The following is a 56,159-nucleotide window of genomic DNA, read 5'->3' as shown; positions in this document are numbered from 1 at the left end:
TCAGCGGCATTTCCACCCATGAATCACGGGTGCGTGTGCCGATTTTTGACAATGATCAGGACATTGCGCGCCTCGCCGCCAAGGTGCAGCCTTGGCTCGACGCCCATCCCGATTGCGTCGGTTATCTGATTCGCGGCCATGGCCTCTACACCTGGGGCGCGCAGATGAGCGACGCGCTGCGGCAGATCGAGGCTTTTGAATTCCTGTTTGAATGCGAGTTGAAAACCCGCAGCGTCATGAACCGCCAAGGCTGAGTTCACCAGAAACAGCCCGTTTGCCTGATGCCACGTGGCGCCCGACCGGTCTGCAAGAGCCGGACGGCGCCGCCGCTACCGAGGAATTGCCCATGAGCAGCCTGTCCGTTTATCACGTTTCCAGCCCTGAGATTCCCAACAAGGTGCTGACCCATTTCGAAGACATCGCCTCGACGCTGGCCGAGAAGGGCGTGCGTTTCGACCGCTGGCAGGCCGCCGCGAAGATTCAGCCTGGCGCCAGTCAGGAAGAAGTCATCAGTGCTTATAAAGAGCAGATCGACAAACTGATGACCGAGCGCGGCTACATCACCGTCGATGTGATCAGCCTCAACAGCGATCACCCGCAAAAAGCCGAGCTGCGCGCCAAGTTCCTCGAAGAGCACCGCCATGGCGAAGACGAAGTGCGATTTTTCGTTGCCGGTCGTGGCTTGTTTACCCTGCACATCGACGATTACGTCTATGCCGTTCTCTGTGAGAAGAACGACCTGATCTCGGTTCCGGCCGGCACCAAGCACTGGTTCGACATGGGCGAACATCCGCACTTTGTGGCGATCCGTCTGTTCAACAACCCGGAAGGCTGGGTTGCCAATTTCACCGGCGAAGACATCGCCGGTCGCTTCCCGCGTCTGGAGGACTGAAACCGTGTCGATCAAAGCCATCCTCACCGACATCGAAGGCACCACCAGCGCGGTGAGTTTCGTCTTCGACGTGCTGTTTCCCTACGCCGCCGAACATTTGCCCGAATTTGTGCGCCAGAACGCTTCGCGTGCTGATGTCGCCGAACAGCTCGACGCCGTGCGTCGCGACAGCAACGAGCCGCAGGCCGATGTTGAACGGGTTGTTGAAATCCTCTTGAGCTGGATCGCCGAAGACCGCAAAGCCACGCCGCTCAAGGCATTGCAGGGTATGGTCTGGGCGCAGGGCTATCAGGCAGGGCAGCTGAAAGGGCATGTTTATCCGGATGCCGTTGAAGCGCTGCAACGTTGGCATGCGGCCGGTTATCAACTGTTTGTTTACTCGTCCGGCTCGATCCAGGCGCAGAAGCTGATCTTCGGTTGCTCGGAGGCGGGGGATCTGACGCCGCTGTTCAGCGGCTATTTTGATACCACATCGGGGCCGAAGCGTGAGGCGCAGTCCTACCGCAACATTCAGCAGGCGGTGGGTGTTGAAGCCGATGAAATCCTGTTCCTCTCGGACATCGTCGAAGAACTAGACGCTGCCCAGTCGGCCGGCATGAAAACCTGCGGTCTGGCGCGTGAAGGCGGGGAGTTGGCAGGGCACGTGACGGTGGACAGCTTTACCGGAATCGAACCGGAAGCGTTCTGACCCCACAGTAAATATGTGGCAGACATAAACAAACAGGCCGTGAAGCGCATGCTCCACGACCTGTTTTTGTTTAAAGCAAATTACAGCGAGTGATACGTCGGCAGAGCAAAACGCTGCTGGCTCTGCAGCATTGCAATTTGCGGCAGCTCGCTGGCTTGTTCGGCCAGGTCGCGGCGGATCGCGCTGATCGCCCACGACAGTTGGTCACCGGCATGCAGTTGCTGATACGAGAGGGCGCGTTTGAAGACTTTGCCGTCGCTGCTACGCAGAGTGAGCAGGATGCCACCGTCAGGACGTGGGGCAGTGCTGACTTCGTAGTTGGAGAACAGCGATGTAAATTTTTCTTGAATCAGGCTCATGTCATCAGCTCCGTATGTACTTGAATGGCAAGCATGCGGAGGTAGTTGCAGCGTTTGTGCCAGTATTGATGCGAATAAAATCCCTTTAAAATCAATAAGTTGAAGGCATTGCATTTTGCAGGCGTCGTGCAATCTGCATGAATGGCCATCGTGCATCCTGCATTTTGCGTGATTTTTCTCCGTACAACGGAACCAAACGTCCGTACCAGAATCCGCTCTTCCCCGAAGGCGCGACGGGATACAAATCATTGCAAAAACCGCGTGTACAGCCCCGCGAGCACTGACGTACTTTCCTTCTCGACCCACGGCGTAAACGCGTCGGTCGCAGTCATTACCCGATAACAAGAACAGCGGTCTGCACGTCAAGATCGAACGGGGAGCTTTCATGCGTCACGCACCAAGCGACACGATTACCTGGGGCATGATGCTCCGCAAACTGCCGATGATCGCCAAGGCCATCCCCCGGATGGTCAAAGGCATGAAGGTGGCCAACGTCACGGATCCGACCCAAACGTGCGGCCTGGGCTGGACGTTCGAGCAGGCGACGCTGCGCAATCCCGATGGTGTGGCGTTGTTGCAGGGCGACGTGGCGTTGACCTACACGCAGGTCAATCAGTGGGCCAATCGCATTGCGCATTACCTGAGCGAGCAAGGCATCGGCAAGGGCGATGTGGTCGCGGTGTTCATCGAGAACCGTGCGGAATTGCTGGTGACGATTCTGGCGCTGGCCAAGCTCGGCGCGGTGAGTGCGCTGCTCAATACCTCGTTGATGCGCGACACGCTTGTTCACAGCATCAATCTGGTTGCGCCGGTGGCTATTGTGGTTGGCGAAGAACTGACCGCTGCCTATGCCGGCGTGCGTGATCAGGTTGCGATCGCAGCGCCGCGCACCTGGTTCGTCGCCGATCAGGACACCTACAGCCATCCGGGCATCGCGCCCGAGGGTTACGTCAATCTGATCAGCGCCAGTGCTGACGCCAGTAGCGATAACCCGCCGAGCAGCGCACAGATTTTCTTCGACGATCCGTGTTTCTACATTTACACCTCCGGCACCACCGGCCTGCCCAAGGCCGGTGTTTTCAAGCATGGACGCTGGATGCGCAGTTCGGCGAGCTTCGGCATGATCGCCCTCGATATGCGCCCGGATGACATCGTTTACTGCACCTTGCCGCTGTATCACGCCACGGGTCTGTGCGTGTGCTGGGGATCGGCGATCAACGGCGCCTCGGGTTTCGCCATCCGCCGCAAGTTCAGCGCCAGCCAGTTCTGGGGTGACGTGCGCCGCTATCGCGCAACCACCATCGGCTATGTCGGTGAGCTGTGTCGCTACCTGGTCGAGCAACCGGTCAGCGCCGATGACAGCCGGCACGACGTGCGTAAGATGATCGGCAATGGTTTGCGTCCTGGTGCCTGGGCCGAGTTCAAGACGCGTTTTGCCGTCGAGCACATTTGTGAGCTGTACGCGGCGAGCGACGGCAACATCGGTTTCACCAACATCCTCAATTTCGACAACACCGTCGGTTTTTCGCTGATGGCGTGGGAACTGGTCGCTTACGACCATGACAGTGGCGAGCCATTGCGCGGCGATGATGGTTTCATGCGCAAGGTCGGCAAGGGCGAGCAGGGCCTGCTGCTGGCGCGGATCGACGACAAGGCACCGCTGGACGGTTACACCGACCCGCAGAAAACCGCCCGCGTCGTCCTCCACGATGTGTTCAACAAGGGCGATCGCTTTTTCAACACCGGCGACCTGCTGCGCAATATCGGTTTCGGCCATGCGCAATTTGTTGATCGCCTCGGCGATACCTATCGCTGGAAGGGTGAAAACGTGTCGACCACCGAAGTCGAAAACCTGTTGTTGCAGCATCCATTGATCGCTGAAGCCGTGGCCTACGGTGTGGAAATCCCCAACACCAACGGGCGTGCGGGGATGGCCGCAATCACTCCCGCCGAATCCTTGGCCACGCTGGATTTTGCCGAACTGCTGAGTTTCGTCCGGCAACGTATGCCGGCTTATGCCGTGCCGTTGTTCTTGCGGGTGAAAGTGAAAATGGAAACCACCGGGACCTTCAAATACCAGAAGACCCGCCTGAAAACGGAAGGCTTTGACCCCGGGCTCACCGGCGATGACCCGATCTTCGCCTGGCTGCCGGGCAGCGAAACCTATGTGCATGTCAGTGAGCAAATCCTCGCTGAAATTCAACAGGGCAAACATCGATATTGAGTGTGGCTATCGGGACGCTTGGAAAAAACCGAGTGACAGCCACCGTCGCGCTCGGGAAACTGTCGGCTTTCCGATAGACCGAAATGGAGTGCCCCATGTCCGACCAAAGCCGCCAGATGACCCCTGAAGAAGCTGCCGAATTCACCGAGCAGGTTTTCAACAAGGCGCGCGACGGTGATGCCGAGATGCTTGATCGCCTGGTCAGCGCCGGGCTGCCGGTGAACCTGAAAAACAGCAAGGGCGACACCTTGTTGATGCTCGCCAGCTACTACGGCCATGTCGATGCGGTGAAGGTCCTGCTTAAACACAAGGCCGATCCGGAAATGCGCAATGGCAACGGCCAGAGCCCGATTGCCGGCGCTGCGTTCAAGGGCGATCTGGCGGTGGTCAAGGCGCTGGTCGAGGCGGGCGCCGAAATCGAAGGTTCTTCCTTCGACGGCCGTACCGCGTTGATGATGGCGGCAATGTTCAACCGCGTTGAAATCGTCGACTACCTGATCGGCCAGGGCGCAGACCCGAAAGCCAAGGACGCCAATGGCGTGACCGCGCTGGATGCGGCGCGGACCATGGGCGCGGTCGATACCACCGCGCAGCTGGAAAAGTTGCTGGCGTAAAGTCCACGGACTGTGGCGAAGGGCAGAATGCGCTATCCTTCGCGCCCTGAAAATTCACCTCCGCCACAGGATCCGCCCTCATGAAAGCCGCACTCGTCGAACTCATCAGCAAAATCAGCTCCGGCTGCATGGGCGAGGATGAGATCCTGAAAGTGGCCGACGAAGCCGCCGAGGCCTACGCCGACGCCGAGGCTTTTCTGGCCGCCAATCCGGACATCAACTACGACGATACTTTCCCGATCCCGCTGGGTGAGTGGGTAGTGGTCGGCAGCCTGCCGGAAACCGTGCTGTTTCAGGCCGATACCTACGTCGATCTGTTCGCACAAATCGTTGCCTCGTTTGGTCCGGGCGTGGATTTCAATCTCAAGCCCAAGCAACTGGCCAAGACCGAAGCACTGACCGCACTCAACCGTATTCAGGTGCAGATGAGCAGCCTGAACAAGGAAAACGGCGGTTACACGTTGATGAACTTCAGCCAGTTGCTCGACGATGAGCTGCAAATGGTCCTGGTCTACGGCAACGATGTGCCCCGCGTGCTGGAGTTATGCGCCGAGGTTGGCATCGCCGCTGCGCCAGCGCTGGAAGCCTTGAAGGTCGCCGTTCACGTCTGAACGCAATAAAAGGGAACCCTGCGCGCGACCGTCTATCCTAAAAGTGCATGCCACTATTCTGGAGCGACACCATGGGTTCCACGTTCAACGGTCTGATTGGCCTGATCATCCTTGCCCTCGACATCTGGGCCATCATCAACGTGCTGAAAAGCGGCGCCTCCACCGGAATGAAAATCGTCTGGGTGTTGCTGATCATCCTCCTGCCGGTGCTGGGCCTGATCATCTGGGCGATTGCCGGGCCACGGGGCAACGTCCGGATCTGAGCTGATTTTCGATCACACGGTCATCCCTGTGGGAGCGAGCCTGCTCGCGAAGACGTTGGGTCAGTCGCCATCACCGGCAACTGATGCTGCGCTTTCGCAAGCAGGCTCGCTCCCACAGTAATTTGCGCTGGTAAAAAACAACCTGAGGTTCGACCTGTCATCTTCGGCAACGTAGAATGCGCGCCTTTCCCGGGCAATCGTCCCCACGATGGCGCCCGCGCATTTATCGGAGCACTTGACCATGACCGTCACCAAGACCAGCGAGTACCTGGAAACCCTCTACGAAGGCTACGGCCAGCGTTTTCGCATGGAAAAACTGCTGCACGAAGTGCGCACCGAACACCAGCACCTGGTGATCTTCCAGAACCCGCGCATGGGCCGGGTGATGGCGCTGGACGGCGTGATCCAGACCACCGAAGCCGACGAATTCATCTACCACGAGATGCTCACCCACGTGCCGATCCTCGCCCATGGCACTGCCAAGCGCGTGCTGATCATCGGCGGCGGTGACGGCGGTATGTTGCGCGAAGTGACCAAGCACGCCGGCGTCGAGCACATCACCATGGTCGAGATCGACGGCACCGTGGTCGACATGTGCAAGGAATTCCTGCCGAACCATTCCGCCGGAGCCTACGACGATCCGCGCCTGAACCTGGTGATCGATGACGGCATGCGTTTCGTCGCCACCACCACTGAAAAATTCGACGTGATCATCTCCGACTCCACCGACCCTATCGGCCCGGGCGAAGTGCTGTTCTCGGAGAACTTCTACCAGGCATGCCACCGCTGCCTGAACGAAGGCGGCATTCTCGTCACTCAGAACGGCACGCCGTTCATGCAGATCGACGAAGTCAAAACCACCGCCGGTCGCCTGCGCAGCCTGTTCCCGGACTGGCATTTCTATCAGGCGGCCGTACCGACCTACATCGGCGGTTCGATGACCTTCGCCTGGGGCTCGACCAACCCGGCCTACCGCAAGCTCAGCCGTGAAACCCTGCAACAGCGCTTCATCGGCAGCGGCATCGTCACCCGCTACTACAACCCGGAAATCCACATCGGCGCGTTCGCTTTGCCGCAATACGTGCTGCAGGCGGTCAACAAGCCGAGCAACGACTGATCACGCTGAAGTCGCTCTGCAAGGGAGCTTTTGTGGTGAGGGGATAAATCCCCTCGCCACAGAAGTCCGCCTTACCGATTGGATGGTTATTTTCACCGTTGTCGGCTGTAATCCTTTTGAACCAACTATCGCGGAAAAAAGTCGAGATAGAGGTAAGCCCATTTACGGGTTGATCGAGGAGGCACTGATGCAAAAGTGGAAAGTCACTTTCGTGGATGATCACGGTGAAATTGTCGATGAAGTCTTCGAACGTGAGGAATGCCCGTCCGATGATGAAGCCGCACGGCTCGTCAAAGAGCGGCTTCTTCCGGTCGCCGCCAAGCTGGATCTCAACGATCTGGAAGGGCGCACCGCCGATGCGGGGGTGAAAAACCTCAAGACCCAGAACGGCATCGAAATCCGCAGCATCACCCCTGTCTGAATACTTCCTGTCATCTCGTAAACCAGGCCTTGGCAGCGGCGCTCTCTTGGGGCTACTCTGCAAGCGAGATCAGCGAATGGATCGCTAAGGTCTGGTCTTGTCAGCTACATGCTTGTTTCCCGCGCGCAACCACGTTGCCGTAGTACTTAGGCCAAAAGGCCCGGGGCGGGAATACGGAAAGTCTATCCATCAATCGAGGGGGACGATTCATGAGCACAGCCTATCAAGAAGACATCAGCAGCAACGTTCTGCGCCGCATGAAAGAAGGCGGTTTCGATTTTTCCCGGTTCCATCCCATCGAGTTCTACGCGATTTTCCCGGACGAGGAGCGGGCGCGCAGGGCAGCAGGCAAATTTCGCGGTGAATCCATCAATGCCCAGGTCAGTGCGCGCGACGACGGCGCCTGGTCGCTGGAATTGAGCAAAGTGATGTACGCAACCTATGACGACATCGGCGATTTCGAGCAAGGCTTTTCAGCCGTGGTCGAACCGCTGGGCGGCATTATCGAGGGTTGGGGCGTGAAGCAGGAGGTGCGCAATCGTTACCGGTTGAATTGATATTGCGCATTGTCTGTCGGGCAACGGCTGACCTTCGGGTCGGCCGTTGTCGTTTCTGGCTTCTGCATATCGCAGTGGCAAAACCCTGAAACAAGAATCCAGGGCAAAAAAAAGCCACCGGAGAGGGTGGCTAAAAGGGAAGACGGGTATGCAATAAAGTCCTGTCGGGACGGGGCTGCCAAGGCAGTTCAGATCAGTTGAGCTGTCTACTTTGCGGCGGCGTGCCGGGGAAGTTTTGCAGCGAATGCGCGGATTATCCGCAGTCGTGGCCGGGCAGTGAAATCAACTCTGACTATGCTGGTGATAGGCGATGCAGTGCGTCGCAATGAAGCGGGGGCAATCGGGCCGGGGCATTTGCCGCACAGGAATGGTGCGCAGCCTCCGGCGTGGATCTACAACCGATTGAAATCAAAGCGTTTATGCCGATGGCACGGGCCTTGCGAAGGCCTGTATGTCCGGAGTGACAAGGAGTACGGCATGATCCGCACCTATTTTGATGAGATGTACGATGCCGGCGGCCTGGTCCGCCCGCATTACCGGGAATTTGCCCGCTGGCTGGCCGAGACGCCCGACGAGCTGCTCGCGCAGCGCCGCCGCGAGGCCGATCTGCTGTTCCACCGTGCCGGGATCACCTTCACGCTCTATGGCGACGAGCAGGGCACCGAGCGCCTGATTCCGTTCGACACCATTCCCCGCAGCATTCCGGCCAGTGAATGGCGGATTGTCGAGCGCGGCTGCATCCAGCGGGTCAAAGCGTTGAACATGTTTCTCGCCGACCTCTACCACGAGCAGCGCATCATCAAGGCCGGGATTATTCCCGCCGAACAGGTGCTGGCCAACGAGCAATACCAATTGGCGATGCAAGGTCTGGATCTGCACCGCGATATCTATTCGCACATCTCCGGCGTCGATCTGGTGCGCGATGGCGATGGCACTTATTACGTTCTCGAAGACAACCTGCGCACACCCAGCGGCGTCAGCTACATGCTCGAAGATCGCAAGATGATGATGCGTCTGTTCCCCGAACTGTTCTCCGCCCAGCGCATCGCCCCGATCGATCACTATCCCAATCTGCTGCTCGACACCCTGAAAAGCTCAAGCCCGATCGACAACCCGAGCGTGGTGGTGTTGACGCCGGGACGCTTCAACAGCGCGTTCTTCGAACACGCGTTTCTTGCCCGGGAAATGGGCGTGGAACTGGTAGAAGGCGCGGATTTGTTTGTGCGTGACGACAAGGTATTCATGCGCACCACCGATGGCCCGAAAGCGGTCGACGTGATCTATCGTCGCCTCGACGACGCCTTCCTCGATCCGCTGGCATTCAACCCGGACTCGATGCTCGGCGTGCCGGGGCTGCTGTCGTCCTATCGTTCCGGCAATGTGGTGCTGGCCAACGCCATCGGCACCGGAGTGGCGGACGATAAATCGGTGTACCCGTTTGTCACCGACATGATCCGTTTCTACCTCGACGAAGAGCCGATTCTGAAAAACGTGCCGACCTGGCAGTGCCGCAACCCGTCCGAGCTGTCCCACGTGCTGGCCAATCTTGCGGATTTGGTCGTCAAGGAAACCCAGGGCTCCGGCGGTTACGGGATGCTGGTCGGACCGGCCGCGACGACGGCGGAAATCGATGCCTTTCGTGAGCGCATCAAAGCCAAACCCCATGCCTACATCGCGCAGCCGACGCTGTCGCTGTCGACCTGTCCGACCTTTGTCGAAAACGGCATTGCACCGCGCCATATCGATTTGCGTCCGTTTGTGCTGTCCGGTCGCGAAACCCGGGTCGTGCCCGGCGGTTTGACCCGTGTCGCGTTGCGTGAAGGCTCCCTGGTGGTGAATTCCTCCCAGGGCGGCGGCACCAAGGACACCTGGGTAGTCGAGGATTGAAGGAAGCTTGCCATGTTAAGTAGAACTGCCTCGGATCTGTACTGGATGTCGCGTTACCTGGAGCGTGCGGAGAATCTCGCGCGCATGCTCGACATCAGTTATTCGCTGTCGCTGATGCCGCAGGACGGGCGCGGCGACGGTCTCCACGAGCTCGCCATGCCGTTGCTGATCACCGGCACCCTGGACGATTACCTTGAACGCCACGGTGACCTGCACGCCGAGCGCCTGCTGCATTTCTTCGCACTGGATGCGGCCAACCCGGCCAGTATCTACAGCTGCCTTGGTGCAGCGCGGGCCAGTGCTCATGCGGTACGCGGGCGAATCACTGCGGACATGTGGGAAAACATCAACGCGACCTGGCTGGAAATTCGCGGCATCGCCGAACAGGGCTTGAGCCGTTATGGCATGAGCCGTTTCTGCGAATGGATCAAGGAGCGTTCGCACCTGTTTCGTGGCGCCTCATACGGCACGATCATGCGCAACGACGCGTTTCGCTTCATTCGTCTGGGCACGTTTATCGAGCGCGCGGACAACACGCTGCGCCTGCTCGATGCCCGTTACGAAATGGCCGGTGATCAGGCCGAAGCAGTCAGCGATGGCACGGCGCACGCCTATTACCAATGGAGTGCGCTGCTGCGCGCCTTGTCCTCATTCGAGGCCTACACCGAAATCTACCGCGACGCGCCCGGCGCCCGGCATGTCGCCGAACTGCTGCTGTTACGCGCCGATGTGCCGCGTTCGCTGCGTGCCTGTACCGAAGAGATCGACCAGATCCTCGCGCAACTGCCAGGCGCCAACGGCCGACCGGCACAACGCCTGGCGGCGGAAATGGACGCGCGCCTGCGCTACACCGGCATCAACGAAATCCTCGAAGAAGGCCTGCACGCCTGGCTGACCGAATTCATCCCGCTGGTGCGCCAGTTGGGCAACGCCATTCACAGTTCCTACCTGGAGGCTGCATGAGACTTTCCATAAGCCACGAGACCACCTATCACTACGAAGATCAGGTGCGCGCGAGCATCCAGTACCTGCGCCTGACGCCCCACGACAGCGAGCGCCAGCATGTCCTCAGTTGGCAACTCGACCTGCCGCGTCCGGTGCGTGCGCAGCTCGATCCGTTCGGCAACATCCTGCATGTGCTGACCATGGACGAGCCCCACGAAGCGATCATCATCGGCGCCCGTGGTCAGGTCGATATCGATGAATTGCGAGAGGCCGAACATGAGAGCCAGTCGGCGCTGCCGTTCCTGCGCTTCACGCGCCTGACCGAAGCCGACGAAGCCTTGCGCGAGTTTGCCGCGAAGAACTGCAAGCAACGGCGTGATCGCACCGCGCTGATCGACTTGATGCACGGTCTGAATCAGCACATGACCTACACGCCGGGCTCAACCGAAGTCGACACCAGCGCCGCCGAAGCTTTCGCCGGTCGCGCCGGGGTTTGTCAGGATCATACCCATGCGTTTCTCGCCTGCGCGCGCAGCCTCGGCGTGCCGTCGCGTTACGTGTCGGGTTATCTGTACAGCGAAGATTGCGAGCATCTGGCCAGTCATGCCTGGGCAGAAGCGTGGCTGGACGACGCGTGGTACAGCTTCGACGTGACCAACCAACTGGCGCGCCCGGAGCGACACCTGAAGCTGGCGGTGGGTCTGGATTATCTCGATGCCTGCCCGGTCCGCGGCATGCGCCGGGGCGGCGGCTGCGAGCAGATGCACGCCAAGGTATTCGTCTCGCCGACGCCGGTTATTTCCGTGCAGCAACAATAGCTCGACGCACGCAAAGCCCTGTGGGAGCGAGCCTGCTCGCGAAAGCGGTTCATCAGCCAGCCAACCAGCGACTGACACTCCGCCTTCGCGAGCAGGCTCGCTCCCACAAGGGAGACTGCATCAAGGTTTGGCTTTGCGGCCGGCCATGTGCTTGAGATAGCCCACCAGCATTTCCAGGTCTCCATCCGGCAACACCTGCGCGGAAAACCCCGGCATCTTCGCCTGCGGCCACTGACGCAAACTCTGCGGATCGCGGATGTAGCGCTTCAAGAAATCCGCCCCAAAATACTCGGTCGGGCTATACGGAATATTCAGATCCGGACCGAACTGCGCGTCTCCGGCACCATTCAACCGGTGACAGGCCAGGCAGTTTTTCTGAAACAGGGCAAAACCCTTGTTCACCGGATCATCGGCCTTCAAGGCAGGATCGGGCAGCAGGGCAGGGAATCGTTGGGCCACCGGCGCCATCAGCTTGATGCTGGCGACTTCGAACGGCCACTGTTCGGGGCTGATATTGCCGGCCTGCGGATCGGTCCAGACCAGATAGAACGGCCCGGCGCTGTGCTTGCCGGCAGATAACGCTGGCCACGGCCGCGCCGGGTCCTCGATTGCCAGCCATGCGCGTGCCCCGTCCTTGTTCAGCAAGGGCGCGGCGGCCAACTCTGCGGCAAAGCCGTCCAGCGCCACCGCTTGCAAGTGATCCTCCAGCTTGACTCCCGTCAGCAATGCGGCCAGCGGCACGGCCTGATAGGTCATGTCCTTCTTGTAGGAAACATCATTGTTGATCGTGAGGGTTTGCACCTGAGGATGTTCGAGCAGCTCTTGGGTCTGCCAGGTGCGGCTGTTTGCGCCCAACTGCAGATCCAGTTGTGCGGCAGACAAGGGCAAGCTCAGCAGCAAGGCACCGAGCGCAATGAGCGTTTTCAAATGATCGCCGTCCATGTCGTGGGAGTGCGCAAAGGTTGGCACAACCACGCTGGCCCGGGTAGCGGGCCAGTCACATTTTCAGTGGCGATATACAGCACGCGACGTTTGAATCAGCCGATGACCTTGGTCAGATTCGGCAAGATCAACAACAGCGTCGTGGCGAAAAGAATGAGTCCTGCTTGACGTACTTTCGGTTGTTTGAACATGGCTTGACCGCCTTTATTGTTATTTCCTGATGCATGCCTGACTGCATATCCCTGACGGCACGCGTTGCACTTCCTGTTGGAGCACGCCCGTCTCGGCAAAACCCGACGACGATGGCGTACATCTTCACCTTAGAGCCCACGTCTGCCTTCGCTTAGATCCATTTCATATGGAGTTCTTTGCAAAAGCTCTTAAAACGGCATGAGGCGTATTGCCAGCTTCTTTGCCGCCCGCTGGCTAGACAACTCGGTGACCTGAACCGGTTCACCTGATGACGGATGACCGTCCGTCTGAGCGTGTGCGTCAAGCGCTTTGAGCAATGTGGTCATTGCTTGCCAGTCGGCGCAGGGCGAAAGTGAAGTGACAATAAATCAGGTTCGAGGACGTCATGACTGAAGCTTTGATTTTCGATGCGTTGCGCACCCCGCGTGGCAAAGGCAAGGCCGATGGCGCGCTGCACAGCGTGAAGCCGGTCAACCTGGTGGCCGGTTTGCTGAGCGCCTTGCAGGCGCGCACCGCGCTGGACACCAGTCAGGTCGATGATGTCGTCCTCGGCTGCGTCACGCCGATTGGCGATCAAGGCTCGGACATCGCCAAGACGGCGGTGCAAGTGGCCGACTGGGACGTCAGCGTCGCCGGTGTGCAGATCAACCGTTTCTGTGCTTCGGGTCTGGAAGCGGTGAATCTTGGCGCGATGAAAGTGCGCTCGGGCTTCGAGGATCTGGTGGTGGTTGGCGGCGTCGAGTCGATGTCGCGGGTGCCAATGGGCAGCGATGGCGGTGCCTGGGCGCTGGACCCGCAGACCAACCTGCACAGCCATTTCACCCCGCAAGGGGGCGGCGCCGATCTCATCGCTACCCTCGAAGGCTTCAGCCGGCAGGACGTCGATGCCTACGCGCTGCACTCGCAGCAAAAAGCCGCACGAGCGCGGGCCGATGGCTCCTTCAACAAGTCGCTGGTGCCGGTGCAGGATCAGAACGGTATCGTCCTGCTTGATCACGATGAGTTCATCCGCGCCGAATCGACCCTCGAAGGCCTGGGCAAGCTCAAGCCGAGTTTCGAAATGATCGGGCAGATGGGCTTTGACGCCACGGCGCTGCGGGTCTACAGCCATGTCGAGCGGATCAACCATGTGCACACGCCGGGCAACAGTTCCGGAATTGTCGACGGTGCGGCGCTGATGCTCATCGGCTCCGAAGCCAAGGGCCGCGCGCTGGGGCTGCAGCCACGCGCGCGTATCGTCGCCACGGCCGTCACCAGCACAGATCCGACCATCATGCTCACCGGCCCGGCGCCGGCGACTCGCAAAGCGCTGGCCAAGGCCGGACTGCGCGTGGAGGACATCGATCTGTTCGAGGTCAACGAAGCGTTTGCTTCGGTGGTGTTGAAATTCATCAAGGACATGGCCGTCGATCCCGGCAAGGTCAACGTCAACGGCGGCTCGATCGCCATGGGCCACCCGCTGGGCGCCACGGGTTGCGCGATCCTCGGCACCCTGCTTGATGAACTGGAGGCGCGGAACCTGCGCTACGGCCTGGCGACGCTGTGTGTCGGCGGCGGCATGGGCATTGCCACCATCATCGAACGCCTCTGAGCCCCGACTTCAAGGAACCTTGTTATGAGCGAAGCCATTCGTTACGAAAAAGGCCAGGACGGTATCGTCGTGCTGACCATGGATATGCCGGGCCAGAGCGCCAACACCATGAACGCCGTGTACCGCGAGGCCATGGCCGCTTGCGTCGCCCGCTTGCTGGCCGAGAAACACAGCATTGCCGGAGTAATCATCACTTCGGCGAAGAAAACCTTTTTTGCCGGCGGCGACCTCAATGAACTGATCAAGGTCGGCAAGCCCGAAGCCAAAGCTTTCTACGACATGGTGCTGACCCTCAAGGCGCAATTGCGCAGCCTGGAAACCCTCGGCAAACCGGTGGTCGCGGCGATCAACGGCGCTGCGCTGGGCGGCGGCTGGGAGATCTGTCTGGCCTGTCACCACCGCATTGCTGTTGATGACGCCTCGGTGCAACTCGGTCTACCGGAAGTGACCTTGGGTCTTTTGCCGGGCGGCGGCGGGGTGGTGCGCATGGTGCGCATGCTCGGTATCGAAAAAGCCCTGCCGTACTTGCTTGAAGGCAAGAAGGTGCGCCCGCAACAGGCGTTGCAGGCCGGGCTGATTGATGAACTGGCAGCGAATCGCGATGAGCTGTTGGCCAAGGCGCGCGCGTGGATTCTCGCCAACCCGACGGCAGTGCAGCGCTGGGACGTCAAGGGTTACCAGATTCCTGGCGGCACGCCATCGAACCCGAAAGTGGCGCAGATGCTGGCGATTGCGCCGTCGATCCTGCGCGCGAAAACCCAGGGCACCCTGCCGGCGCCGGAGAAGATTCTGTGCGCGGCGGTGGAGGGCGCCCAGGTCGATTTCGACACCGCGCACCTGATCGAAACCCGCTACTTCACCGAGCTGACGACCGGGCAAATCTCGAAAAACCTGATCGGTACGTTCTGGTTCCAGTTGAACGAGATCAACGCCGGCGGTTCAAGACCGCAAGGTTTTGCGCCCTATAAAACCCGCAAAGTCGGTGTGCTCGGCGCCGGAATGATGGGCGCAGGCATCGCGTTCGTCAGCGCCTCGGCCGGTATCGACGTCGTCCTCAAGGACATCAACCTTGCCGCTGCCGAGAAGGGCAAAGCGCATTCCGCAGCGCTGCTGGACAAGAAAGTTGCCCGTGGCCAAATGACTCCCGAACAGCGCGAAGCGGTGCTGGCGCGAATCGTTGCGAGCGAAAGCGATGCCGACCTGGCCGCTTGCGATCTGATCATCGAAGCGGTGTTCGAGGATCGCCAACTCAAAGCCAGGGTGTCCGCCGCCGCGCAACAGGTGGTGGGCGGCGAAGCGGTGATTGCTTCCAATACGTCGACGCTGCCGATCACCGGTCTGGCGACGGCAGTGCCCGATCAAAGCAAATTCATCGGCCTGCATTTCTTCAGTCCGGTAGAAAAAATGCCGCTGGTGGAAATCATCAAAGGTGCGCAGACCAGCGCCGAAACTCTCGCTCGCGGTTTCGATTTCGTTCTGCAAATCAAGAAAACTCCGATCGTGGTCAACGACAGTCGCGGCTTCTTTACCTCGCGGGTGTTCGGCACGTTCACCAACGAAGGCATTGCCATGCTCGGCGAGGGCGTCAGTGCGCCGATGATCGAGACCGAAGCGCGCAAGGCCGGGATGCCGGTCGGGCCTCTGGCAATCTCCGACGAAGTTTCCCTCAGCCTGATGAGCCATATCCGTCAACAGACGGCCAAGGACCTACAGGCTGAGGGGAAACCGCTGATTGAGCACCCGGCCTTTGCCGTGATTGACTTGATGCTCAATGAATTCAAGCGACCGGGCAAAGCCGCCGGAGGCGGTTTTTATGAGTATCCAGCCGGTGCCCAGAAGCATTTATGGCCGGAGCTGAAAACGCGCTTCGAGAAGGCCGACGGACAGATCTCTGCGAAGGATGTGCGTGATCGGCTGTTGTTTGTGCAGGCCATCGAAACCGTGCGCTGTGTGGAGGAGGGCGTGCTCACCTCGACGGCGGATGCCAACGTCGGCTCGATCTTCGGCATCGGTTTCGCCGCATGGACCGGCGGGGCGCTGCAGTTCATCAACCAGTATGGCCTGAAGGATTTCATCGCCCGCGCGCAGTATCTGGCGGAACAATACGGCGAGCGCTTTACCCCGCCAGCGCTGTTGCTGGACAAAGCGGCGAAAGGTGAAATGTTCTAGGACTAGCGAGCATTTCGGGGCTTGCCTTGGCCACGTGTTTCAAGGCAGGCTCTGGGGTGTTCATTATTCCCATCACGTGTCAGGTATTTTTTATGTCGCTGCGCATCTGCATTCTCGAAACCGACATCCTGCGGCCCGAATTGATTGACCAATATCAGGGCTATGGGCAGATGTTCCAGCGCCTGTTCTCGCAGCAACCGATTGCCGCTGAGTTCACTGTCTATAACGTGGTGAAGGGTGAATATCCAAGCGACGACGAGATTTTCGATGCGTATCTGGTCACTGGCAGCAAGGCCGATTCGTTCGGCACGGATCCGTGGATCCAGACCCTCAAGACCTATCTTCTGAATCGCTACGAACGCGGCGACAAATTGCTCGGCGTGTGCTTCGGCCATCAATTGCTGGCGCTATTGCTTGGTGGCAAGAGTGAGCGTGCGTCCCAAGGCTGGGGCGTCGGCACTCACAGCTACCAGCTGGCAGCCAAGGCGCCGTGGATGAGCCCGGTGCGCGAAGAGCTGACACTGCTGATCAGCCACCAGGACCAGGTCACCGAACTACCGGAAAACGCCACGGTCATCGCCTCCAGCGATTTCTGCCCGTTCGCGGCTTATCACATCAACGATCAAGTGCTGTGCTTCCAGGGCCACCCGGAATTCATTCACGATTATTCGCGCGCGCTGCTCGATCTGCGCCAGGAAGCGCTGGGTTCGCAGATTTACAGCAAGGGTGTCGCGAGCCTTGAGCAGGAGCATCATGGCGCTACCGTTGCAGAGTGGATGATGCGCTTCGTGGCGCACAAACCAGAAACGGCTCAACGCTGAAAGGGCCTGCTCCCACAATCCCTGTGGGAGCGAGCCTGCTCGCGAATATCCGGGGCAACGCGGTCCCGGCTACAGCCACCCCGACCGCTTGAAACTCGCCCACAAACTCACACACCCCACCGCAATAAACCCCAGCACCGCAAAATAACCGTAATGCCAGGTCAATTCCGGCATGTTCTGGAAATTCATCCCGTAGATCCCAGCCACCGCTGTCGGGAACGCCAGAATCGCCGCCCACGCTGCAAACTTGCGCTGCACCACGCTCTGCCGGGATGCCTCGAGCAACACGCCGATCTCGATGGTCTGGCTGGCAATGTCCGCCAGCGTGCTCAGGTCTTCCATTTGCCGCGTCACGTGAATCTGCACATCGCGGAAGTACGGGCGCATGTTCTTGTCGATGAACGGGAAACTGAGCTTTTGCAGCTCTTCGCCGATTTCCACCATCGGCGCCGCATATCGACGCAAGCGCACCACGTCACGGCGCAAACCGTGCAGCTTCTGGATGTCTCGCTCGTTGAGGGCGCTGCACAGCACGTTGCGCTCCAACTCATCGATCTCGGCGTGGATCGCTTCGCCCACCGGCTGATAGTTCTCGATGACGAAATCGAGCAGCGCATACAGGACGAAATCCTCCCCGTGCTCGAGCAACAGCGGGCGCGCTTCACAGCGCTGCCGCACATAGGCGTACGACGCGGAATGGCCGTTTCGTGCAGTGATGATGTAACCCCTGCCGGCGAAGATATGCGTTTCGATAAATTGCAAGACGCCGTTTTCGCGAACCGGTGAGTAGGTGACGATAAACAGAGCGTCACCAAAGGTTTCCAGTTTCGGTCGGCTGTGTTTTTCCAGCGCGTCTTCGATGGCCAGTTCATGCAAGTTGAACTGACGTTGCAGGTTGGATAATTCCTGTGCGTCCGGTTCTTCCAGGCCGATCCACACGAAGTGGCCGGGTTTGGCCGCCCAGGCAGCACCTTCGTCCAGCGCAATATTGGTGACTTTCTTACCCTCGCTGTACACCGCAGCAGCAACAACTCGACCCATGGTGGTGATTCACTTCTTCTTGGCAGATGGCAGGGGAACAAGGCTTCAGCTTAGCCGTGTCGCTGCTTGAGAGTCCGTGAAACTTCTACAGTTCACCCGGCAAAAGAAAACCCGCGCAGGGCGGGTCTTGTTTCAAGCGGCTTGCAGTTGCCGATCCATCGATTCGATGCACTCGCGCATCTGCTCGCGGCATCGCTCGATCAGCATGGGCATGTCGTCCATGGTCAATCCGACTGTAGGAATCGCCGGCAAGGACCGTATGAGAACGTTGCCACTGCGCCAGCGATTCAGGCGCATGTGCTTTATATAGCTGCTCACGCACACCGGAACGATCGGCACGCCGGCGGCAATCGCCATCTGGAACGCGCCTTTTTTGAACGGCAACAAATCTTCACCGAGGTTGCGGGTGCCTTCCGGAAACACCCAGATTGAGGTGTCTTCGTTCTGCAAGGTGTGGGTGGTCGTCAGCATCGACTGCCGCGCCTTGTGCGCATTGCCACGGTCGATCAACACATTGCCGGCCAGCCAGAACAACTGGCCGAACAACGGCACCCACTTCAGGCTTTTCTTGCCGATACACACGGTGCGGCGGGGGACGACATTGCCGAAGACGAACAGATCGTAGTTGGACTGATGGTTGGCGATGATCACGCAACTGTCGGGCTTGTTCATCAAGCCGTTGACCTCGGACTTGACCCGCAAACGCAAGATACACATCGCCGGCAAAGCGTAGAGGCGGGCGCAGAGTCGGCTGTTGTCCGGGTTGAACGGGCGGCACAGTCCAAGGATCACGCCGAGCACGCCGGCCAGAATAAAGTGCAGGCCCATCAACAACATACGAAACACAAACAGCATTTTTGCAGGCCCACCGGGACAAAAGGTGGCGCAGTGTACGGATGTGCACTGTTTTCGGCAATTGCCGCTATAGAGTCCGGAGATGGCCGATGTTTAAGCGCATGTTTCAGTCTTGCCTGTCAGGCGCGTCCTAGAGCTTTCCGCGAATCTTCGACGTATGACGTAAGAAAAAGCCCGACACGAGAGTCGGGCTATTCACTTACCGGCAGATCCTGGACGAGTCAGCCCAGATGTTGCTGATCCTGCAGGATGGCGTCGTCAAGAGTTTCCAGCAGTTGCTTGCGCACTTTCAGCTTGGTGTTCTTGTGCGCGAGCATGTTGATCTTCTTCAACTGCCGCGCGGCAGCCAGCGCGGCGCCTTGCAATTCTTCGGCAGTGACGACTTTGTCGAGGAAGCCTGCATCAACGGCACTTTGCGGATCGAACATTTCGCCATTGATCACCGAACGATGGAAAGCCGAACGCCGCAAGCGATCACGCGCCAGCTCGATACCGGCGTGGTGCATGGTCATGCCGATCTGCACTTCGTTCAGGCCGATGCTGAACGGGCCGTCGACACCGATGCGGTAATCGGCGGACAACAGCAGGAAAGCACCCTTGGCCACAGCGTGTCCCGGGCAAGCAACGATCACCGGGAACGGGTGAGAGAGTAGGCGGCGCGCCAATGTTGAACCGGCTGTCACCAGCGCAACGGCCTCCTTCGGGCCGGCGGTCATCACCTTCAGGTCATAACCACCGGAGAGAATCCCCGGCTGCCCGGTAATGATCACCACGGCGCGATCCGCCACCGCCTGATCCAGCGCCGCGTTAAACGCCGCAATCACATCCGGAGAAATCGCGTTGACCTTGCCATTGTTCAGGGTCAGGGTCGCGATACCGTCTTCGAGGTGGTAGGCAATCAACTCGCTCATGACGCTATTCCTTATTAGAAAGATGGGCAGACGTTACCCACCGCCGCAGGCCAGGTAAAGCGCCGTGACTGACCTGCCAGTCACCGTTTTGCGCTTCGGCCAGCGTCGCGCCCGTGTTGCCTGCTATAAAGGAAGCGCACGGCTCACCCGAGATTGGCCGGTTTGCCATCGCCCGCTTTGGCAGAACGAAGCGTGCTCTCTTAAGCGCATGAAAATTCTGAAAAAAAGTTTGCCTTCGGAAAAGCTTTCGACTACATTAGCGCGCCTCGACAGACAGAACATGTCTGCAGAGATACGGTGAAGTGTCCGAGTGGCTTAAGGAGCACGCCTGGAAAGTGTGTATACAGGAAACTGTATCGAGAGTTCGAATCTCTCCTTCACCGCCACATTCAGTGAACACAAACCCCTGATTTTCCTAGAGAAAGTTGGGGGTTTGTGGTTTTTGGTGTCTGAAAAAATGGCCAGATGGAACTGGAGGCGTTTTTTGGTGATTCATTTGCTTGACCTAGCCGCCCCTCAATGTGTAGATCTAGATTACGTTCGTGCATGACGGTGCTGAAAACGGTGTTTTTTCATCTTAGCCATGTTCGATACTTCGGTAGAAATTACCGTTCGGGTGGTGGAAATGACCAGATGTGTGATGGCTGCTTGGATTTGGTTGGATGTGCGCTGACGTGTTCATTATTTGATTTGCGTACGGTGGGGGAAGTAGGTAATAGACCGTGCTCCTACTGCTGTTCTTACTGAATGTAGTGAGCTTCGAAAGGAATCTAAATTTACTGGAGGTTGATATGGCTTCACCACAACAAGAGCTGATTGTAAGGGGCGAGCAGGTAGAGCGTATTTACATAAATTATGTAGATAGAAAGTACGTTGTGAATAGACGCTACCAGCGGAAGCTGATTTGGACCATTGAAGAAAAGCAAAACTTTATTGATTCTATAATCAGTGGATTTCCTGTGCCTATTATCTTGCTCGCGGATCCTCAAGATAATCCAGCGGGTCATTTAGAAATTATTGATGGCATGCAGCGCATGGACGCAATTACGTCATTTATTAGTAATGACTTTGCTGTTGATGAGACTTATTTTGATCTGAATACGTTCGCTACAACTAAGGATATGCTGGATCGGGGTGTCTTGGTGCAGCGTACTCCTCTGATGGCGCGGGAAAAATGCCTCTCGATAGCTGCTTATCCCGTTCCGCTTTCTATTTATGAGTTTGCTGATGGCGAATCAGTTGATGAAGTATTTAGACGAATTAATTCTGGTGGCCGTCAACTGTCTCGGCAAGAACTTAGGGTGGCTGGTGCTACAAATGCTTTCGCTGATTGCGTACGCGTAGTTTCTTCAAGAATTCGCGGCGATACCTCTAACGGCGTTACTCTTTTCTTGAATGAAATGAAAAAAATCAGCATTACTAATCGAGAGCTTTCATACGGGATCAATGCGGATAATGTCTTTTGGGTGTATCACGGGATTTTAACGAAAGATCATCTTCGGCAGAGTCGAGATGAAGAACTCGTGGCCGACGTGATTGCATACATGGTATCCGATGGACCAGTAGCATCTAGGACTGAGTTATTCGATGATTATTATGGTGCAAGAGTACCCCTTGAGGGTGGGAGTTTTGATAGATTTCGTTCCATGGATCAGGCGATTCGGCGGCGAAACCCTGATTTAGTAGACCTTGATTATCAGCGCACTCATGATGCTCTTGTTTTAATGTTAGTTCAGGCAGGGGTATCTTTCTACCAGCTGTTATTCCCTGCTAGCGGAGTAGGCAATCCTATTCCTCGATATTTTCAAGCTGTATTCTTGGCTATGCATGACTTGATAGTCAAAAAGGGCATGGTTGTAGCGGATAGGGCTGGCGCGATCGCTGCTTTAACCAATAAAGGCAAACATATTGTAATCCAAGAAGGTGGCCGGTGGGGCGCAGAGAATAGGGCGGCGGCGGTTAATACTGTTGTCGGCGTTATACAACAATATTTCGAAGTGGATTTGAATCCGGATCCTGCGAAAGTTCATTGGGTAACTAAGCTGCAGAACTTGCTTACGAACTCTAAGACTGAACAGGCTGCATTTGACTTCAAGCAGGGTTTTTTAGAGCTTTCTGATAATCCTAAGTTTGATGATGGGTCGTTTGACAAGATTTTGGAGACCTGTGCTGCAATTGCAAATATTCAGAAAGGACACAAAGGATATGTGGTCGTAGGTGTTGCTGACACTGCTCAGACTGCTTTACGTGTAGGTAAACTCTTTGGAGTTGATCCACTTATCTTTGGGGAGTTTCATGTTACAGGCGTCGAGCATGAAGCTAAATTCCTAGGTAAGGATTTGGATCAATTGTTTCAGATGATAACTGATCGCATAAATCGTTCTGAACTTTCTGAGCCGTTGAAATCATATGTCGGCACACATATGAAATGTGTGAGCTACTTTGATAAAACGGTTTTTGTCCTTGAGGTAGAAGGGCAGCAACAGCCATCGCTGTACAAAAAAACATACTTCTCCAGGCGTGGCACGCAAGTCATTGAATTAGGGCATGAAGACTTCCCTGCCTTGTTTTCACGGTTCCGGTAGCCCATAGAGTCCTCAGGAGTGCGCCTTTGGAGAGGGCGCATTTTTTGACCGGGGCGATTCTCCTTACGGCAATCCTTTCTGTTGAAACGCTGGAAGGAGATGGCGCGGAAAATTCGTTATACAACACTCGTATTTATCTCCAGTAGCATCATCGGCTCTATATTCAGCGCCAAACGCAACATCCCAACAACGTCTAGCCTATCCTCATTGATCCACGTCCCGTAATGCTGGCGGTTCATGTTGCCGTTGGTGTGTGACCAGCTGTTCCGCAATTCATTAGCTCGACGCCGCGCTGGGCGCCAGCAGCTGATTGGCGTAGGTATGCCGGCATTGCCCCGGGCCGGCGATTCGCTATTTTTACGCTGCCTATATTCTGGGCGTTAACGGCTATTTCGAGTCTTCAGGCGGTTTTTTTCGCTTTTTGAACCGGGCTTTTTAAAAGAAGGCAAAGGTTCTATAAGATTTTTTGTATTTTTTGTATTTTTGCTACCAAGGCTACGTGATATCGAGCGCTTTTATTTGGTCGGCGCCATGCCTTGAGTCACTCGTTATTCTAGTTGCCGTTCCAGACCTGCATGATTTGATTAAAGAGGAAGCGGCGGCGTCGTCTGTGGCGATGGCTTGCTTCTCGTAATTCCGCCTTGACCGCGTTAACCAATTATCGCGGTATCATGATCTAATACCATGAACAACAAACAGCGCGGCCCGCTCAAAGCTATTTTTTCAAGGCCGGTCCCGAATAACTTGGAGTGGGTGCGTATGGAATCGCTCTTCGGCGCAGTGGGCGCCCAGACCATTGAAGGCAATGGTTCAAGAGTGCGCTTTGAATTGAACGGTGTGGTGGTGACTTTTCACCGGCCCCACCCAGACAAAGAAGCAAAGCCCTATCAGGTGCGCGACGCTCGGGCTTTTCTTGAGCAAGCAGGAGTCATCCCGTGAACGTAATGAACTATAACGGCTATGCCGCCCGTATTGAATACAGTGACGAAGACGGCCTCTTCGTCGGCCATATTGCCGGTATCAAGGACGTCGTCGGATTCCATGGTGAGTCGGTCGCAGAGCTGCGGAACGCGTTCCAGGAGGCCGTGACTGATTATCTCGATACCTGCGCCAGGCTCGGTCGTGCACCGCAGAAACCCTATTCGGGGAATCTCAGCCTGCGCTTGGCGCCAGCGCTGCATGCGACGGTCGCTGTAAAGGCGCAGCTAGCCCATAAGAGCATCAATCAATGGGTTGCAGACGTGCTCGATCGTGAGGTCCACGCGTAGCGGCGAAATCTGACTCTCAGTAGAAGTTGTACAAAACCCTGTCACCCGTCGAAATCTCCTACACGCCTCATTGACCCTCCGAACCGTCCCGAGTTTACTGTATGCGCATACAGTAAATTCACTATCAGGTTCGTATCATGAGCGTCACCATCCTCGGCCCTTTGTCAGGTGCGGGCGAAAAGCTTGCGCTGTATTCGTTTCGGATTCCCGCCGGTTTTCCTTCGCCCGCGGCTGATCACATTGAAAAGCACATCTCTCTGGACGAGGTTTTTGATATTCGTGCACCGCACGTTTATCTGGCGAAGATCGAGGGTGAGAGCATGCAGGACGCGGGGATATTTTGCGGTGATCTGGTGATCGTCGACCGCAGCTTGAATGCCGAGCACGGCGATATCGTCATCGCCGGTCTCAACTCCGAACCCATCTGCAAGCGTCTGCATATGCGCGACAACACCATCATCCTTCTTTCGGCCAACAGCAAATATCCGCCTCGCTACGTGATGGAAGGGGATGAGCTGGTGATCTGGGGTGTGGTGACTTACAGCGTGCGCGACCATGGCAAATCGTGAGCAGGTCTTCGCGCTGATCGATTGCAACAGCTTCTATGCCAGCTGCGAGCGAGTGTTCCGGCCCGATCTGGCGAAGACGCCGATTGTCGTGCTGAGCAATAACGATGGCTGCGTGATTGCGCGCAGTTATGACGCCAAGCCCTTTGTGAAAATGGGCGCGCCGTATTTCCAGATTCGCGATGATTTGCGCCGCCATGGCATTCAGGTGTTCAGCAGTAATTACGCCTTGTACGGCGACATGAGCGAGCGGGTGATGACGATCATCGAATCCATGGTGCCGGCCGTCGAGGTGTACAGCATTGATGAGGCGTTCGCCGATCTCAGCGGCATCCCTGGGGACCTGACCGCGTTTGGCCGCACCATCCGCTCTGCTGTTTATAAGCGCACGGGCATCCCTGTGGGCGTCGGCATCGCCCCCACGAAAACGCTGGCCAAGCTCGCCAACCACACTGCCAAACGCTTGCAAGCGCATACCGGCGGCGTGGTCGACATCTGCGATCCGTCCAAACGCGACTGGGTGCTGCGCAATACCGATGTCGGTGAAGTGTGGGGCGTCGGGCGGCGGATGAAAGCTCATCTGGAAAGCATGCAGATCAGAAGTGCGATGGACCTGGCGAAGGCCGATCCGTGGACGCTGCGGCGCAAGTTCAGCGTGGTGATCGAGAAGACCGCGCGCGAACTGGGTGGCACATCCTGTCTGGAACTGTCGGAAACAGAACCGCCGAAGCAGGAAATTTGCAGCAGCCGCATGTTTGGCAATCGTTTGACTACCATCGAACCGATCAAGGAAGCCGTGGCGACTTATGTGCACCGAGCGGCGGAAAAGCTGCGTGCGCAGAATTCGCTGTGCAAGAAGATCCGCGTGAGTATCCGCACCGGCATGTTCAATCCGGAAGAGGCCAAGTACGCCAATGGCGCGCTGATCGAGTTGCCTTATCCGACCAATGATGTGCGATTGCTGAGCAAGGTCGCGAGCGAGGCGGTTGATCGATTGTTCCGGCCGGGGTTCAAGTACAGCAAGGCTGAGGTGCTGTTGATGGATCTGCGACAGCCCGGAGAATTTACCGAAGACCTGTTTGCACAGTCCCAACCTCAAGCGGCGGAGAGGGTGATGGGGGTGCTCGACCAGATCAATCAGCGCTGGGGGCATGGAACGTTGCGAGCGGGGAGTGTGCCGGCGGATCCGGCCTGGGGCATGCGGCGGGAGATGATGAGCTCGAGTTTTACGACGAAGCTGGATCAATTGTGGGTCGTTAAATCCAATTGAGGCTCGGGTGCCAAGCCTGGTGCCGCGCTACAATCGCCGCCATCATTTTTGCAGTAAAGGACGACTTTCATGATCATTTCCACCACTCATTCCGTCGAGGGGCGGCAGATCACGGCCTATCTGGACATTGTCAGCGCCGAGTCTGTGCAAGGGGTCAACGTGATCCGCGATATGTTCGCCGGCATGCGCGACTTCTTTGGCGGGCGCTCGCAGACGTTGGAGCGGGCTCTTAAAGAAGCACGCATTCAGGCCACCGACGAACTGAAAGATCGAGCGCGCGCATTGCAGGCTGACGCGGTGGTTGGCGTGGATTTTGAGATCAGCATGCCGGCAGGCAAGGGTGGCATGGTCGTGGTGTTTGTCACCGGAACGGCGGTGAAGCTGCGTTGATCATTGCGTTGAAGGCAAAGCCCACTCGCACGAGGAATGGGCTTTTTCCGCGTCAATCAGCCTTGAGGCTTGAGCAACACAGCGCCTCTTGCGTCATAGGTCAGCGGTGTATCGATGGCAACGAGGGGCGGTGTCCCGTCAGGCTGCGCCGATGGTGCGAGCTCGCTGGGATGGTAGACGACGCCCGGCTGCAGAAGCGGTTTGTCCGGGTATTTGATGGTGATTTCACCCGAGGCGATCTTTTCCTTGAATTTTTCCGCACCGGCCTTGCCGGCAGCGATCTGCCCGTCCGTGAGTTTTACGACTGGCATGTTCGGGAATCCATTGATTTGCATGACCTCTCCTTGAGATTCATTGGTAGGAATAAGGGCAGCGGCCGTTCGATGGAAATCTTTAGCGAGTGATCGCTCGCGACACTTTTTTCCATTCGTCGGTGATAAGCCTTTCTGAACAGCAAGTCCAGTAGTGACCAGCTAGTCTCAAAAGCGCTGAGGGACGATATTTTTCAGGCAAAACTGTTTTGCCGGTGTCGGCCCGGTTGCGGAGGGGAGAGTCTATGTCAGGTCCATTTATCGAAGATGATGGCGCTGAGTTTTCATTCAACAACTGTGTGCGCTGCGGTCAGTCGGAGTATCAGTCGGGGTTTGGCGAGGATCCGGTCAGCATCGGCAAAATCAAATCCACGGCCCCCAAAGGGCCGAAAGCGAAATTCCTGCCCAAGGTCACGACAAGGACCAGAAAGTGATTTCATCCCGTACCCCGTCACTGAACGGGGTTTTTTATGCGCGCAAGAATGAGGGGGCGGGCATTGACATTAATGTCGGTTTTTTTTCACAAACTTTTCACGTTGGCCAACGTAGTGTGAAGCCATCCGTTAGAAAGCAAGTCTCCAGCCCGTCTCCCCAGCGGGCTTTTTTTTGCCCGGCATAAAACCTTTTCCCTGATCGCGGTCCAATCGACGCTGTCGCCCGCGTCTGGACTTTCCTGCGCCGAGGGCATTAAATCCCGCTCCTTTTCGTCATCCCGTTTATTTGAGGTTTTCGTCATGCGTTTAACACTGCCTGCTCTGGTTCTTGGCCTTCTGGTTGCTCAAGGTGCGATGGCTGCCGGTGACGGCACCGCGGCGCTGGGCGGTGGCCTGGGTGGCGCGCTGGGTAACGTGGTCGGTCAGAAAATGGGCGGCAGCACCGGTGCCGCCATTGGTGCTGGCGTCGCGGGCGCAGCGGGCAGCGCAGTCGCCGCACGCAAGGGCAGCCGCACCAAAGCGGCGATCGGCGGCGGTGTCGGTGCAGCCGGTGGTTCGGTGATCGGCAACAGCCTGGGCGGCCGCAACGGCGCCACCATCGGTGCAGGTCTGGGCGGCGCGGCCGGCGGTGCCGTCGGCAGCAACCTGGGCAAAGGTCACAAGCGCCACTGAGACTGATGGCCTGTCAGAAGAAGCCCGACTCGATGTCGGGCTTTTTCATGGCTGAACGTTTCGTGCGAAATCATCTCCAATCTGCATACGCCCTGCTTGGGCGGACTGTCCCGATTCGGGAACTGCGAGGTTCATATGCGATTGTCATTATCTGCACTGTTTTTTGGCTTGGTCGTGGCGCAGGGCGCGATGGCGGCCGGAGACGGCACCGCTGCCGTAGGCGGTGGTCTCGGCGGTGCGCTGGGTAATGTGGTTGGCGGACAACTCGGCGGCAGCACGGGCGCAGCGGTCGGCGCAGGTGTTGGCGGCGCGGCGGGCAGTGCCGTCGGCGCGAACAAACGCAACCGCACCGAAGCCGCGATCGGCGGCGGTCTTGGCGCAGCAGGCGGCTCGGTCGTCGGCAACAGCCTCGGCGGCTCCACCGGCTCCGCCATTGGCGCGGGCCTGGGCGGCGCCGCAGGCGGCGCGGTAGGTAACAATCTTGGCGACGACGACGGCGGATCTCATTCCGGCGGCCACAAGCACAAGAACAAACACAAAAATAAACATCGCTGATTGATCAACGAAAACCCGGCCTGGCGCCGGGTTTTTTGTGTCTGACCGTCAGAAAGAGGAACGATTGGCGGCAGGGCTTTTCGAACGTGATACATCCCACACGCTCAAGAGGTGCACCATGACCCCTGAAACTGAAGGCAAAGAAGAGAAGGGCCCGAGTGGATTGCCGTTTATCAATGATCCGGGGAATGAAGATCCCGGCTCGCTGATGGATGATGCGACGGTGCCGTTGAATGATGCGGATGAGGCGGATATGGAGTATGAGGAGGATGGGGATGAGCAGTGAGGTGGGGTTGAGGTGTTGAATGATGGTTTAAGGGCCTGACTCAGCAGGCCCTACAGAAAAATCTGTTCCTCAGAATGATACGTCGATTCTTTGTGCTCTGATTTTTACAAACTGACCATTGAGGTGCGGAAAATCGAAGTGGATATCTTGATCCGCAAATTCGACGAACGACTTGAGCGTATCGCCTTCTAAGCGCCCCTGGATCTCGCATGAGAAACCGTCGTCAAGCATCTCGACATATGTTTCGCTGTTTTCACATTTTGCGATGTCAATTTCGTCCGGCAGCACCATTTCGAACTCGGCTGAGTAGGTCTCACCTACTTCGATGACTGACGGGCAGTGGCCTGCGAAACATCTCACAGTCACGCCGTTGATGCTGAGCAGTAGCATTTCCTCAATGATTGGGTCGATCTTCACAATATGCGCGGGATATTTCTTAGTCATTTGCGAGCCATGCTGTTCTTTTCTTTCAGAGGATTGAGATGAACAGTGAGGTTTTTAAGAGGTGAACTTTGGCATAAAGGCCTGAGTCAGTAGGTGCCTAAGTCTAGTTTTCAGAGTTTTCATGCGGGTCGATTAATACATAGAGGTCATCGGAGGGCGACATTTTTTTGATTCTGCCTGCATCTATATAGGTCTTGAATTCACGCTCAAGAAATTTCATGTTAGTGTATTTTTTATATCTTAAAGGCCTGTCGGTGGCGTATATGTAAAGGCGCCACTCATCAAAACCATCGATCCTGTTATTCGAACCGTAATCGAAGTCCACTGAGTCAGTGGGAAAATGAATAGCACAGCCTATGCCGTGTAGTTCATATTCAACACCATCGATGATTTCTCCGCAACGTTCTATTTTGCCGCTCCTCCAAAGTCTTAGGATGTTTCGAGTGCCAAATTTTTCTTGTAATAGCGTTGTTCCTTCTTCAACTTTGCTGAGGAAGCCTTTGATCAAGTCTTCGAGACGTATCATGTTGTTGCTCATGTTTTTCTATTATTATCCAGTCGATCGGTATCGAGTCTTTTTAGGATGACATGTTTCATTCGCTCTTGTCTCGAAAATGGTTTTTCCAATATTTCTAATGATTTTTACATTGTGAATTTTGGTGTTTGTCTCACAAGTAGATGCGGAAGTCAGGGTGATTTTTTATGCGTTTTGGTCTTTTCGGTTTCTTTTTAGTTGGTCCATATATATAAGTTGCTAATTAAAGAGATTTTCTTGATTTTTTTTAGGTCTATGTATTCGGCGAATTCTTTTTCGATTATTTTTTTGTCGCAGTATTTTCTATATTTAGATGGTCTTTCGCAAGCAAAGAAGTATAAGCGGCAAATGTCAAACCCATTGATTTCACCATTAGGCCCATAGTCAAAATCTACAGTTCCTGTCGATAAATTAATGCGGCAGCCAATGCCGTGCAATTCATATTTAACTCCTCGAGTGACTCTCCCGCGACGCTTTATCGCCTTGGTATGCCAAAGCCTTCGAATGTCTCGAGTACCAAATTTTTCTTCAAATATCAGCGTGCTTGTCTCTACCATAGCAATAAAGTCATTTATCAGGGCATCCAAGGTTTGATCACTCATCCTTTTCTCCTAATTTGCAAAATATCTAGTCCGATGAATTGGCTGGCTGGATTGCATTTTTTATTGTTTAAAAATTGCGGTATGCTCTTTGGGGTGGTAATAGCTTTAGGGTTGGTGATATTGCTTTTGGTCTTGCAGGCGCTGCGCGTGGAGTGTTAAGTGCGTGATTTTAGACAGGTGACACTGTTAAATAGACGCTAGGTTCTCTTAATCTCAACGATGACGTAATGAATTTTATCTCGGAAGTCTCTGATGCAATGCAAACCAAGTGCCCGCTCTCAAAATTTTTAATGGATAATTGAAGTGTTTCCCGTGTAGGGAGATTGGATGTCGTCAAGCTTGTAACTTCACTGCACGTTATCCCTGTGCGACAAGCGTTGTATCCTGTGGATTCCCACTTCTTCGGAGGCGTGTCTGGAATTTCTCTGATGTCAAATGCCAGAGTCAGTGTTGAAAGATTATTGTCTATGTTTAGAGTGAAGAGCTTAATCTCTCCGATAGGTACATTTCGGCTGAAGACCATGTTGAAGAGTTTACTGCCATGTATCTCATTCCAGTAATTCATGTTTTTCTTTTAGTCTGTCGATCTACCTGGAAAGCGTCTTTACGTAGTGTTGGTTAAGGCTCGGCTTGCGTCTTTCTTAAAATTCATTTGGGCGCCATTTATCATTTCTGTCGTCAAAAAAATATATCTTTCTGCCCCTAAGTCCCCATCCACTGTAAAAAAAATTCTCTTTGTAGTTCTGGTGAGTTTGTTAGGTTTTCATTTTCGTAGTCAAATATCGACACCACATCTTTCAGTGATGGTTCTGCTCCATTGGTCAATTCATAAGCTTTTAAACCAAAAGACATTTGTGATGATAAGCTCGAGGGGTGAACATTTAACTTTGAGCCTTTGCAAAAGAAAGTTACTAGGGGGTTGTCCTTGCGGATTAAGCCGAAACAGTGATAAAAATTTTTGCCGGTGTATGTTTTTGGCGATAGTTCGTCCAGGCTTAGTGTTATGCTTATTTCCTCGCTGTCGCAAATCAGAACTACATCTTTGATTGCGTATTCTTTTTCTACGATAATTTTGAACTCCGAAATCATTTATCAATTTTCCTATATGGATTCGGGATGGAGTAACCAAAGTCACGCCCATCATCAATAATTATCGTGGCGCCTAGAATATCTTCATTTTTGATGACTTTTGGAACGGCGAATTCCTGTTCTCGGGAAAATTTGTATCGGTTTCCTAATTCTTGCTTCAAATCATAGCCCTCGACTCTCTTCAAAGTATAAAGAAACCCGGTTTTTGTAAAAAAGCTGGTAGCAAACTCTTTTCCCACATCTCTAGAGGGGGAGGTGCTGATAAAGCCGCTTGGAGGAAAATCGCTATCAATGGAGTGGAGGAATAAGTCCTCGCTGTCTCCCTTGCTTTTGAATCCGTTCACAAAAACATCGGACGGGTCTCTTGAGTCTCCTCGGTACAGATATTCCTGTTTTTTCTTAGGCGCTGGTGCATCAGGCTCCCCCTCATCAACCTTAACCCCATCACTTGCCCCCGGAACCTCACACCCAGGCTTATTCGGCGGTGGGCAATTGGACGTCAACCCCAACGGATCCACCCACCCCGTCGGATTCGGCACGTACTGGTACTGATTCAACCCACCCGCGAGCTTCACCGGGTCCGGCGTCAGATACCGCCCTAGCCTCGGGTCGTAATACCGATGCCGGTTGTAATGCAGCCCACTTTCAACATCGAAATACTGCCCCTGAAAACGCAGCGGTTGATCCAGATAGTCTTCGCCGGCGAGGGTGACGGCGGCGACTTTGCCGTAGGCGTCGTATTGCGCGGACCAGACGATTTCGCCGCTGTAGTCGGTGAGTTCCTGCGGGGTGCCGAGGTGGTCGAGTTGGTAGTAGAACGGGCAGGCTTTTTTCGGGCCTTTGCCGTCGAGCATCGCGAGTGGGCGGAAGGTGCCGGGTTCGTAGAGGAAGCTGCGGTATTGCGTGCCGCTGCTTTCGGCGACGAGGTGTTCGCCTTGCCAGAAGAATTCGGTGACGGCGCCGTCGACGGTTTTGCGGATGCGCCGGCCGAAGGCGTCGTAGTGATAAGTGGCGGTCTGGCCGTCCGGGCGGGTCAGGCCGATCAGGCGGTGCTGGCAGTCGTAGCGGTATTCCGTGACCAGGGTCTGGCCGTGGCCACGGCGTTCGCGGATCAGGTTGCCGAAGGCGTCGTAGTCGTAATGGCGGTCGCCCTGCATCAGCAGGCGGTTGCCTTTGATCTGCGCAGGGCCGGAGCGGTCCTGCATCAACAGGTTGCCGGCCGGGTCGTGGGCGAAGGATTCGGGCAGTTCGTCGCGCGAGTGGCGTACGCGGATCAACCGGTCGAGGGCGTCGTAGCCGTAGGTGCGCTGGCCGTGGCGGCTGTCGGCGATGTGCTCGAGATTGCCGTTGGCGCTGTAGGCATAATCGCGGCGGTACAGCGAAGCGTGGCGATGACCTACAGCGTGGGCGAGCAAGCGGCCCTGATCGTCGTAGGAGTATTCGCTGAGCAGCAGACCCTGCTGGCGTTGCTGTTCGCGACCGGACTGGTAGACGTGGCGCGTGAGCGGCGTGCCGTTAAGGTCGATGGCTGACAGCGCACCGCCTTTGGCGTAGTGATAGTCGAGCTTGCTGTTGTCCGGCAGGCGCAGGCGTTTGAGCTGGCCGCAGGCGTCATAGGCGTAGCGCAGAGTGCCCCAGCCCTGATGCTCGGTGATCAGCCGGTCCTGACGGTCATACTCGAAGGCCAGCGGATGGTTCTGGCCGTCATTGACACCGATCAACCGACCGAGGCGATCGTAGTCATAGCGGATCTTGGCGCCATCGGGCAGGGTTTTGACGAGCAAACGCCCGGCCCTGTCGCGCTCGTACCGGGTGACCAGCGATAAACCCTGCTCGCCGAACTCGGTCTTCTCCAGCAGATGCCCATTGAGATCGTAGGCATACGCCGTACGCCGCCCATCAAACCCGATTTCCTGTCGGATCAATCCGGTCGGCGTGTAATCCAGTCGGTACTTTTCGCCCGATTCGTTTTCAATCTCGGTCAGCAACAGCCGCGCATGGTCATAGCGGTACTGCACGCGGGTGCCGTCAGGATTGATCCGCCGCGAGACCAGGTGCAGGTCATCGTCATATTCATAGCGGGTGATACGACCGAGCTCGTCACGTTCGGCGGTGATCTGGCCGTAGGCGCCGTAGCTGTAGGCGCGGGTGCTGCCCGTAGGAGAAGTCGTCAGGATCAGTCGGCCGGCCGCGTCCCACTGCTGACGACTGACAACACCAAATTCGTCCTGGGTGGTAATCCGCCGGCCCAGCGCATCGTAGGAAAAGCGCCGCACGCCGCCATCGGGCAGGGTTTCTTCGATGAGCTGGCCGAGCTCGTTCCACACCCAGCGATGGCGGCTGCTGTCCGGATAACGCAGCGACAGCAATTGGCCGCGCAGGTTGTAGTAGTAATGCGTGACCTGGCCGTCGGGATCGACCGCTTCGGTGACGGCACCTTCAGCGTTGCGCCGGTAAATCCACACCGCATCACCACGACAACGCTTGTAGAGAAAACCGTTGCGGTACTCGTAGGACGTTGGTGCATCGTCCGGCGGAATCAGCGCGATCAGCCGTCCGAGTTCGTCGTAGCGGTATTCGGTGACCGCGCCCAACGCATCCTGCTCGGCGATCAAGCGCCCCTGCTGGTCATAGGCCTTGAGCTGCTCGCCGCCATCGGCCGCAACCTGGCGCACCAGCCGCGCGCGCTCGTCGTGGACGTAGACTTCTTCGGTGCCGTCGACGTAATGCACGGTCACGCTGGCGTCGTCATCGTTCCAGACGTAACGGGTGTTCATCTGCGAGAACGACGCCCAGTGCCGCACGCAGCGCGCCGCTTTGCCCTCGCGCTGCCACTCCCAGAAGAAGCTCGCGCCGCCGGTCAGCTGGCGCTGGAGGATGACGTGGTGATCGTCGTAGTCGTAGCGTTCGCTGTCGCCAACCGCGTTGGTCGCGACCAGTAGCCGTTGCCGGGCATCGAAGCTGTAGGTGGCGAGGTTCTGCTCGGTGGTCCACTCGCCCTGAACAAAGACTTGGTAATCGACCGCCACCAGTTGCGCGCGGTCATAACGCAACAGCAGGGCGCGGCCGGCGCCGTTGTCCAGACGCTGAATGCGGTCGGAGCGATCGCGTTGCAGGGTCAGGCGATTGCCGTAGACATCGCTGATCGCCGTCAGCCGGCCGGCGCGAAAGTGATAGAACCGCGCGCTGTCGCCGGCCAACGCCAGAATCAGTTCTTCCGGCTCATCGCCGAGAAAGATCGCCGCCCGCGACAGGCTGTTGTGAATCGCCGGGCGCGCGACGTTGGGCAGGGGAAAGCGGGTTCGGCGGTTCTCGTGGTCGATCCAGATCACGCCATCGCCGTCGAAGGCCAGCCGATGGGCCAGCGTGTGGCTCCAGCCGAAACCCAGGCCGATGTCGATCTCGACCGCGCTGCTGCGGTACAAGCGGGTGAACTCGAAGGGCAGCACGCCATCGAGCACCGCGTCGGTCAGGGTCAGCAGTTCTTCGCCGGTGACCATCGACACCGGGCAGCCATTGGTACAGGTTTTGGGCACGCAATCGGCGGCATCGCCGTTGGGGTTCTTTGCTTGGTCGGGCGCGTCGTCGTGTGGCTCATGGCGCTCAAGGCGGGCCATGTTTTGAGATTTGTCCCGCGCGAGTGGCGCCGGATTCGGCACGCTCAACACAACTTCATCGGCCTGACGAATGTTCAGCGGAATCGATGGCGTCGGCTTCAGCTCAACCTCGCGCGCATGAAACATCAGCGGCTTCAGCGTGCTCGCATGCTGCGTGAGTTCCGGCGTTGAGGTCAGTTCCGCCAAGCGTAAAGCAGAAGCCGCCAGCCATTCCCGCGCCCGTGGCGACTTGATCTTCGCCAGGACCTTGCTGCTCAAACGCAGCGATACGCCGGCACCGCCCGCCACGCGCATCAACAGGAAACTGATCAGCAACTCGGTGCGAACTTCGGCCACCACCTCGGCGAGGTATTGCGGCGGCAGCATCTTCAGCCAACTGGTGAACGCAGCCAGATGAATGAACAGCAACGGCTCGTCGCTGAGCATCAACAAGGCGTTGGCGATCGCTTCGTTTGAAGCGGCAAGCAGCGCCTCGAGTTCGACTTCGCTCAGGTATTCCAGGAGCTTCGCGCTGTGCTCCTGCAGATCGGCAAGTAGGGCGAACAGTTGTTGAATGTCATCCCAGACGCCATTCAAAGCTTTTTCCAGACCGCGCCAATCGGCCCGTTGCAACTGCCCGTAACGATCAAGAAAACCGGCGCTGGAAAACTCCGTCCATTGCGGTTGGAAGCCTGTCCATTCGCTGCGCAGCCAGCCTTCAAGACCGGCAATCACGCCTTCATATGAGGCATACAGGGCGCGGACATGGTCGGTAGAAACATCGGGAAAGAAGGTGACGCGGTAGCGCTGGCTCCGCACGCAATCGGTGACCTCGAGGATCCCGCTCGGGCCGATGGTGTAGCGCAGTGGTTCGCCGAAGGTCAGCACACCGTCGACGTCGCTGAGCAGCGGTTCGAGGGTCACCGGGGTGTCGCCGATCGGCACGAAGCGCGCGGTTTCGAACAAATGCACCAGGGTCAGCGGCCCGTTGGCCGGGCACATGACTACCGATGAGCTGATGGGGGCGCGCGAGGTGATCGGCGCGCTCAGTTGTACGTCATTGCCAACCTTGAACACCTGCTCGATGTCCAGCGCGGTCCCGGTCCAGAACTGCTCGGCCCAGGCGTCGTAGTTGTTCAGGCACAGGCGGAACTCGTCGATCAGCGCTTCGAAATCTGGCTGCTTCGGATTCAGGGCGGCCACCACCAGCAGTCCGATGCTGTTGTTCAGGGCCAGGAGCTGATCGGGTTGAAACATTCGCAGTCGCTCGCGCATGTGAAAAAACGGGAGCGCGGACTTTGCGGGGGATCAAAAAGGAAAGAAGTCGGGGAAGTAGGTAGTGTCTGTAGGAGTTTTCGCTAAATGCGAAAAGGCGTCGATGGCATTGCCCGTTGCTCAATGTCCATCGGCCTCGCTATGCTGCTGAACCCATTAATCAGATCCGCGTTGCGGCACGTTGCCTGTCGCCCGGGATGTCTTTGTTAACGGATCCGATGATGAATGCACCGCTGAAGACGTTCGGCCCGATCAAGGCCGTGATTTTCGATATGGACGGTTTGCTGCTCGATACCGAGGGCATTTACACCGAGGTCACCTCGCTGATTGCCGGGCGCTACGGGAAAACCTTCGACTGGAGCGTCAAGCAGAACATCATTGGTCGCGGTGCCAATGACCTGGCCAATTACGTGGTGCAGGCGCTGGAACTACCGATCACTCCGGAAGAATTTCTGCAGATCCGCGAGCCGCTGATGCGCGAGCGTTTCCCCAAGGCGCAGGCGATGCCGGGGGCCGAAGCGCTGGTGCGTCACCTCAAAGCGCACAACATCCCGATCGCGGTGGGCACCAGTTCGTCGCGCCAGTCGTTCGGGCAGAAAACCACCTTGCACCGTGAGTGGTTTGCGCTGTTCGATTTCATCGTCACGGCGGACGATCCGGAAGTCGGCGCGGCCAAACCGGCGCCGGATATTTTCCTCACCGCCGCCCGGCGTTTGGGCGTTGCGCCCAAGGATTGTCTGGTGTTCGAGGATTCGCCGTTTGGCGTCACCGCAGCGAAAGCGGCAGGCATGACCGCAATCGCCATCCCCGACGCAGCAATGGCAGACGAGAAATATGCTCACGCTGACGGCATTATCCGCTCGCTGAAAGACTTCAGGCCCAGCGTATTTGGCCTGCCGATGCTGGAACTGGCTTGACCGCTTAAACACAAACGCCGCCCTTCTATAAAGAAGGGCGGCGTTTTTTTTGCCGGTCTGTCAGGCGCCGAAACCACCGTCGATGGTCAGGCTGGCACCGGTGATGTAACCGGCTTCCGGTCCGGCCAGATAGGCGACGAAGCTGGCGATTTCTTCGGCGGTGCCGTAACGACCGACGGCCATCAGCGGGATCAGGCTGTCGGCGAATTCGCCGTGGGCCGGGTTCATGTCGGTGTCGACCGGGCCAGGTTGCACGTTGTTGATGGTGATGCCCCGTGGGCCGAGATCGCGGGCAAGGCCTTTGGTCAGGCCGACCAGTGCCGATTTGCTCATCGCGTACACGCCGCCACCGCCGAAGGGCATGCGGTCGGCGTTGGTGCTGCCGATGTTGATGATCCGCGAGCCTTCGCCCATGTGTTTCGCCGCTTCCTGCGAAGCAATGAACACGCTGCGCACGTTGATGGCCAAAGTCTGATCGAAATCTTCGAGTTTGAAATCTTCCAGCGGCGCGATAGCCAGCACGCCGGCGTTGTTGACCAGAATGTCCAGGCGGCCAAACGCTTCGACGGTGGCGCTGACGGCGTGGCGAATCGCGCCGGCATCGGCGCTGTCAGCCTTGATCGCCAAGGCTTTGCCGCCGTTGCCAGTGATGCTGTTCTGCAGTTCTTCGGCTTTGGCGGCGGAGCTGACGTAAGTGAAAGCGACGGCGGCGCCTTCAGCGGCCAGGCGTTTGACGATGGCTGCGCCGATGCCGCGCGAACCGCCTTGAATCAGAGCGACTTTGCCGCTGAGGTGTTGAGTGGTCATGTTCGATCTCCAAGTGTTCAAGGCGGAATGCCTTGGTGTTGGTGCCGAGTATCGGCGTGGCATCGACAACCGGGTAGACCATGATTGCTATAGTCTGTGTAAACCAAAAGTTTATAGTGGCGATCATGGAAACGTTCAGCAGTATCGAATGCTTTGTGCGCAGCGCCGAAGTCGGCAGCTTCGCCGAAGCCGCGCGACGCTTGAGCCTGACCCCGGCGGCAGTGGGCAAAAGCGTGGCGAAACTGGAGGCGCGGCTCGGCGTACGGCTGTTCCAGCGTAGTACACGCAGCCTGACCCTGACCGAAGCGGGGCAGCTGTTTTTGAGTGAAGTCAGCGCCAGCCTGACCACCATCCAGAATGCCGTGGCCAATCTGGCCAGTGCCGGCGGGCAACCGGCCGGCACGCTGAAAGTCAGCATGGGCACGGTGTTCGGCCGTCTGTATATCGTGCCGCTGCTCGGTGAGTTTCTGCAGCGTTATCCAGCGATCAACCCGGACTGGCATTTCGATAACCGTCAGGTCGACCTGATCGGGCAGGGCTTCGACGCGGCGATTGGCGGCGGCTTTGAACTGCCACAAGGCGTGGTTGCGCGCAGGCTGACACCGGCGCATCGGGTGTTGGTGGCATCGGAGGACTATCTGCAAAAACATGCGCCGATCAGCCATCCCGATGACCTCAGGCAACACGACGGCATTCTGATTCGCTCACCGCAGACCGGGCGCGTGCGTTCCTGGCAACTGACTCACCGCGATCAGCAACACAGTCCGCTGACATTGCGGGCGCGGATGACCATGAGTGATTCCGAGGCTGCCTGTGCAACGGCGATGCAAGGTTTGGGCATTGCGCTGGTGAGCATGCCGTTTGCGGTCGCGTATCTTCAGGCAGGGACGTTGCAGCGGGTGCTGCCTGACTGGTTTGTCGATGACGGCAACATTTCGATCTATTACGCCGAGCACAAATTGTTGCCGGGCAAGACCCGAGCGTTTGTGGATTTTGTGATTGAACAGTTTGCTGAGCAGGGACTGGGGCGGCGGTTTAGTGCTATCTGAGCCAGGCACCAAACCGAGTTGCGGATATCGCGGGCAAGCCCGCTCCCACAAGTTTTGAGTTGCTCACACATCTTGCAAAGAACACAAAACCCTGTGGGAGCGGGCTTGCCCGCGATGAACGATAACTCGGTCTATCGAGCAAAGCGCTCCGCCCAGCCAATAATGTTCTTCGGCCGTGGCGTCGCATAAGTGCGCACCTTCGACGTCGACAACTTCAAACGCACCAGCGATTCGGCAATCGTCACCGCCGCTGTCACGCCATCCACCACCGGCACGCCGGTGCGCCGACGGATCTGTTCATCCAGCCCGGCCATGCCGCCGCAGCCCAGGCAAATCACCTCGGCCTTGTCCTGAGTCACCGCCAGTTCGGCCTGCTGCACGATCGCTTCCAGTGCGCGCTGCGGTTCGTGTTCCAGCTCCAGAACCGCCAGACCACTGGCGCGCACCGAGGCACAGCGATCCCACAGACCGGACAGTTTCAGCCGATCCTCGATCAACGGCACGGTGCGATCCAGTGTGGTCACCACCGAGTAGGCATGGCCGAGAAACATCGCGGTGCTGGCCGCCGCATCAGTGATATCTACCACTGGCACGTTGAGCAATTCCTGCAAGCCTTCGCGGCCATGTTCGCCGTAGCCGGCCTGAATCACGGCGTCGAAGGGTTGATCGTAGGCCATCACCCGGTCCATCACGGCGATGGCGGCCAGGTAGCTTTCGAAATTGCCTTCAATCGATTCGGCGCCGAAGTACGGGGTCAGGCCGACGATTTCGGTACCGGGTGAAGCGACGGCCTGCGCCGAGTGGGCGATGGCGTCGGTGATGGATTCGGTGGTGTTGACGTTGACCACGAGAATACGCATGGAAAATCCTTATTGCGGGCAGTGGTGCGGCCCGAAAACCGGGCCGCGAAGGGATCAGTGGCTGACGTTATCCACAGCGATGCATTCGCCGCTGACTTCGGCGTAATGGGTCTGGCGTTTGGCGATGATCAGGTAAAGCATGCCGGCGATACCGGCACCGATGAGCCAGGAGAACGGCGAAACACTGTGGAAACCGGGTACCAGGGCCAGGACGATGGCGATCAGCGCTGCCGGAATAAACGCCGCCACCGCGCGGAAATTGATGCCTCGGCTGTAGTAATAAGCGCCGTTGGGATCTTCGCTGTAGAGCTGCGGCACGTTGATGCGGCCTTTGCGGATCAGCCAGTAGTCGACCATGATCACCCCGTACAGCGGGCCGAGCAGGGCGCCGAGGCCCGACAGGAAATACACGATCACCAGCGGGCTGTTGTAGAGGTTCCACGGCAGGATCAGCACGGCGATGGTTGCGCTGATCAACCCGGCGCGGCGGAAGGTCAGGTACTTCGGCGCCAGGTTGCTGAGGACGAACGCCGGGGCGACGAAGTTGGCCATGATGTTCACCGCGACGGTGACGATCAGAAAAGCCAGGCAGCCGAGCACCAGAAAGAATGTGTTGGGGATCGAGGCGATGATTTCGGTCGGGCTTTCGATGATCCGCCCGTTGATCTGGAACTGCGCGCCACACAGCAACACGGTAATCGCAGCGAACACCAGAATGTTCACCGGCAAGCCCCAGAAATTTCCTACCTTGATGGTTTTGCGGCACGGCGAAGAACGGGCGAAATCGCAGAAGTTGAGGATCAGCGTGCCATAGATCGCCAGCCACAACGCGCCGCCAGCAAAGATGTTGCGCCACATCTCGCCACCGGTCAGCGGCTCGCGGATCGACCAGGCAATGGTCGCGTTGGCCTGGAAGTACATCCACCCGGCGAGTGCAGCAACGGTCAGCAGAATCACCGGCCCGGCAAATGCCTCGTAACGGCGCACCATCTCCATGCCGTAGGCAAGGATCGCCAGTTGTACCAGCCAGATGGCAACGAAGCACACCCAGCCCAGAGTCGACAGGCCGAGAATCGAGTTGTGATCGTATTCAGCGAATCCCGGATGCACGGCAGTCAGCAAGACGCGGAATACCACTGAGGCGAGATACGACTGAATACCGAACCAGGCGATGGCGATAACCGCCCTGATCAATGCAGGGATTTGCGCACCGTGGATGCCGAAACTGATCCGGCTGATCACCGGAAACGGCACCCCGGTTTTCTGCCCCATGTACCCGGACAGGTTCATGAAGAAGTACACCAGCGCCGCGCCAATCCCCAGCGACAACAGAATCTGCCAGCCGCCCAAGCCCAACGCATACAGGCCGATGGCGAACGAGTAGTTGGCGATGTTGTGCACGTCGTTCGTCCACAGGGCGAAGATGCTGTACTGGCCCCAACGCCGGCCTTCGGCTTTGGTCGGCGCCAGATCGCTGTTGTGCAGACGCGGGCTCAGTTGCAGCGGCTCGCTCAGCCCGTCATCGGGCAACGGTTGATCGAGCGTGGAGGAGGGCAGATTCAGCGCGATGTTATTCGAAAGACTTGTACGCATTCCGGCAGGCTCCTGATGTTCCCCCCGCGATGACTGTGCATGAGCGCTCAGGCTCGACAAATCTTCGTCGCGGCGGTGAAACCATCACTGGTTACGGGGCATCTGCAGCCTGTACGGGATAGGGCGCTTCAGGCTTGCGGATCGAAAGTGTGCATGTTTTGCAGTTTTGTATACAAAACATGTATGCGATAAAGCCAGATTTGTGCCAATTGCCAATCTATAAGCGGCAAGGCTCATTTCGAATAGTTATCAATGCGGCATAAGTCGCTGAAAAACCGGCGATATAATTTGATCGATTGGACAGGAATTTTTTTCAGGGGAGGGAGTTTGCAGAGGGGCAAGCAGATGGGGATTCTGCTTGGGAGTGTAACTTTTCAGGGCGTCAGAACTGAAAGTGCACACATAAATGGCACCGATGGTGACAACCTTGTATACACCTTTTGCGTGCCTGGCACATATCAATGTGGGAGCGAACCTGCTCGCGAATGCGGTGGATCAGGCAACTGAAACGTTGACTGCAACTGCGCTTTCGCGAGCAGGCTCGCTCCCACAGGGGAACTCATTCCAGCAAATGATCAAACCTTGCTCTTGCTGATGATATTCCCGGCATGCAGCCCGCATTCTTTCTGCGTGGCTTCTTCCCACCACCAGCGGCCTTCGCGCTCGTGCTGGTTCGGCAGCACCGGGCGGGTGCAGGGTTCGCAGCCGATGCTGATGAAACCGCGCTCGTGCAGGCTGTTGTACGGTAGTTCGAGCATGCGGATGTAGCCCCAGATCTCCTCGCTGGTCATCTGCGCCAGCGGGTTGAACTTGTACAGGGTGCGTTCCGGTGTCGAGAAAGCTGTGTCGATTTCCAGCACCGCCACAGCGCTGCGGGTGCCCGGGCTCTGATCGCGGCGCTGGCCGGTGGCCCAGGCTTTAACGTCGGACAGCTTGCGCCGCAGCGGCTCGATCTTGCGGATGCCGCAGCATTCGCCGTGGCCATCTTTGTAGAAGCTGAACAGGCCTTTTTCCTTCACGAACGGTTCGAGTTTCGTGTAGTCCGGCGAGACGATTTCGATGTCGATCTTGTAATGCTCGCGCACCTGCTCGATGAAGCGGTAGGTCTCCGGATGCAGGCGGCCGGTGTCGAGGCTGAACACTTTGACGTTCTTGTTCAGCTTCCACGCCATGTCCACCAGCACCACGTCCTCGGCGCCGCTGAAAGATATCCACAAGTCATCGCCGAACTCGGCGAAGGCGAGCTTGAGGATGTCCTGGGCGGATTTGTTGGCATAGGTCGTGGCGAGTTCCACGACGTCAAACGTTGGGCTCATCAGGGCGGCTTCCTACAGGTCAATGGCGCTCGGGCGCTCTATAGGGGGCCGATGGTAACAAAAAGCTGCCGCGGCCGGGGCGTCCTCTGCGTTGCGCGCCTCGGGTGCAAACGCTAGAGTTCGGCCTCGCTCGACTCAATAATCACTACAAACGGGAGTGTCTTGTGGAAATTGCTTGCCTGGATCTTGAAGGGGTACTGGTACCGGAAATCTGGATCGCCTTCGCCGAAAAAACCGGAATCGACTCCCTCAAGGCCACCACTCGGGACATTCCCGATTACGACGTTTTGATGAAGCAGCGCCTGCGCATCCTCGATGAGCACGGTCTCAAGCTCTCGGACATTCAGGAAGTGATCGCCACACTGAAACCGCTGGATGGCGCGGTGGAGTTCGTCAACTGGCTGCGCGAGCGCTTTCAGGTGGTGATTCTCTCGGACACTTTTTATGAGTTTTCACAGCCACTGATGCGCCAGCTGGGCTTCCCGACCTTGCTCTGCCATCGCTTGATCACTGACGAAAGTGGTCGGGTGACCGGCTATCAACTGCGTCAGAAAGATCCCAAGCGCCAGTCGGTGCTGGCGTTCAAGAGTCTGTACTACCGGGTGATCGCGGCGGGTGATTCGTACAACGACACGACCATGCTCGGCGAGGCGGATGCGGGGATTCTGTTTCACGCGCCGGACAACGTGATTCGCGAGTTTCCGCAGTTCCCGGCGGTGCATACGTTTGAAGAGCTCAAGCAGGAGTTCCTCAAAGCCTCAAACCGCGATCTCAGCCTGTAAGCCTAGCTACCTGATGATCGTTCCCACGCTCCGCGTGGGAATGCCTCAACGGACGCTCCGCGTTCGGCTTTGGATGGGACGCGGAGCGTCCCGGGCTGCATTCCCACGCAGGAGCGTGGGAACGATCGGTGTGGGAGGCTGCTCGCGATGCTTCAGAGGTTCTGCAGGGTATCGAGCAGGATCCGCACTTTGGTCATCGACTCCTGATACTCCGCCTGCCAGTTCGAATCGGCGACGATCCCGCCGCCGCCCCAGCAGCACACCTGGCCATCCTTGACCAGCAGACTGCGGATGGCGATAGAGCTGTCCATCTCGCCGCGCACGTCCAGATACAGCAACGAGCCGCAATACAGACCGCGCCGGGTTGGCTCCAGCTCGTCGATGATCTGCATCGCCCGAATCTTTGGTGCGCCGGTGATCGAGCCGCCGGGGAAGCTGCCAGCGATCAGGTCCAGCGCATCACGATCCGCCGCCAGTTCACCGGTCACGCTGCTGACCAGGTGATGCACGTTCGGATAGCTTTCCAGACTGAACAACTCCGGCACCCGCACCGAGCCGATGCGGCAGGTGCGCCCGAGATCGTTGCGCAGCAGGTCGACGATCATCAGGTTTTCCGCGCGATCCTTGGGGCTGGCCAGCAGTTCGGCGGCGTTGGCAGCGTCCTCGGCTGGGGTGACGCCACGGGGGCGGGTGCCCTTGATCGGACGGGTTTCAACCTGACGCTGGCTGACTCTGACGAAACGTTCCGGTGACAGGCTCAGCACCGCGCCGCCATCGGGCAGGCTCTGGAACCCGGAGAACGGCGTCGGGCAGGCCTGACGCAAAGCGCAGTAAGCCAGCCACGGATCGCCCTGGCATTCAGCACGAAAGCGTTGCGCGAAGTTGACCTGATAGCAGTCGCCGGCCTGGATGTAGTCCTGAATGCGTTCGAAGGCCTGACGGTAATCGTCGGCCGAGAGATCAGCGGCCATCGGGGCGTTCAGTTTGAAGGGCGCCAGCGCGTCAACTTGAGGCTGAGTGAACAGCGCGACCAATCGCTGCCGTTCACTGTCGACAAGCGATGGATGAAAGACCAATTGGCTGGTTTGCCTGTGGTGATCGCTGATCAGCGCCCAGTCGTACAGGCCAAAACGCGCATCGGGCAGTTGCAGGTCATCCAGCGCCTGACTCGGCAGGTTTTCCAGATGCCGGCCGAAGTCGTAGCTCAGATAACCGATCAGTCCGCCGGCGAACGGCAATTCGTACCCGGCGGGCAACTGCGCTTCGCCCAAGCGGCTGAGGTGGTCACGCAGGCGCTGGAGGAAATGCGCGCCGCTCTCGTCCGGCAACACCGCCAGTTGTTCCAGCGGCCAGGCGCTGAGCAAGTCATAACGGCCGCGTTCAGCGCTCGGCCGGCCGCTGTCGAGCAGCACGGCGCCGGGTGCGTTGCGAATGGCCGCGAAGTAGTCGGCGGGATTGGCGCGGTAGGGCAGTGGGTGTACGGAGCAGGTCAACATGGGCGGGGCAGATCGGCCGTTGAGGCGGGGTGGGGATTGTAGTCCTCTGCGGGAATTGCTCCTAGAGGGGATGTCGGCGATTGGCAGATGGGCGGCAGAGTTGAAGCTCGGGTTCTTTGATCGTTCCCACGCTCCGCGTGGTAACGCCGCCATGGACGCTCTGCGTCCACTGTGACGCGGAGCGTCACGGGCTGCATTCCCACGCAGAGCGTGGGAACGATCAATGTGGGGGATCAGCCCTCGACCGCAGGAATATGCCCAAACATCTCCTGGGTAAACGCCACCCGCTCTTCTACCGATTCCTTAACGCCCCGCGCCTTCAGCTCTTCCAGCCGCGCTTCAACCGCGTGAGTGCGCAAGGTCAGGCCGCAATCGTTGGCGATCTGAATGTTCAGCCCCGGCCGCGCATTCAGTTCGAGAATCAACGGACCCTTTTCCTGATCGAGCACCATGTCCACACCGATATAACCCAGCCCGCACAGCTCATAGCAGCCGGCGGCGAGTTTCATGAAACCGTCCCAGTAGGGCAGTTGCACGCCGTCCACCGCGTTGGTGGTGTCGGGGTGTTTGGTGATGATGTTGTTCAGCCAGGTGCCGCGCAGGGTCAAACCGGTGGCCAGATCCACACCAACGCCAATGGCGCCCTGGTGCAGGTTGGCCTTGCCGCCGGACTGGCGGGTCGGCAGACGCAACATCGCCATCACCGGGTAACCCATCAGCACGATGATGCGGATGTCCGGCACGCCTTCGTAGCTGATGCTCTTGAATATCTGGTCCGGGGTCACACGGTATTCGATCAGCGCGCGGTCGCGGTGGCCGCCCAGCGAGTACAGGCCGGTGAGAATGCTGGAGATGTGATGCTCCAGCTCTTCGTGGGCGAGGATCTTGCCCGAGACCGTGCGATAACGGCCTTCGAAGCGGTCGGCGATGACGATGATGCCATCGCCACCCGCGCCCTGCGCCGGTTTGATCACGAAGTCGCTGCGCCCGCCGATGATCTCGTCGAGCTTGTCGATTTCCTTCTCGGTGGAGATCACCCCGTACAGCTCCGGCACGTGAATGCCGGCGGCGATGGCGCGTTCCTTGGTGAGGATCTTGTCATCGACGATCGGGTACAGGCTGCGCTTGTTGTACTTGAGCACGTAGTCCGCGTTTCGGCGGTTGATGCCCATGATGCCGCGCGCCTCGAGGGCCTTCCAGGTCTTCCAGAAACCGAACATCAGGCGTCAGCCTTCTTCAGGAAGGCCTTGAAACGCACCAGTTCGGTCAGGCGGTAGCCGCGATAGCGACCCATCGCCAGCATGAAACCGACCAGAATCAGCAGGATCGCCGGGAAGGTAAACACGAAGTACACCAGCTCCGGCACGGTCATGATCAGGTGCGCCAGGGAGGCGGCGAACAGCGTGCCGATGGCGACTTTCAGCGCATGGTTGGCGCCGCGTTCTTCCCAGGTAATCGACAGACGCTCGATGGTCATGGTCAGAATCACCATCGGGAACAGCGCCACCGACAAGCCACGCTCAAGCCCCAGTTTGTGGCTGAACAGACTGATCGCCGCAATCAACACCACAACGAAGGTCAGCACCACCGACAGGCGCGGCAGCATTTGCAGTTTCAGATGTTCGAGATACGAGCGCAGCGACAGGCCCAGCGCGGTGATCACCGTGAACAGCAGAATGCCGAAGCCCAGCTGCGTTTCGCGGAAGGCCAGCGCGATCAGCACCGGGGTGAATGTGCCCAGCGTCTGCAGGCCGACGAGGTTGCGCAGGATCAGGATCACCAGCACGCCGATCGGGATCATCACCATGATCATGAAGGTCTGCTGGGTCTGCAGCGGCAAGCCGTACAGCGAATAATCGAGGAAGTTGGCGTCAGTGTTTTCGTCGGTCAGCTTGGCCAGACGAATCGCGTTCATCTCGCTGTTGTTCAGGCTGAAGGTCACGTTGGCTTTCTTGCCGCCGTCGACGGTGATCAGGTTTTCGTCACCGGTCCACCACAGCAGGCGGTCGGTTGGCAGGCCTTGCTCACCGGTTTCCGGGTTGAAGTACAGCCAGTCGTTGCCGTTGAAGCTGCGCAGCCACAGTTCGGGTGTCTGTGGCTGATCGGCGACGAGGCGGATGGTGTGGACTTTTTCTACCGGAACGTGGGCAATCGACAGCAGCAGTTCGACGATCTTGGCTTTGTGCGAAGTCGACGGATCGCCGGCCAGCAGCAATTTGACGTTGTCGTCGTTGACGTTGTTGACGCGCTTGATCGCCTCGCCAATGAAGGTTTCGACGTCGGCCGAATGTTGGCGGATCGGCGCGAGCAGGGCTTCGGCGGCGATTTTTTCCGGGCCTTCGATGACCATGCTGTCACGGAAGGTCGGGCCTTTGACCTTGGATTTTTCCGCGGTGTAGCGCTTGGTCAGCACCAGACGGTAATACAAGGTCTGGTTGCCCTTGGCGCGACGGGCCGACCAGGTCACCTTGCGGTTGCCGTCGATGCGGTTGACCGCGACGCCGTAGTTATTGGAGATGAAGCTTTCGTTGAGGCTCACGTAATCGCGGCTCAACGGCGGCACGAACATCTGGATCTTCACCGGATCCTTGGTGCTGGCGACGAACTCGACCTTGGCGTCGATGTTCCACAGGTCGTCGGTGGCGTCTTCGGTCACCGGGATGCCGAGCACGAAAATCTGATAGGCCGTAACCGAAACGCCCAGCAGCACCAGCACGGCGATCAGGATTTTCAGGTGGAAGGTTAGAGAACGCATGGAAATTACTCGGCGGTGTGAGCGGCGATGGTGCAGGCAGGTTTGCCGGCAGCGTATTTAAGACTGGGGTCGACCAGCGCGTCGAAGCGTTTCAGCGCCTCGGAGCCGATCAAAAGCGGGTATTGGAACGCACTTCGGTCGGTGAGGTTCACTTCGATGCTGCGCAATGCCGAACCCATGCAGATATCCAGCTCGATCACCGGACGGGCGGTGTACTGCTTGCCTTCTTCCGGATCGTAGTCGCCGGCGCGGCGCTTGATCTTGCTGACTCGCGCCAGCGGCCGTTCGATGGGGTGTGAATGCGCGGTGTCGATGGCCAGGTAGAAACGTACCCAGGATTCACCGTTGCGTTTGAAGCGTTTGATGTCGCGGGCGCTCAGCGAGGCGGTTTTCGCCCCGGTGTCGAGTTTGGCCGCAACTTCGAGATTGATGCCGTCAAGCGAAGCGTATTCGTTGAGGCCGTACACGGTTTTTTCCCCCGCGGCGGCGAGGCCGGGCAGGCAAAACAGAGCAAAAAAGGTGGGGAAAGGCTTGAGTCTCATAAATCCTGGTGCGCAGCGTTCCGTTATCGGTTCAGGTGCCCGCGCAACCGTGCGCAAGCCCCCGCGTGTGCCTGGCAGCTTTTTATGGCAAGCCGTACAAAGACCCGCAAATGCGGGCGGCATTCTAGCACGGTGGTTTTATGGCGCCAGCGCTTGCGCCGATCCATGAGCTGCAAGGGATGCCACTCTTGTGGGAGCGAGCCTGCTCGCGAAAGCGCTGTGTCATTCGATGTAGAAGCCGGCTGATGTGCCGCCTTCACGAGCAAGCTCGCTCCAACATTAATAGATGATCGATTGGCTGCGGTTATTAGACGATTGTCGACAATACCTATTTATCCTTTGACTGATCCGGTCTTATTGGCTAGTTTTTGCCGCATTGGATTTAAAGGTGTCGACAATCATGCTGGATCAACTCGATCCCCCGGTCATCAGCGGCGACGATTCCGAGACGCTGTCGGAAAACGTCTTCCGCCGCATCCAGGCCGCAATCGTCAAAGGCGAAATCGCCCCGGGCAGCAAGATCTCCGAGCCGGAACTGGCGCGTACTTATGGCATCAGTCGGGGGCCGCTGCGTGAGGCGATCCATCGTCTGGAAGGCCAGCGCTTGCTGGTGCGTGTGCCGCACGTCGGTGCGCGGGTGGTCTCGCTCAGCCATGCCGAATTGATCGAACTCTACGAAATCCGTGAATCCCTCGAAGGCATGGCCTGCCGCCTCGCTGCCGAGCGCATGAGCGTCGAGGAAATCGACGAACTGCGCCGGGTCCTGGAAACCCACGAGCGCGATGCGGCGTTTCAGGCCGGCGTCGGTTATTACCAGCAGGAAGGCGATTTCGACTTTCATTACCGGATCATCCAGGGCAGCGGCAATCGCACGCTGACGCAGATGCTCTGCGGCGAGCTGTATCAACTGGTGCGCATGTACCGCATCCAGTTTTCCACCACGCCGAACCGCCCGCACCAGGCCTTCGCCGAACACCACCGCATTCTCGATGCCATCGCCGACCGTGACGGCGAGCTCGCGGAATTGTTGATGCGCCGCCACATCGGCGCCTCGAAACGCAACATCGCCCGTCACTACGAGGACGGTGCCCACAACAAGACAGCCACTGAACGAGGTGATGCATGACTTCCAACCTGAACACGCCGGGCCAGCGCTTCCGCGATGCGGTCGCCAGCGAGCATCCTTTGCAAGTGGTCGGCGCGATCAACGCCAACCACGCGCTGCTGGCCAAGCGCGCCGGTTTCAAGGCGATCTACCTGTCCGGCGGCGGCGTGGCCGCAGGCTCGCTGGGCGTGCCGGACCTGGGCATCACCGGGCTGGACGACGTGCTCACCGACGTGCGGCGGATCACCGACGTTTGCGACCTGCCGCTGCTGGTGGATGTTGACACCGGTTTTGGCTCGTCGGCCTTCAACGTCGCGCGCACGGTCAAGTCGATGATCAAGTTCGGCGCGGCGGCGATTCACATCGAGGACCAGGTTGGCGCCAAGCGCTGCGGCCATCGCCCGAATAAAGAAATTGTCAGCCAGCAGGAAATGGTCGATCGCATCAAAGCCGCCGTCGATGCCCGTACCGACGACAGCTTCGTGATCATGGCGCGTACCGACGCACTGGCAGTGGAGGGTCTGGAATCGGCACTTGATCGCGCGGCAGCGTGCATCGAAGCCGGCGCCGACATGATCTTCCCGGAAGCGATTACCGAACTGGACATGTACAAGCTGTTCGCCAATCGTGTGAAAGCACCGATCCTGGCCAACATCACCGAGTTCGGCGCAACGCCGCTGTACACCACCGAACAACTGGCCGGCGCTGACGTCTCGCTGGTGCTTTACCCGCTGTCGGCGTTCCGCGCGATGAACAAGGCAGCGGAAAACGTCTACACGGCGATCCGCCGCGATGGCACGCAACAGAATGTCATCGACACCATGCAGACTCGCATGGAGCTCTACGATCGTATCGATTACCACACGTTCGAGCAGAAGCTCGATGCGTTGTTTGCACAGAAGAAAGGCTGAACAAAACCCTGTGGGAGCGAGCCTGCTCGCGAAGACGGACTGACATCCAACATTGATGTCGACTGATCCAGCGCTTTCGCGAGCAGGCTCGCTCCCACAAGTTTCCCCATACAAATTCAAGAAGATTGGAGAACACAATGGCCGAAGCAAAAGTACTCAGTGGCGCCGGGCTCCGTGGCCAGGTTGCCGGGCAAACCGCACTGTCCACCGTGGGCCAGGCCGGTGCCGGGCTGACCTATCGCGGCTACGACGTGCGTGAACTGGCCGCCGACGCGCAATTTGAAGAAGTCGCCTATCTGCTGCTGTACGGCGAACTGCCGACAACAGCGCAACTGGCCGACTATCAAAGCAAACTGAGCAAGCTGCGCGACCTGCCGCAAGCTTTGAAAGAAGTGCTCGAACGAATTCCCGCCGACGCCCACCCGATGGACGTCATGCGCACCGGTTGCTCATTCCTCGGCAACATCGAACCGGAGAAAGACTTCTCCGAACAGCGCGACAAGACCGACCGTCTGCTCGCCGCGTTCCCGGCGATCATGTGCTACTGGTATCGCTTCAGCCACGACGGCAAGCGCATCGACTGCGTCAGCGACGAGCCAACCATCGGCGGCCACTTCCTGCACCTGCTGCACGGCAAGAAACCGAGTGAATTGCACGTCAAAGTGATGAACGTGTCGCTGATCCTCTACGCCGAACACGAATTCAATGCCTCAACCTTCACCGCACGGGTTTGCGCCTCGACTTTGTCGGATCTGTACTCGTGCGTGACGGCGGCGATCGGTTCGCTGCGTGGCCCGTTGCACGGTGGCGCCAACGAAGCGGCGATGGAAATGATCGAGCGCTTCGGTTCACCGGAAGAGGCGATCAAAGGCACCCTGGGCATGCTCGAGCGCAAGGACAAGATCATGGGCTTCGGCCACGCGATCTATAAGGACAGCGACCCGCGCAACGAGGTGATCAAGGGCTGGGCGAAAAAACTCGCGGACGAGGTCGGTGACAAGGTGTTGTTCCCAGTCTCGGAAGCCATCGACAAGACCATGTGGGAGCAGAAGAAACTGTTCCCGAATGCCGACTTCTACCATGCCTCGGCGTACCACTTCATGGGTATCCCGACCAAGCTGTTCACGCCGATCTTCGTCTGCTCGCGCCTGACCGGCTGGGCCGCGCACGTGTTCGAACAACGCGCCAACAACCGCATCATCCGCCCGAGCGCCGAATACACCGGCGTCGAACAGCGCAAGTTCGTGCCAATCGAACGTCGCTGAAATGGTGGGCTGACCCGTAACCAGAGAACACCGCTAGACCCTGTGGGAGCGAGCCTGCTCGCGAAGACGGACTGACATTCAACATTGATGTCGACTGATATACCGCTTTCGCGAGCAGGCTCGCTCCCACAGTGGACGGTGTGTAACTCAGGTTTCTGGCCCACCCTTTGCAACCACCGTGACCCGAGTCCTGACCCGATGAACACAGAATTCCGCAAGAACCTGCCCGGCACGCCGCTGGATTACTTCGACACCCGCGCGGCGATCGAGGCGATTGCGCCTGGCAGCTACGACACCCTGCCGTACACCTCCCGCGTGCTGGCGGAAAACCTTGTGCGTCGCTGCGACCCGGCCACGCTCACCGATTCCCTCAAGCAACTGATCGAACGCAAGCGCGATCTAGATTTCCCGTGGTTCCCGGCGCGGGTGGTCTGCCATGACATCCTCGGCCAGACCGCGCTGGTCGACCTCGCTGGCCTGCGCGATGCCATCGCTTTGCAGGGCGGCGACCCGGCGCAGGTCAACCCGGTGGTGCCGACGCAACTGATCGTCGACCACTCGCTGGCCGTCGAGGCGGGCGGTTTCGATGCCCAGGCCTTCGAGAAGAACCGCGCCATCGAAGATCGCCGCAACGAAGACCGTTTCCACTTCATCAACTGGACCAAAAAGGCCTTCAAGAACGTCGATGTGATCCCGCCGGGCAACGGCATCATGCACCAGATCAACCTGGAGAAAATGTCCCCGGTGATTCAGGTGCGCGAAGGCGTGGCGTTCCCCGACACCTGCGTCGGCACCGACAGCCACACGCCGCACGTCGATGCGCTCGGTGTGATCGCCATCGGCGTTGGCGGCCTCGAAGCCGAGAGCGTGATGCTCGGCCGTGCGTCGTGGATGCGTCTGCCGGAAAGCGTTGGCGTCGAACTGACCGGCAAGCTGCAACCGGGCATCACCGCTACCGACATGGTCCTGGCCCTGACCGAATACCTGCGCAAGCAGAAAGTCGTTGGCGCGTGGCTGGAGTTCTTCGGCGAAGGCGCGGCAGCGCTGACCCTCGGTGACCGCGCGACCATCTCCAACATGGCCCCGGAATACGGCGCCACGGCGGCGATGTTCTACATCGACCAGCAGACCATCGATTACCTGAAACTGACCGGTCGTGAAGACCAGCAGGTTCAATTGGTCGAGCAATACGCCAAGTTGACCGGGCTGTGGGCTGACAGCCTCAAAGGTGCGCAATACGAGCGCGGTCTGACTTTTGATCTGTCCTCGGTGGTGCGCAACATGGCCGGCCCGAGCAACCCGCACGCCCGCGTCGCGGTGTCCGATCTGGCGGCCAAAGGCATCTCCGGCCAGTGGGATGACGTGCCAGGGCAAATGCCCGACGGCGCGGTGATCATCGCCGCCATCACCAGTTGCACCAACACCAGCAACCCGCGCAATGTCATCGCCGCTGGCCTGTTGGCGCGCAATGCCAACAAGCTCGGCCTGACGCGCAAGCCGTGGGTCAAATCCTCGCTGGCGCCCGGTTCGAAAACCGTGGCGCTGTACCTCGATGAAGCGGGGCTGACCACTGAGCTGGAGCAGCTCGGTTTCGGCGTTGTGGCGTTTGCCTGCACCACCTGCAATGGCATGTCCGGCGCCCTCGATCCGCTGATCCAGCAAGAGATCATCGACCGCGATCTGTACGCGACCGCGGTGCTTTCCGGCAACCGCAACTTCGACGGCCGCATTCACCCGTACGCCAAACAGGCATTCCTCGCCTCGCCGCCGCTGGTGGTTGCTTACGCGATCGCCGGGACCATCCGTTTCGATATCGAGAAGGATGTGCTGGGCGTGGTCGATGGCCGGGAAATCCGCCTCAAGGACATCTGGCCGAGCGATGAAGAAATCGATGCGGTGGTGAAGTCGTCGGTCAAGCCTGAGCAGTTCCGTCAGGTCTATATTCCGATGTTCGCCGTGCATGAAGACACCGGGCCGAAAGTCGCGCCGCTGTACGACTGGCGCGAGATGAGCACCTACATCCGCCGTCCGCCGTACTGGGAAGGCGCGCTGGCCGGCGCCCGTCCGCTGAAGGGCATGCGCCCGCTGGCGGTGCTGCCGGACAACATCACCACTGATCACCTGTCGCCATCGAACGCGATCATGCTCGACAGCGCCGCCGGCGAATACCTGGCGAAAATGGGCCTGCCGGAAGAGGACTTCAACTCCTACGCCACCCACCGTGGCGACCACCTGACCGCCCAGCGCGCAACGTTCGCCAATCCGAAACTGTTCAACGAAATGGTCGTGGAAAACGGCAAGGTCAAACAGGGTTCGCTGGCGCGCGTGGAGCCGGAAGGCCAGGTCATGCGTATGTGGGAAGCCATCGAAACCTACATGCAACGCAAGCAGCCGCTGATCATCATCGCTGGCGCTGACTACGGTCAGGGTTCGTCCCGCGACTGGGCGGCGAAAGGTGTGCGCCTTGCCGGTGTCGAGGCGATTGCCGCTGAAGGTTTCGAGCGCATTCACCGCACCAACCTGGTGGGCATGGGCGTGTTGCCGCTGGAATTCAAACCCGGCACCAACCGCCACACCCTGGCCATCGATGGCAGCGAAACCTACGACGTGATCGGCGAGCGCAAGCCGCGTGCGGATCTGACGCTGGTGATCAATCGCAAGAACGGCGAGCGCGTCGAAGTGCCGGTGACCTGCCGTCTCGATACCGCTGAAGAAGTGTCGATCTACGAGGCCGGCGGCGTGTTGCAGCGCTTCGCACAGGATTTCCTCGAAGGATCGGCGGTAGCCGTTTAAATCAACGTGTGGGCATGGGATTTCAAGTCCCATGCCTTCGGTAAGGAGCACCATGGCTCACGCACCACAAATCAGAATCGCTGCCACCTACATGCGCGGCGGCACCAGCAAAGGCGTGTTCTTCAGCCTCACCGATCTGCCCGAAGCAGCGCAAGTTCCAGGCCCAGCGCGCGACGCTTTGTTGCTGCGGGTGATCGGCAGCCCCGATCCCTACGACAAGCAGATCGACGGCATGGGCGGCGCGACGTCGAGCACCAGCAAAACCGTGATCCTGTCGAAAAGCACCCGCGCCGATCACGACGTCGATTACCTGTTCGGTCAGGTGTCGATCGACAAGCCGTTCGTCGACTGGAGCGGCAACTGCGGCAACCTCTCGGCGGCGGTCGGTTCGTTCGCCATCAGCAACGGTCTGGTCGACGCCAGCCGCATTCCGCACAACGGCGTAGCGGTGGTGCGCGTGTGGCAGGCCAACATCGGCAAGACCATCATCGCCCACGTGCCGATCACCAATGGCGAAGTGCAGGAAACCGGTGATTTCGAACTCGACGGCGTGACCTTTCCGGCGGCCGAAGTGCAGGTCGAATTCATGGATCCGGCGGCGGAAGAAGAGGGCGGCGGTGGCTCGATGTTCCCCACCGGCAATCTGGTCGATGAGCTTGAGGTCCCGGGTGTCGGCACGTTCAAGGCGACCATGATCAACGCCGGGATCCCGACGATTTTCGTCAACGCCGAAGACATCGGTTACACCGGCACCGAACTGCAGGGCGCGATCAACGGCGATCCAAAAGCGCTGCTGATGTTCGAGACGATTCGTGCTTACGGTGCGTTGCGCATGGGCCTGATCGCCAATCTGGAAGAAGCCGCCAAGCGGCAACACACGCCGAAAGTAGCGTTCGTCGCCAAGCCTGCGGATTACGTAGCGTCGAGTGGTAAAGCGATTGCCGCTGGTGATGTGGACCTGCTGGTGCGCGCGTTGTCGATGGGCAAGCTGCACCACGCCATGATGGGCACGGCAGCGGTGGCGATCGGCACGGCGGCGGCGATTTCCGGGACGTTGGTCAATCTTGCTGCTGGTGGGATTGAGCGCAATGCGGTGCGTTTCGGCCATCCGTCCGGGACGTTGCGCGTGGGCGCTGAGGCGACACTGGAGAATGGCGAGTGGGTGGTGAAGAAAGCCATCATGAGCCGCAGTGCGCGAGTGCTCATGGAAGGCTATGTCCGCGTGCCCGGAGATTCTTTCTGACTTAACACAAAACCAGGTAGGAGCTGCCAAAGGCTGCGATCTTTTGATCTTGATCGCGAAAAACAAAATCAAAAGATCGCAGCCTTCGGCAGCTCCTACAGGAGTGAATCGAACATGAGCGCCAACGTCGACCTGAACAACCGCCCCGATTACGACGCAGTCCTGCAGGACATCGCCGACTACGTCCTCACCTTCAAGCCCGAATCCGCCGAAGCGCTGAACACCGCGCGCAACTGCCTGATCGACACGCTGGGCTGCGGCTTGCTGGCCCTGCGTTTCCCCGAATGCACGAAACACCTCGGCCCGATCGTTGAAGGCACGGTTGTACCGTTCGGTGCACGAGTGCCAGGTACCCCTTATCGCCTCGATCCGGTCAAAGCCGCTTGGGATATCGGCTGCATTGTCCGCTGGCTCGACTACAACGACACCTGGCTCGCCGCCGAATGGGGGCATCCATCGGACAACCTCGGTGCCATCCTCGCCGTGGCCGATCACCTGTCACAGAAACGCATCGCTAACGGTGAAGCGCCGCTGACGGTCCGCAATGTGCTGGAAGCAATGATCATGGCCCACGAGATTCAAGGCGTGATCGCCCTGGAAAACTCCTTTAACCGGGTAGGACTGGATCACGTCATTCTGGTGAAAGTCGCCTCGACCGCCGTCAGCGCCCGACTGATGGGCGCCAATCGCGAGCAGCTGTTGTCGGCACTGTCCCACGCCTTCGCCGACGGTCAGGCACTGCGCACTTATCGGCATGCGCCGAACGCCGGCTCGCGCAAATCCTGGGCGGCGGGGGATGCGGCGAGTCGCGGCGTAAGGCTGGCCGACATCGCCATGCGCGGTGAGATGGGCATTCCCGGGGTTCTGACGGCAAAGCAGTGGGGTTTTTATGACGTTTCGTTCAGCCACACCAACAACGATCTGGCGCT

56 protein-coding genes and 1 tRNA gene (2 of these 57 only partly in view) are annotated in these 56,159 nt (G+C 58.3%); 37 read left to right on the top strand and 20 right to left on the bottom strand.

The features are described from left to right. The 3 genes from JWU58_RS18780 to mtnC form a co-directional block, all read left to right on the top strand. Positions 1–254 carry the 3' end of a methylthioribulose 1-phosphate dehydratase gene (locus tag JWU58_RS18780; RefSeq protein ID WP_024012225.1) on the top strand. The gene continues 373 nt to the left of window position 1, outside the view, so only the last 254 of its 627 coding nucleotides appear in the window; the start codon falls outside the window, past its left edge; it ends in the stop codon at positions 252–254. A gap of 92 nt (positions 255–346) precedes the next feature. Next, entirely contained in the window at positions 347–892 is a 546-nt protein-coding gene (locus JWU58_RS18775) for a 1,2-dihydroxy-3-keto-5-methylthiopentene dioxygenase (protein ID WP_122880961.1), read from the top strand. 4 nt (positions 893–896) lie between these two features. Beyond that, a complete protein-coding gene (gene mtnC / locus JWU58_RS18770) occupies positions 897–1,580 on the top strand; it encodes an acireductone synthase (protein ID WP_206420757.1) in 684 nt (227 codons plus the stop codon). An 80-nt stretch (positions 1,581–1,660) separates the two neighbouring features. Here mtnC and JWU58_RS18765 read toward each other — a convergent pair whose 3' ends face one another. After that, the gene (locus tag JWU58_RS18765) at positions 1,661–1,939 is read right to left on the bottom strand and encodes a DUF3509 domain-containing protein (protein ID WP_016773780.1); all 279 of its coding nucleotides are present in this window, start codon (positions 1,937–1,939) and stop codon (positions 1,661–1,663) included. Positions 1,940–2,324: 385 nt separating this feature from the next. Between JWU58_RS18765 and JWU58_RS18760 the strand changes: the two genes are divergently transcribed. The 10 genes from JWU58_RS18760 to JWU58_RS18715 all read left to right on the top strand — a co-directional run bounded on the left by JWU58_RS18760 (position 2,325) and on the right by JWU58_RS18715 (position 11,396). After that, positions 2,325–4,163 carry a long-chain-acyl-CoA synthetase gene (locus tag JWU58_RS18760; RefSeq protein ID WP_206420756.1) on the top strand — a complete coding sequence of 613 codons (1,839 nt, stop codon included), beginning with the start codon at positions 2,325–2,327 and terminating at the stop codon, positions 4,161–4,163. Positions 4,164–4,258: 95 nt separating this feature from the next. After that, positions 4,259–4,777, top strand: coding sequence for an ankyrin repeat domain-containing protein (locus tag JWU58_RS18755; protein WP_016773782.1), 519 nt, complete (start codon positions 4,259–4,261; stop codon positions 4,775–4,777). An 80-nt stretch (positions 4,778–4,857) separates the two neighbouring features. Beyond that, on the top strand, positions 4,858–5,388 hold the full coding sequence (locus JWU58_RS18750) for a hypothetical protein (protein ID WP_110601273.1): 531 nt from the start codon (positions 4,858–4,860) through the stop codon (positions 5,386–5,388). 71 nt (positions 5,389–5,459) lie between these two features. Continuing rightward, a complete protein-coding gene (locus tag JWU58_RS18745; RefSeq protein ID WP_016773784.1) occupies positions 5,460–5,651 on the top strand; it encodes a PLDc N-terminal domain-containing protein in 192 nt (63 codons plus the stop codon). Positions 5,652–5,892: 241 nt separating this feature from the next. Next, on the top strand, positions 5,893–6,768 hold the full coding sequence (speE, locus tag JWU58_RS18740) for a polyamine aminopropyltransferase (protein WP_016773785.1): 876 nt from the start codon (positions 5,893–5,895) through the stop codon (positions 6,766–6,768). Between the two features lie 187 nt (positions 6,769–6,955). After that, positions 6,956–7,189, top strand: a complete 234-nt coding sequence (locus JWU58_RS18735; RefSeq protein WP_024012230.1) for a hypothetical protein — start codon at positions 6,956–6,958, stop codon at positions 7,187–7,189. A 209-nt stretch (positions 7,190–7,398) separates the two neighbouring features. Next, a complete protein-coding gene (locus tag JWU58_RS18730; RefSeq protein WP_003223226.1) occupies positions 7,399–7,746 on the top strand; it encodes a ribonuclease E inhibitor RraB in 348 nt (115 codons plus the stop codon). A gap of 477 nt (positions 7,747–8,223) precedes the next feature. Next, on the top strand, positions 8,224–9,633 hold the full coding sequence (locus JWU58_RS18725) for a circularly permuted type 2 ATP-grasp protein (protein ID WP_056784066.1): 1,410 nt from the start codon (positions 8,224–8,226) through the stop codon (positions 9,631–9,633). Positions 9,634–9,645: 12 nt separating this feature from the next. Further along, positions 9,646–10,596, top strand: coding sequence for an alpha-E domain-containing protein (locus JWU58_RS18720; RefSeq protein WP_016773788.1), 951 nt, complete (start codon positions 9,646–9,648; stop codon positions 10,594–10,596). Further along, the gene (locus tag JWU58_RS18715) at positions 10,593–11,396 is read left to right on the top strand and encodes a transglutaminase family protein (protein ID WP_016773789.1); all 804 of its coding nucleotides are present in this window, start codon (positions 10,593–10,595) and stop codon (positions 11,394–11,396) included. The genes JWU58_RS18720 and JWU58_RS18715 overlap by 4 nt, the downstream gene beginning before the upstream one ends. 120 nt (positions 11,397–11,516) lie before the next feature. On the opposite strand, the gene JWU58_RS18710 is transcribed toward JWU58_RS18715, so the two are convergent. After that, positions 11,517–12,338, bottom strand: a complete 822-nt coding sequence (locus JWU58_RS18710) for a c-type cytochrome (RefSeq protein WP_125918601.1) — start codon at positions 12,336–12,338, stop codon at positions 11,517–11,519. Between the two features lie 577 nt (positions 12,339–12,915). Here JWU58_RS18710 and JWU58_RS18705 point away from each other — a divergent pair. The 3 genes from JWU58_RS18705 (at position 12,916) to JWU58_RS18695 (ending at position 17,111) form a co-directional block, all read left to right on the top strand. Beyond that, positions 12,916–14,121: an acetyl-CoA C-acetyltransferase gene (locus tag JWU58_RS18705; RefSeq protein WP_206420755.1), complete on the top strand. Its 1,206-nt coding sequence runs from the start codon at positions 12,916–12,918 to the stop codon at positions 14,119–14,121. A 24-nt stretch (positions 14,122–14,145) separates the two neighbouring features. Further along, positions 14,146–16,290 (top strand): 3-hydroxyacyl-CoA dehydrogenase NAD-binding domain-containing protein, encoded by a 2,145-nt coding sequence (locus JWU58_RS18700; protein WP_206420754.1) that lies wholly within the window; start codon positions 14,146–14,148, stop codon positions 16,288–16,290. Between the two features lie 92 nt (positions 16,291–16,382). Beyond that, positions 16,383–17,111, top strand: a complete 729-nt coding sequence (locus tag JWU58_RS18695) for an amidotransferase (protein ID WP_073472575.1) — start codon at positions 16,383–16,385, stop codon at positions 17,109–17,111. 69 nt (positions 17,112–17,180) lie between these two features. Here the strand turns inward: JWU58_RS18695 and JWU58_RS18690 are convergent, their stop codons facing one another. From JWU58_RS18690 to JWU58_RS18680, 3 genes are all read right to left on the bottom strand, one after another. Beyond that, a complete protein-coding gene (locus JWU58_RS18690) occupies positions 17,181–18,152 on the bottom strand; it encodes a magnesium and cobalt transport protein CorA (protein WP_016773794.1) in 972 nt (323 codons plus the stop codon). 132 nt (positions 18,153–18,284) lie between these two features. After that, positions 18,285–19,007, bottom strand: a complete 723-nt coding sequence (locus JWU58_RS18685; RefSeq protein WP_076566842.1) for a 1-acylglycerol-3-phosphate O-acyltransferase — start codon at positions 19,005–19,007, stop codon at positions 18,285–18,287. Between the two features lie 221 nt (positions 19,008–19,228). Then, positions 19,229–19,918 (bottom strand): crotonase/enoyl-CoA hydratase family protein, encoded by a 690-nt coding sequence (locus tag JWU58_RS18680; protein WP_076566844.1) that lies wholly within the window; start codon positions 19,916–19,918, stop codon positions 19,229–19,231. A 64-nt stretch (positions 19,919–19,982) separates the two neighbouring features. Here JWU58_RS18680 and JWU58_RS18675 point away from each other — a divergent pair, with 64 nt between their 5' ends. From JWU58_RS18675 to JWU58_RS18640, 8 genes are all read left to right on the top strand, one after another. After that, entirely contained in the window at positions 19,983–20,219 is a 237-nt protein-coding gene (locus JWU58_RS18675; RefSeq protein ID WP_206420753.1) for a hypothetical protein, read from the top strand. Beyond that, positions 20,215–20,304, top strand: a tRNA-Ser gene (locus JWU58_RS18670). The genes JWU58_RS18675 and JWU58_RS18670 overlap by 5 nt, the downstream gene beginning before the upstream one ends. Positions 20,305–20,709: 405 nt before the next feature. Continuing rightward, positions 20,710–22,503 carry a DUF262 domain-containing protein gene (locus tag JWU58_RS18665; RefSeq protein ID WP_206420752.1) on the top strand — a complete coding sequence of 598 codons (1,794 nt, stop codon included), beginning with the start codon at positions 20,710–20,712 and terminating at the stop codon, positions 22,501–22,503. 684 nt (positions 22,504–23,187) lie between these two features. Continuing rightward, the gene (locus JWU58_RS18660) at positions 23,188–23,442 is read left to right on the top strand and encodes a type II toxin-antitoxin system HicA family toxin (protein ID WP_206420751.1); all 255 of its coding nucleotides are present in this window, start codon (positions 23,188–23,190) and stop codon (positions 23,440–23,442) included. Continuing rightward, positions 23,439–23,771 (top strand): type II toxin-antitoxin system HicB family antitoxin, encoded by a 333-nt coding sequence (locus tag JWU58_RS18655; RefSeq protein WP_071171560.1) that lies wholly within the window; start codon positions 23,439–23,441, stop codon positions 23,769–23,771. The genes JWU58_RS18660 and JWU58_RS18655 overlap by 4 nt, the downstream gene beginning before the upstream one ends. Positions 23,772–23,908: 137 nt before the next feature. After that, positions 23,909–24,340, top strand: coding sequence for a LexA family protein (locus JWU58_RS18650; protein ID WP_016773799.1), 432 nt, complete (start codon positions 23,909–23,911; stop codon positions 24,338–24,340). After that, on the top strand, positions 24,327–25,607 hold the full coding sequence (locus JWU58_RS18645) for a Y-family DNA polymerase (protein ID WP_110645182.1): 1,281 nt from the start codon (positions 24,327–24,329) through the stop codon (positions 25,605–25,607). The genes JWU58_RS18650 and JWU58_RS18645 overlap by 14 nt, the downstream gene beginning before the upstream one ends. A 69-nt stretch (positions 25,608–25,676) precedes the next feature. Continuing rightward, complete coding sequence (locus JWU58_RS18640; RefSeq protein ID WP_016773801.1) at positions 25,677–25,997, top strand: YbjQ family protein; 321 nt, start codon at positions 25,677–25,679, stop codon at positions 25,995–25,997. A 56-nt stretch (positions 25,998–26,053) separates the two neighbouring features. On the opposite strand, the gene JWU58_RS18635 is transcribed toward JWU58_RS18640, so the two are convergent. Next, a complete protein-coding gene (locus JWU58_RS18635; RefSeq protein WP_206420750.1) occupies positions 26,054–26,332 on the bottom strand; it encodes a hypothetical protein in 279 nt (92 codons plus the stop codon). A 221-nt stretch (positions 26,333–26,553) separates the two neighbouring features. Here JWU58_RS18635 and JWU58_RS18630 point away from each other — a divergent pair, with 221 nt between their 5' ends. The 4 genes from JWU58_RS18630 (at position 26,554) to JWU58_RS18615 (ending at position 28,255) form a co-directional block, all read left to right on the top strand. After that, positions 26,554–26,742 carry a hypothetical protein gene (locus JWU58_RS18630; protein ID WP_122698972.1) on the top strand — a complete coding sequence of 63 codons (189 nt, stop codon included), beginning with the start codon at positions 26,554–26,556 and terminating at the stop codon, positions 26,740–26,742. Positions 26,743–27,042: 300 nt separating this feature from the next. Next, complete coding sequence (locus JWU58_RS18625) at positions 27,043–27,414, top strand: hypothetical protein (protein ID WP_016773803.1); 372 nt, start codon at positions 27,043–27,045, stop codon at positions 27,412–27,414. A 135-nt stretch (positions 27,415–27,549) separates the two neighbouring features. Beyond that, a complete protein-coding gene (locus JWU58_RS18620; protein WP_024012287.1) occupies positions 27,550–27,969 on the top strand; it encodes a YMGG-like glycine zipper-containing protein in 420 nt (139 codons plus the stop codon). Positions 27,970–28,087: 118 nt separating this feature from the next. After that, positions 28,088–28,255 carry a hypothetical protein gene (locus JWU58_RS18615; RefSeq protein WP_016773805.1) on the top strand — a complete coding sequence of 56 codons (168 nt, stop codon included), beginning with the start codon at positions 28,088–28,090 and terminating at the stop codon, positions 28,253–28,255. A gap of 69 nt (positions 28,256–28,324) precedes the next feature. On the opposite strand, the gene JWU58_RS18610 is transcribed toward JWU58_RS18615, so the two are convergent. From JWU58_RS18610 to JWU58_RS18585, 6 genes are all read right to left on the bottom strand, one after another. After that, entirely contained in the window at positions 28,325–28,699 is a 375-nt protein-coding gene (locus tag JWU58_RS18610) for a hypothetical protein (protein WP_016773806.1), read from the bottom strand. A gap of 103 nt (positions 28,700–28,802) precedes the next feature. Next, the gene (locus JWU58_RS18605) at positions 28,803–29,225 is read right to left on the bottom strand and encodes a DUF6896 domain-containing protein (RefSeq protein WP_232245580.1); all 423 of its coding nucleotides are present in this window, start codon (positions 29,223–29,225) and stop codon (positions 28,803–28,805) included. Positions 29,226–29,428: 203 nt separating this feature from the next. After that, on the bottom strand, positions 29,429–29,836 hold the full coding sequence (locus JWU58_RS18600) for a DUF6896 domain-containing protein (protein WP_073473934.1): 408 nt from the start codon (positions 29,834–29,836) through the stop codon (positions 29,429–29,431). Positions 29,837–30,005: 169 nt separating this feature from the next. Further along, positions 30,006–30,359, bottom strand: coding sequence for an Imm50 family immunity protein (locus JWU58_RS27610; RefSeq protein WP_420893296.1), 354 nt, complete (start codon positions 30,357–30,359; stop codon positions 30,006–30,008). A 179-nt stretch (positions 30,360–30,538) separates the two neighbouring features. Then, positions 30,539–30,925: a hypothetical protein gene (locus tag JWU58_RS18590; RefSeq protein WP_206420749.1), complete on the bottom strand. Its 387-nt coding sequence runs from the start codon at positions 30,923–30,925 to the stop codon at positions 30,539–30,541. After that, positions 30,922–35,778: an RHS repeat-associated core domain-containing protein gene (locus tag JWU58_RS18585; RefSeq protein ID WP_206420748.1), complete on the bottom strand. Its 4,857-nt coding sequence runs from the start codon at positions 35,776–35,778 to the stop codon at positions 30,922–30,924. The genes JWU58_RS18590 and JWU58_RS18585 overlap by 4 nt, the downstream gene beginning before the upstream one ends. A gap of 239 nt (positions 35,779–36,017) precedes the next feature. On the opposite strand from JWU58_RS18585, the gene JWU58_RS18580 reads away from it, so the two are divergent. Next, positions 36,018–36,713 carry an HAD-IA family hydrolase gene (locus tag JWU58_RS18580; protein ID WP_122882102.1) on the top strand — a complete coding sequence of 232 codons (696 nt, stop codon included), beginning with the start codon at positions 36,018–36,020 and terminating at the stop codon, positions 36,711–36,713. 60 nt (positions 36,714–36,773) lie between these two features. Here the strand turns inward: JWU58_RS18580 and JWU58_RS18575 are convergent, their stop codons facing one another. Further along, positions 36,774–37,520, bottom strand: coding sequence for a 3-oxoacyl-ACP reductase family protein (locus JWU58_RS18575; RefSeq protein WP_206420747.1), 747 nt, complete (start codon positions 37,518–37,520; stop codon positions 36,774–36,776). Between the two features lie 125 nt (positions 37,521–37,645). Here JWU58_RS18575 and JWU58_RS18570 point away from each other — a divergent pair, with 125 nt between their 5' ends. After that, positions 37,646–38,569: a LysR family transcriptional regulator gene (locus JWU58_RS18570; protein WP_206420746.1), complete on the top strand. Its 924-nt coding sequence runs from the start codon at positions 37,646–37,648 to the stop codon at positions 38,567–38,569. A 131-nt stretch (positions 38,570–38,700) separates the two neighbouring features. Here JWU58_RS18570 and JWU58_RS18565 read toward each other — a convergent pair whose 3' ends face one another. The 3 genes from JWU58_RS18565 to JWU58_RS18555 form a co-directional block, all read right to left on the bottom strand. Next, entirely contained in the window at positions 38,701–39,429 is a 729-nt protein-coding gene (locus JWU58_RS18565; RefSeq protein ID WP_206420745.1) for an aspartate/glutamate racemase family protein, read from the bottom strand. Positions 39,430–39,483: 54 nt separating this feature from the next. Beyond that, positions 39,484–41,022, bottom strand: a complete 1,539-nt coding sequence (locus JWU58_RS18560; RefSeq protein WP_206420744.1) for an NCS1 family nucleobase:cation symporter-1 — start codon at positions 41,020–41,022, stop codon at positions 39,484–39,486. A 575-nt stretch (positions 41,023–41,597) separates the two neighbouring features. Further along, the gene (locus JWU58_RS18555; RefSeq protein WP_041479156.1) at positions 41,598–42,338 is read right to left on the bottom strand and encodes a phosphoadenylyl-sulfate reductase; all 741 of its coding nucleotides are present in this window, start codon (positions 42,336–42,338) and stop codon (positions 41,598–41,600) included. A gap of 164 nt (positions 42,339–42,502) precedes the next feature. Here JWU58_RS18555 and thrH point away from each other — a divergent pair, with 164 nt between their 5' ends. Beyond that, a complete protein-coding gene (gene thrH, locus JWU58_RS18550) occupies positions 42,503–43,120 on the top strand; it encodes a bifunctional phosphoserine phosphatase/homoserine phosphotransferase ThrH (RefSeq protein WP_122747089.1) in 618 nt (205 codons plus the stop codon). A gap of 152 nt (positions 43,121–43,272) precedes the next feature. Here thrH and pabB read toward each other — a convergent pair whose 3' ends face one another. The 4 genes from pabB to rloA all read right to left on the bottom strand — a co-directional run bounded on the left by pabB (position 43,273) and on the right by rloA (position 47,913). Next, positions 43,273–44,616, bottom strand: coding sequence for an aminodeoxychorismate synthase component I (gene pabB / locus JWU58_RS18545; RefSeq protein ID WP_206420743.1), 1,344 nt, complete (start codon positions 44,614–44,616; stop codon positions 43,273–43,275). A gap of 233 nt (positions 44,617–44,849) precedes the next feature. After that, positions 44,850–45,836 carry an alpha-L-glutamate ligase-like protein gene (locus tag JWU58_RS18540; protein ID WP_016773817.1) on the bottom strand — a complete coding sequence of 329 codons (987 nt, stop codon included), beginning with the start codon at positions 45,834–45,836 and terminating at the stop codon, positions 44,850–44,852. Further along, the gene (gene rloB, locus JWU58_RS18535) at positions 45,836–47,371 is read right to left on the bottom strand and encodes an osmotic stress tolerance membrane protein RloB (RefSeq protein WP_024012295.1); all 1,536 of its coding nucleotides are present in this window, start codon (positions 47,369–47,371) and stop codon (positions 45,836–45,838) included. Before rloB ends, JWU58_RS18540 begins: the two co-directional genes overlap by 1 nt. A 5-nt stretch (positions 47,372–47,376) precedes the next feature. After that, complete coding sequence (gene rloA, locus JWU58_RS18530; protein ID WP_041479149.1) at positions 47,377–47,913, bottom strand: retropepsin-like aspartic peptidase RloA; 537 nt, start codon at positions 47,911–47,913, stop codon at positions 47,377–47,379. Positions 47,914–48,316: 403 nt separating this feature from the next. On the opposite strand from rloA, the gene JWU58_RS18525 reads away from it, so the two are divergent. The 6 genes from JWU58_RS18525 to prpD all read left to right on the top strand — a co-directional run. Beyond that, complete coding sequence (locus tag JWU58_RS18525) at positions 48,317–49,039, top strand: GntR family transcriptional regulator (protein ID WP_177180867.1); 723 nt, start codon at positions 48,317–48,319, stop codon at positions 49,037–49,039. Then, positions 49,036–49,929 carry a methylisocitrate lyase gene (gene prpB / locus JWU58_RS18520; RefSeq protein WP_024012298.1) on the top strand — a complete coding sequence of 298 codons (894 nt, stop codon included), beginning with the start codon at positions 49,036–49,038 and terminating at the stop codon, positions 49,927–49,929. The genes JWU58_RS18525 and prpB overlap by 4 nt, the downstream gene beginning before the upstream one ends. Positions 49,930–50,066: 137 nt before the next feature. Then, positions 50,067–51,194 carry a bifunctional 2-methylcitrate synthase/citrate synthase gene (gene prpC / locus JWU58_RS18515; RefSeq protein WP_125918497.1) on the top strand — a complete coding sequence of 376 codons (1,128 nt, stop codon included), beginning with the start codon at positions 50,067–50,069 and terminating at the stop codon, positions 51,192–51,194. Between the two features lie 198 nt (positions 51,195–51,392). Beyond that, positions 51,393–53,987, top strand: coding sequence for a Fe/S-dependent 2-methylisocitrate dehydratase AcnD (gene acnD / locus JWU58_RS18510; protein WP_024012300.1), 2,595 nt, complete (start codon positions 51,393–51,395; stop codon positions 53,985–53,987). A 52-nt stretch (positions 53,988–54,039) separates the two neighbouring features. Continuing rightward, positions 54,040–55,230 carry a 2-methylaconitate cis-trans isomerase PrpF gene (gene prpF / locus JWU58_RS18505; protein ID WP_016773824.1) on the top strand — a complete coding sequence of 397 codons (1,191 nt, stop codon included), beginning with the start codon at positions 54,040–54,042 and terminating at the stop codon, positions 55,228–55,230. 114 nt (positions 55,231–55,344) lie between these two features. After that, positions 55,345–56,159, top strand: the 5' portion of a protein-coding gene (gene prpD, locus JWU58_RS18500) for a 2-methylcitrate dehydratase (protein ID WP_206420742.1). It continues 670 nt past the right edge of the window; only the first 815 of its 1,485 coding nucleotides appear in the window; the start codon lies at positions 55,345–55,347; its stop codon lies off the right edge, out of view.

The organism is Pseudomonas atacamensis (assembly GCF_017167965.1).
In the GTDB taxonomy this organism is placed as follows: domain Bacteria; phylum Pseudomonadota; class Gammaproteobacteria; order Pseudomonadales; family Pseudomonadaceae; genus Aquipseudomonas; species Aquipseudomonas atacamensis.
This window is presented reverse-complemented; position numbering and strand designations above follow the sequence as displayed.

Excerpts from the sequence above, each read along its gene's own strand:
- JWU58_RS18775 (WP_122880961.1), top strand. The coding sequence starts at position 347 with ATGAGCAGCCTGTCCGTTTATCACGTTTCCAGCCCTGAGATTCCCAAC.
- JWU58_RS18765 (WP_016773780.1), bottom strand. The coding sequence starts at position 1,939 with ATGAGCCTGATTCAAGAAAAATTTACATCGCTGTTCTCCAACTACGAA.
- JWU58_RS18760 (WP_206420756.1), top strand. The coding sequence starts at position 2,325 with ATGCGTCACGCACCAAGCGACACGATTACCTGGGGCATGATGCTCCGC.
- JWU58_RS18755 (WP_016773782.1), top strand. The coding sequence starts at position 4,259 with ATGTCCGACCAAAGCCGCCAGATGACCCCTGAAGAAGCTGCCGAATTC.
- JWU58_RS18750 (WP_110601273.1), top strand. The coding sequence starts at position 4,858 with ATGAAAGCCGCACTCGTCGAACTCATCAGCAAAATCAGCTCCGGCTGC.
- JWU58_RS18745 (WP_016773784.1), top strand. The coding sequence starts at position 5,460 with ATGGGTTCCACGTTCAACGGTCTGATTGGCCTGATCATCCTTGCCCTC.
- speE (WP_016773785.1), top strand. The coding sequence starts at position 5,893 with ATGACCGTCACCAAGACCAGCGAGTACCTGGAAACCCTCTACGAAGGC.
- JWU58_RS18735 (WP_024012230.1), top strand. The coding sequence starts at position 6,956 with ATGCAAAAGTGGAAAGTCACTTTCGTGGATGATCACGGTGAAATTGTC.
- JWU58_RS18730 (WP_003223226.1), top strand. The coding sequence starts at position 7,399 with ATGAGCACAGCCTATCAAGAAGACATCAGCAGCAACGTTCTGCGCCGC.
- JWU58_RS18725 (WP_056784066.1), top strand. The coding sequence starts at position 8,224 with ATGATCCGCACCTATTTTGATGAGATGTACGATGCCGGCGGCCTGGTC.
- JWU58_RS18720 (WP_016773788.1), top strand. The coding sequence starts at position 9,646 with ATGTTAAGTAGAACTGCCTCGGATCTGTACTGGATGTCGCGTTACCTG.
- JWU58_RS18715 (WP_016773789.1), top strand. The coding sequence starts at position 10,593 with ATGAGACTTTCCATAAGCCACGAGACCACCTATCACTACGAAGATCAG.
- JWU58_RS18710 (WP_125918601.1), bottom strand. The coding sequence starts at position 12,338 with ATGGACGGCGATCATTTGAAAACGCTCATTGCGCTCGGTGCCTTGCTG.
- JWU58_RS18705 (WP_206420755.1), top strand. The coding sequence starts at position 12,916 with ATGACTGAAGCTTTGATTTTCGATGCGTTGCGCACCCCGCGTGGCAAA.
- JWU58_RS18700 (WP_206420754.1), top strand. The coding sequence starts at position 14,146 with ATGAGCGAAGCCATTCGTTACGAAAAAGGCCAGGACGGTATCGTCGTG.
- JWU58_RS18695 (WP_073472575.1), top strand. The coding sequence starts at position 16,383 with ATGTCGCTGCGCATCTGCATTCTCGAAACCGACATCCTGCGGCCCGAA.
- JWU58_RS18690 (WP_016773794.1), bottom strand. The coding sequence starts at position 18,152 with ATGGGTCGAGTTGTTGCTGCTGCGGTGTACAGCGAGGGTAAGAAAGTC.
- JWU58_RS18685 (WP_076566842.1), bottom strand. The coding sequence starts at position 19,007 with ATGCTGTTTGTGTTTCGTATGTTGTTGATGGGCCTGCACTTTATTCTG.
- JWU58_RS18680 (WP_076566844.1), bottom strand. The coding sequence starts at position 19,918 with ATGAGCGAGTTGATTGCCTACCACCTCGAAGACGGTATCGCGACCCTG.
- JWU58_RS18665 (WP_206420752.1), top strand. The coding sequence starts at position 20,710 with ATGGCTTCACCACAACAAGAGCTGATTGTAAGGGGCGAGCAGGTAGAG.
- JWU58_RS18660 (WP_206420751.1), top strand. The coding sequence starts at position 23,188 with ATGAACAACAAACAGCGCGGCCCGCTCAAAGCTATTTTTTCAAGGCCG.
- JWU58_RS18650 (WP_016773799.1), top strand. The coding sequence starts at position 23,909 with ATGAGCGTCACCATCCTCGGCCCTTTGTCAGGTGCGGGCGAAAAGCTT.
- JWU58_RS18645 (WP_110645182.1), top strand. The coding sequence starts at position 24,327 with ATGGCAAATCGTGAGCAGGTCTTCGCGCTGATCGATTGCAACAGCTTC.
- JWU58_RS18640 (WP_016773801.1), top strand. The coding sequence starts at position 25,677 with ATGATCATTTCCACCACTCATTCCGTCGAGGGGCGGCAGATCACGGCC.
- JWU58_RS18635 (WP_206420750.1), bottom strand. The coding sequence starts at position 26,332 with ATGCAAATCAATGGATTCCCGAACATGCCAGTCGTAAAACTCACGGAC.
- JWU58_RS18630 (WP_122698972.1), top strand. The coding sequence starts at position 26,554 with ATGTCAGGTCCATTTATCGAAGATGATGGCGCTGAGTTTTCATTCAAC.
- JWU58_RS18625 (WP_016773803.1), top strand. The coding sequence starts at position 27,043 with ATGCGTTTAACACTGCCTGCTCTGGTTCTTGGCCTTCTGGTTGCTCAA.
- JWU58_RS18620 (WP_024012287.1), top strand. The coding sequence starts at position 27,550 with ATGCGATTGTCATTATCTGCACTGTTTTTTGGCTTGGTCGTGGCGCAG.
- JWU58_RS18615 (WP_016773805.1), top strand. The coding sequence starts at position 28,088 with ATGACCCCTGAAACTGAAGGCAAAGAAGAGAAGGGCCCGAGTGGATTG.
- JWU58_RS18610 (WP_016773806.1), bottom strand. The coding sequence starts at position 28,699 with ATGACTAAGAAATATCCCGCGCATATTGTGAAGATCGACCCAATCATT.
- JWU58_RS18605 (WP_232245580.1), bottom strand. The coding sequence starts at position 29,225 with ATGATACGTCTCGAAGACTTGATCAAAGGCTTCCTCAGCAAAGTTGAA.
- JWU58_RS18600 (WP_073473934.1), bottom strand. The coding sequence starts at position 29,836 with ATGAGTGATCAAACCTTGGATGCCCTGATAAATGACTTTATTGCTATG.
- JWU58_RS27610 (WP_420893296.1), bottom strand. The coding sequence starts at position 30,359 with ATGGTCTTCAGCCGAAATGTACCTATCGGAGAGATTAAGCTCTTCACT.
- JWU58_RS18590 (WP_206420749.1), bottom strand. The coding sequence starts at position 30,925 with ATGATTTCGGAGTTCAAAATTATCGTAGAAAAAGAATACGCAATCAAA.
- JWU58_RS18585 (WP_206420748.1), bottom strand. The coding sequence starts at position 35,778 with ATGTTTCAACCCGATCAGCTCCTGGCCCTGAACAACAGCATCGGACTG.
- JWU58_RS18580 (WP_122882102.1), top strand. The coding sequence starts at position 36,018 with ATGAATGCACCGCTGAAGACGTTCGGCCCGATCAAGGCCGTGATTTTC.
- JWU58_RS18575 (WP_206420747.1), bottom strand. The coding sequence starts at position 37,520 with ATGACCACTCAACACCTCAGCGGCAAAGTCGCTCTGATTCAAGGCGGT.
- JWU58_RS18570 (WP_206420746.1), top strand. The coding sequence starts at position 37,646 with ATGGAAACGTTCAGCAGTATCGAATGCTTTGTGCGCAGCGCCGAAGTC.
- JWU58_RS18565 (WP_206420745.1), bottom strand. The coding sequence starts at position 39,429 with ATGCGTATTCTCGTGGTCAACGTCAACACCACCGAATCCATCACCGAC.
- JWU58_RS18560 (WP_206420744.1), bottom strand. The coding sequence starts at position 41,022 with ATGCGTACAAGTCTTTCGAATAACATCGCGCTGAATCTGCCCTCCTCC.
- JWU58_RS18555 (WP_041479156.1), bottom strand. The coding sequence starts at position 42,338 with ATGAGCCCAACGTTTGACGTCGTGGAACTCGCCACGACCTATGCCAAC.
- pabB (WP_206420743.1), bottom strand. The coding sequence starts at position 44,616 with ATGTTGACCTGCTCCGTACACCCACTGCCCTACCGCGCCAATCCCGCC.
- JWU58_RS18540 (WP_016773817.1), bottom strand. The coding sequence starts at position 45,836 with ATGTTCGGTTTCTGGAAGACCTGGAAGGCCCTCGAGGCGCGCGGCATC.
- rloB (WP_024012295.1), bottom strand. The coding sequence starts at position 47,371 with ATGCGTTCTCTAACCTTCCACCTGAAAATCCTGATCGCCGTGCTGGTG.
- rloA (WP_041479149.1), bottom strand. The coding sequence starts at position 47,913 with ATGAGACTCAAGCCTTTCCCCACCTTTTTTGCTCTGTTTTGCCTGCCC.
- prpB (WP_024012298.1), top strand. The coding sequence starts at position 49,036 with ATGACTTCCAACCTGAACACGCCGGGCCAGCGCTTCCGCGATGCGGTC.
- prpC (WP_125918497.1), top strand. The coding sequence starts at position 50,067 with ATGGCCGAAGCAAAAGTACTCAGTGGCGCCGGGCTCCGTGGCCAGGTT.
- acnD (WP_024012300.1), top strand. The coding sequence starts at position 51,393 with ATGAACACAGAATTCCGCAAGAACCTGCCCGGCACGCCGCTGGATTAC.
- prpF (WP_016773824.1), top strand. The coding sequence starts at position 54,040 with ATGGCTCACGCACCACAAATCAGAATCGCTGCCACCTACATGCGCGGC.